Annotated in this window: 51 protein-coding genes; 20 read left to right on the top strand and 31 right to left on the bottom strand. The window is 60.7% G+C overall.

The features are described from left to right. Positions 1 to 130: 130 nt before the first annotated feature. Positions 131 to 1,255 carry a 3-phosphoserine/phosphohydroxythreonine transaminase gene (gene serC, locus DXA43_RS04485; RefSeq protein WP_117806380.1) on the top strand — a complete coding sequence of 375 codons (1,125 nt, stop codon included), beginning with the start codon at positions 131 to 133 and terminating at the stop codon, positions 1,253 to 1,255. 69 nt (positions 1,256 to 1,324) lie between these two features. After that, positions 1,325 to 2,488 carry a phosphoglycerate dehydrogenase gene (locus DXA43_RS04480; protein ID WP_117806379.1) on the top strand — a complete coding sequence of 388 codons (1,164 nt, stop codon included), beginning with the start codon at positions 1,325 to 1,327 and terminating at the stop codon, positions 2,486 to 2,488. Positions 2,489 to 2,838: 350 nt separating this feature from the next. Here DXA43_RS04480 and DXA43_RS04475 read toward each other — a convergent pair whose 3' ends face one another. Then, complete coding sequence (locus DXA43_RS04475) at positions 2,839 to 3,819, bottom strand: hypothetical protein (RefSeq protein WP_199580526.1); 981 nt, start codon at positions 3,817 to 3,819, stop codon at positions 2,839 to 2,841. A 223-nt stretch (positions 3,820 to 4,042) separates the two neighbouring features. Between DXA43_RS04475 and DXA43_RS04470 the strand changes: the two genes are divergently transcribed. Both DXA43_RS04470 and DXA43_RS04465 read left to right on the top strand, forming a co-directional pair. Beyond that, positions 4,043 to 5,263: a M20 family metallopeptidase gene (locus tag DXA43_RS04470; protein ID WP_117806377.1), complete on the top strand. Its 1,221-nt coding sequence runs from the start codon at positions 4,043 to 4,045 to the stop codon at positions 5,261 to 5,263. A 39-nt stretch (positions 5,264 to 5,302) separates the two neighbouring features. Then, complete coding sequence (locus DXA43_RS04465; protein WP_117806376.1) at positions 5,303 to 5,986, top strand: DUF1015 family protein; 684 nt, start codon at positions 5,303 to 5,305, stop codon at positions 5,984 to 5,986. Between the two features lie 131 nt (positions 5,987 to 6,117). Here the strand turns inward: DXA43_RS04465 and DXA43_RS04460 are convergent, their stop codons facing one another. The 3 genes from DXA43_RS04460 to DXA43_RS04450 form a co-directional block, all read right to left on the bottom strand. After that, complete coding sequence (locus tag DXA43_RS04460) at positions 6,118 to 6,753, bottom strand: histidine phosphatase family protein (protein WP_117806375.1); 636 nt, start codon at positions 6,751 to 6,753, stop codon at positions 6,118 to 6,120. Between the two features lie 17 nt (positions 6,754 to 6,770). Further along, positions 6,771 to 7,313, bottom strand: a complete 543-nt coding sequence (locus tag DXA43_RS04455; RefSeq protein ID WP_055252053.1) for a histidine phosphatase family protein — start codon at positions 7,311 to 7,313, stop codon at positions 6,771 to 6,773. A gap of 83 nt (positions 7,314 to 7,396) precedes the next feature. Beyond that, positions 7,397 to 8,068, bottom strand: coding sequence for a nitroreductase family protein (locus DXA43_RS04450; RefSeq protein ID WP_117806374.1), 672 nt, complete (start codon positions 8,066 to 8,068; stop codon positions 7,397 to 7,399). A 264-nt stretch (positions 8,069 to 8,332) separates the two neighbouring features. On the opposite strand from DXA43_RS04450, the gene DXA43_RS04445 reads away from it, so the two are divergent. Both DXA43_RS04445 and DXA43_RS04440 read left to right on the top strand, forming a co-directional pair. Next, positions 8,333 to 8,935 (top strand): HdeD family acid-resistance protein, encoded by a 603-nt coding sequence (locus DXA43_RS04445; RefSeq protein ID WP_117806373.1) that lies wholly within the window; start codon positions 8,333 to 8,335, stop codon positions 8,933 to 8,935. Further along, positions 8,936 to 9,418: a DUF188 domain-containing protein gene (locus DXA43_RS04440; protein WP_117806372.1), complete on the top strand. Its 483-nt coding sequence runs from the start codon at positions 8,936 to 8,938 to the stop codon at positions 9,416 to 9,418. A 132-nt stretch (positions 9,419 to 9,550) separates the two neighbouring features. Here the strand turns inward: DXA43_RS04440 and DXA43_RS04435 are convergent, their stop codons facing one another. Then, positions 9,551 to 10,639 carry a putative manganese transporter gene (locus DXA43_RS04435; RefSeq protein WP_117806371.1) on the bottom strand — a complete coding sequence of 363 codons (1,089 nt, stop codon included), beginning with the start codon at positions 10,637 to 10,639 and terminating at the stop codon, positions 9,551 to 9,553. A 171-nt stretch (positions 10,640 to 10,810) separates the two neighbouring features. On the opposite strand from DXA43_RS04435, the gene DXA43_RS04430 reads away from it, so the two are divergent. The 5 genes from DXA43_RS04430 (at position 10,811) to DXA43_RS04410 (ending at position 16,438) form a co-directional block, all read left to right on the top strand. After that, positions 10,811 to 11,779 (top strand): hypothetical protein, encoded by a 969-nt coding sequence (locus tag DXA43_RS04430; RefSeq protein ID WP_055252061.1) that lies wholly within the window; start codon positions 10,811 to 10,813, stop codon positions 11,777 to 11,779. 349 nt (positions 11,780 to 12,128) lie between these two features. Further along, positions 12,129 to 13,319: a hypothetical protein gene (locus DXA43_RS04425; RefSeq protein WP_117806370.1), complete on the top strand. Its 1,191-nt coding sequence runs from the start codon at positions 12,129 to 12,131 to the stop codon at positions 13,317 to 13,319. 419 nt (positions 13,320 to 13,738) lie between these two features. Next, the gene (locus tag DXA43_RS04420; RefSeq protein ID WP_055252065.1) at positions 13,739 to 14,104 is read left to right on the top strand and encodes a helix-turn-helix transcriptional regulator; all 366 of its coding nucleotides are present in this window, start codon (positions 13,739 to 13,741) and stop codon (positions 14,102 to 14,104) included. Between the two features lie 63 nt (positions 14,105 to 14,167). Beyond that, positions 14,168 to 14,386, top strand: a complete 219-nt coding sequence (locus DXA43_RS04415) for a cation transporter (RefSeq protein WP_117806369.1) — start codon at positions 14,168 to 14,170, stop codon at positions 14,384 to 14,386. A 99-nt stretch (positions 14,387 to 14,485) separates the two neighbouring features. Further along, positions 14,486 to 16,438 (top strand): heavy metal translocating P-type ATPase, encoded by a 1,953-nt coding sequence (locus tag DXA43_RS04410; protein WP_199580525.1) that lies wholly within the window; start codon positions 14,486 to 14,488, stop codon positions 16,436 to 16,438. 279 nt (positions 16,439 to 16,717) lie between these two features. On the opposite strand, the gene DXA43_RS04405 is transcribed toward DXA43_RS04410, so the two are convergent. The 9 genes from DXA43_RS04405 to DXA43_RS04365 all read right to left on the bottom strand — a co-directional run bounded on the left by DXA43_RS04405 (position 16,718) and on the right by DXA43_RS04365 (position 26,327). Then, the gene (locus DXA43_RS04405; protein ID WP_117637290.1) at positions 16,718 to 17,107 is read right to left on the bottom strand and encodes a metal-dependent transcriptional regulator; all 390 of its coding nucleotides are present in this window, start codon (positions 17,105 to 17,107) and stop codon (positions 16,718 to 16,720) included. A 212-nt stretch (positions 17,108 to 17,319) separates the two neighbouring features. Continuing rightward, a complete protein-coding gene (locus DXA43_RS04400) occupies positions 17,320 to 18,090 on the bottom strand; it encodes a Cof-type HAD-IIB family hydrolase (RefSeq protein ID WP_117806368.1) in 771 nt (256 codons plus the stop codon). Positions 18,091 to 18,096: 6 nt separating this feature from the next. After that, entirely contained in the window at positions 18,097 to 19,956 is a 1,860-nt protein-coding gene (locus tag DXA43_RS04395) for an ABC-F family ATP-binding cassette domain-containing protein (protein ID WP_117806367.1), read from the bottom strand. A gap of 203 nt (positions 19,957 to 20,159) precedes the next feature. After that, positions 20,160 to 21,032, bottom strand: a complete 873-nt coding sequence (pstB, locus tag DXA43_RS04390; RefSeq protein ID WP_192934525.1) for a phosphate ABC transporter ATP-binding protein PstB — start codon at positions 21,030 to 21,032, stop codon at positions 20,160 to 20,162. Next, complete coding sequence (gene pstA / locus DXA43_RS04385) at positions 21,029 to 21,955, bottom strand: phosphate ABC transporter permease PstA (protein WP_233540015.1); 927 nt, start codon at positions 21,953 to 21,955, stop codon at positions 21,029 to 21,031. Before pstA ends, pstB begins: the two co-directional genes overlap by 4 nt. Further along, the gene (pstC, locus tag DXA43_RS04380; RefSeq protein WP_117806366.1) at positions 21,948 to 22,856 is read right to left on the bottom strand and encodes a phosphate ABC transporter permease subunit PstC; all 909 of its coding nucleotides are present in this window, start codon (positions 22,854 to 22,856) and stop codon (positions 21,948 to 21,950) included. Before pstC ends, pstA begins: the two co-directional genes overlap by 8 nt. Before the next feature lie 25 nt (positions 22,857 to 22,881). After that, a complete protein-coding gene (locus DXA43_RS04375) occupies positions 22,882 to 23,820 on the bottom strand; it encodes a phosphate ABC transporter substrate-binding protein (protein ID WP_117806365.1) in 939 nt (312 codons plus the stop codon). A gap of 320 nt (positions 23,821 to 24,140) precedes the next feature. Beyond that, positions 24,141 to 25,577, bottom strand: coding sequence for a M20 family metallopeptidase (locus DXA43_RS04370; RefSeq protein WP_117806364.1), 1,437 nt, complete (start codon positions 25,575 to 25,577; stop codon positions 24,141 to 24,143). A gap of 54 nt (positions 25,578 to 25,631) precedes the next feature. Next, positions 25,632 to 26,327 (bottom strand): HAD hydrolase-like protein, encoded by a 696-nt coding sequence (locus tag DXA43_RS04365; RefSeq protein WP_233540014.1) that lies wholly within the window; start codon positions 26,325 to 26,327, stop codon positions 25,632 to 25,634. Positions 26,328 to 26,450: 123 nt separating this feature from the next. Here DXA43_RS04365 and DXA43_RS04360 point away from each other — a divergent pair, with 123 nt between their 5' ends. After that, positions 26,451 to 27,311 (top strand): DegV family protein, encoded by an 861-nt coding sequence (locus DXA43_RS04360; RefSeq protein ID WP_117806362.1) that lies wholly within the window; start codon positions 26,451 to 26,453, stop codon positions 27,309 to 27,311. 93 nt (positions 27,312 to 27,404) lie between these two features. Here DXA43_RS04360 and DXA43_RS04355 read toward each other — a convergent pair whose 3' ends face one another. From DXA43_RS04355 to DXA43_RS04335, 5 genes are all read right to left on the bottom strand, one after another. Next, positions 27,405 to 27,713, bottom strand: a complete 309-nt coding sequence (locus tag DXA43_RS04355; protein ID WP_055250871.1) for a type II toxin-antitoxin system YafQ family toxin — start codon at positions 27,711 to 27,713, stop codon at positions 27,405 to 27,407. A 2-nt stretch (positions 27,714 to 27,715) separates the two neighbouring features. Beyond that, on the bottom strand, positions 27,716 to 28,015 hold the full coding sequence (locus DXA43_RS04350; protein ID WP_055250873.1) for a type II toxin-antitoxin system RelB/DinJ family antitoxin: 300 nt from the start codon (positions 28,013 to 28,015) through the stop codon (positions 27,716 to 27,718). Between the two features lie 113 nt (positions 28,016 to 28,128). After that, entirely contained in the window at positions 28,129 to 28,887 is a 759-nt protein-coding gene (locus DXA43_RS04345; protein WP_117806361.1) for a TIGR00730 family Rossman fold protein, read from the bottom strand. Between the two features lie 213 nt (positions 28,888 to 29,100). Beyond that, positions 29,101 to 30,240, bottom strand: coding sequence for a tRNA guanosine(34) transglycosylase Tgt (tgt, locus tag DXA43_RS04340; protein ID WP_055250876.1), 1,140 nt, complete (start codon positions 30,238 to 30,240; stop codon positions 29,101 to 29,103). Positions 30,241 to 30,694: 454 nt separating this feature from the next. Then, positions 30,695 to 31,495 carry an SDR family NAD(P)-dependent oxidoreductase gene (locus tag DXA43_RS04335; RefSeq protein WP_006235414.1) on the bottom strand — a complete coding sequence of 267 codons (801 nt, stop codon included), beginning with the start codon at positions 31,493 to 31,495 and terminating at the stop codon, positions 30,695 to 30,697. 294 nt (positions 31,496 to 31,789) lie between these two features. Between DXA43_RS04335 and DXA43_RS04330 the strand changes: the two genes are divergently transcribed. Beyond that, entirely contained in the window at positions 31,790 to 33,553 is a 1,764-nt protein-coding gene (locus DXA43_RS04330; RefSeq protein ID WP_117806360.1) for a hypothetical protein, read from the top strand. A 343-nt stretch (positions 33,554 to 33,896) separates the two neighbouring features. Here DXA43_RS04330 and queA read toward each other — a convergent pair whose 3' ends face one another. From queA to DXA43_RS04315, 3 genes are all read right to left on the bottom strand, one after another. Continuing rightward, positions 33,897 to 35,108: a tRNA preQ1(34) S-adenosylmethionine ribosyltransferase-isomerase QueA gene (gene queA / locus DXA43_RS04325; RefSeq protein WP_117806359.1), complete on the bottom strand. Its 1,212-nt coding sequence runs from the start codon at positions 35,106 to 35,108 to the stop codon at positions 33,897 to 33,899. Positions 35,109 to 35,178: 70 nt separating this feature from the next. Beyond that, a complete protein-coding gene (locus tag DXA43_RS04320; protein WP_117803058.1) occupies positions 35,179 to 35,754 on the bottom strand; it encodes an epoxyqueuosine reductase QueH in 576 nt (191 codons plus the stop codon). A gap of 10 nt (positions 35,755 to 35,764) precedes the next feature. Next, on the bottom strand, positions 35,765 to 36,331 hold the full coding sequence (locus DXA43_RS04315) for a DUF3267 domain-containing protein (protein WP_117806358.1): 567 nt from the start codon (positions 36,329 to 36,331) through the stop codon (positions 35,765 to 35,767). Between the two features lie 132 nt (positions 36,332 to 36,463). On the opposite strand from DXA43_RS04315, the gene DXA43_RS04310 reads away from it, so the two are divergent. Then, the gene (locus tag DXA43_RS04310) at positions 36,464 to 38,614 is read left to right on the top strand and encodes a methionine--tRNA ligase (protein WP_117806357.1); all 2,151 of its coding nucleotides are present in this window, start codon (positions 36,464 to 36,466) and stop codon (positions 38,612 to 38,614) included. Positions 38,615 to 38,765: 151 nt separating this feature from the next. Next, positions 38,766 to 39,869, top strand: a complete 1,104-nt coding sequence (locus DXA43_RS04305) for an RsmB/NOP family class I SAM-dependent RNA methyltransferase (protein WP_117806356.1) — start codon at positions 38,766 to 38,768, stop codon at positions 39,867 to 39,869. A gap of 24 nt (positions 39,870 to 39,893) precedes the next feature. Here the strand turns inward: DXA43_RS04305 and DXA43_RS10260 are convergent, their stop codons facing one another. Then, entirely contained in the window at positions 39,894 to 40,064 is a 171-nt protein-coding gene (locus DXA43_RS10260; RefSeq protein WP_158557554.1) for a hypothetical protein, read from the bottom strand. Between the two features lie 193 nt (positions 40,065 to 40,257). On the opposite strand from DXA43_RS10260, the gene DXA43_RS04300 reads away from it, so the two are divergent. Next, a complete protein-coding gene (locus DXA43_RS04300) occupies positions 40,258 to 41,349 on the top strand; it encodes a hypothetical protein (RefSeq protein ID WP_089572116.1) in 1,092 nt (363 codons plus the stop codon). An 80-nt stretch (positions 41,350 to 41,429) separates the two neighbouring features. On the opposite strand, the gene DXA43_RS04295 is transcribed toward DXA43_RS04300, so the two are convergent. Further along, on the bottom strand, positions 41,430 to 42,320 hold the full coding sequence (locus tag DXA43_RS04295) for a DegV family protein (protein ID WP_117806355.1): 891 nt from the start codon (positions 42,318 to 42,320) through the stop codon (positions 41,430 to 41,432). A gap of 320 nt (positions 42,321 to 42,640) precedes the next feature. Here DXA43_RS04295 and DXA43_RS04290 point away from each other — a divergent pair, with 320 nt between their 5' ends. From DXA43_RS04290 to DXA43_RS04280, 3 genes are all read left to right on the top strand, one after another. Beyond that, positions 42,641 to 44,557, top strand: a complete 1,917-nt coding sequence (locus tag DXA43_RS04290) for a fructose-1,6-bisphosphatase (protein WP_117806354.1) — start codon at positions 42,641 to 42,643, stop codon at positions 44,555 to 44,557. A gap of 78 nt (positions 44,558 to 44,635) precedes the next feature. Then, the gene (locus DXA43_RS04285; RefSeq protein WP_117806353.1) at positions 44,636 to 45,031 is read left to right on the top strand and encodes a GtrA family protein; all 396 of its coding nucleotides are present in this window, start codon (positions 44,636 to 44,638) and stop codon (positions 45,029 to 45,031) included. Between the two features lie 219 nt (positions 45,032 to 45,250). After that, on the top strand, positions 45,251 to 45,658 hold the full coding sequence (locus DXA43_RS04280) for a GtrA family protein (protein ID WP_117806352.1): 408 nt from the start codon (positions 45,251 to 45,253) through the stop codon (positions 45,656 to 45,658). A gap of 159 nt (positions 45,659 to 45,817) precedes the next feature. Here DXA43_RS04280 and DXA43_RS04275 read toward each other — a convergent pair whose 3' ends face one another. The 7 genes from DXA43_RS04275 to DXA43_RS04245 form a co-directional block, all read right to left on the bottom strand. Continuing rightward, positions 45,818 to 46,702 carry a DUF4430 domain-containing protein gene (locus DXA43_RS04275; protein ID WP_233540013.1) on the bottom strand — a complete coding sequence of 295 codons (885 nt, stop codon included), beginning with the start codon at positions 46,700 to 46,702 and terminating at the stop codon, positions 45,818 to 45,820. Positions 46,703 to 46,711: 9 nt separating this feature from the next. Then, positions 46,712 to 50,494 (bottom strand): DUF4430 domain-containing protein, encoded by a 3,783-nt coding sequence (locus DXA43_RS04270; protein WP_158564938.1) that lies wholly within the window; start codon positions 50,492 to 50,494, stop codon positions 46,712 to 46,714. 430 nt (positions 50,495 to 50,924) lie between these two features. Beyond that, entirely contained in the window at positions 50,925 to 52,688 is a 1,764-nt protein-coding gene (locus tag DXA43_RS04265; RefSeq protein WP_117806350.1) for an AarF/ABC1/UbiB kinase family protein, read from the bottom strand. Positions 52,689 to 52,696: 8 nt separating this feature from the next. Further along, positions 52,697 to 53,113 carry a hypothetical protein gene (locus DXA43_RS04260; RefSeq protein ID WP_117806349.1) on the bottom strand — a complete coding sequence of 139 codons (417 nt, stop codon included), beginning with the start codon at positions 53,111 to 53,113 and terminating at the stop codon, positions 52,697 to 52,699. Between the two features lie 99 nt (positions 53,114 to 53,212). Next, a complete protein-coding gene (locus DXA43_RS04255) occupies positions 53,213 to 54,736 on the bottom strand; it encodes a C69 family dipeptidase (RefSeq protein ID WP_117634911.1) in 1,524 nt (507 codons plus the stop codon). A 354-nt stretch (positions 54,737 to 55,090) separates the two neighbouring features. Beyond that, positions 55,091 to 55,945, bottom strand: coding sequence for a bifunctional 5,10-methylenetetrahydrofolate dehydrogenase/5,10-methenyltetrahydrofolate cyclohydrolase (locus tag DXA43_RS04250; RefSeq protein ID WP_117806348.1), 855 nt, complete (start codon positions 55,943 to 55,945; stop codon positions 55,091 to 55,093). A 2-nt stretch (positions 55,946 to 55,947) separates the two neighbouring features. Next, complete coding sequence (locus DXA43_RS04245; protein WP_158564937.1) at positions 55,948 to 56,580, bottom strand: cyclodeaminase/cyclohydrolase family protein; 633 nt, start codon at positions 56,578 to 56,580, stop codon at positions 55,948 to 55,950. A gap of 377 nt (positions 56,581 to 56,957) precedes the next feature. Between DXA43_RS04245 and DXA43_RS04240 the strand changes: the two genes are divergently transcribed. After that, complete coding sequence (locus DXA43_RS04240) at positions 56,958 to 57,557, top strand: hypothetical protein (protein ID WP_147344717.1); 600 nt, start codon at positions 56,958 to 56,960, stop codon at positions 57,555 to 57,557. Positions 57,558 to 57,671 lie beyond the last annotated feature (114 nt).

Raw genomic sequence — 57,671 nt, 5'->3', positions numbered from 1 at the left:
CCCCTCCCCCATGTAACCATCCTGTAAATCATAGCGGCGCACTCGAGTTTTACCGTGATGCGGTCGCGCCTGACGCTGCACTGTGCTAAAGTATCCCGAACGTTCAAACGACTACGAGGGGAACTAGAAGATGGCACGTGTGCACAACTTCTCAGCTGGCCCGGCCGCGCTGCCTACCAGCGTGCTCGCCGAGATCGCCGACGAGATGATGGACTACCACGGTTGCGGCATGTCCGTGCTCGAGATGAGCCATCGATCTAGCATGTACCAGCAGATCATCGACGACGCCGAGGCAACCCTGCGCCGCCTGCTGAGCATCCCCGATAACTACCGTGTTCTGTTTTTGCAGGGCGGCGCCACGCTGCAGTTTGCGGGCATCCCGATGAACCTCATGCGCCGCGGCCGCGCCGGCTACGTCGTGACCGGCAACTTCGCCAACAAGGCGTACAAGGAAGCCGCCAAGTACGGCGAGGCCGTGCTGCTCGCGAGCTCCGAGGACGCCAATTTCGACCGCATTCCCGCCATGGCCGACATCAACGCGCGCATTGCCGCCGAGGCCGCGGGCGGCGGGCTCGACTACGTCTACATCTGCCAGAACAACACCATCTTTGGCACCATGTACCACGAGCTGCCTAACTTCGGCGACGTACCGCTGGTCGCCGATGTCTCGAGCTGCTTTTTGTCGCAGCCGCTCGACGTCGAGCGCTACGGACTCATCTACGCCGGCGCTCAGAAAAACGCCGGCGCCGCGGGCGTCACCGTGGTTATCGTGCGCGACGACCTGATCGCCGACGGTCCAGCCTTTGCGCAGACGCCGCAGTACATGGACCTTAAGACCCAGGCCGCCAAGGGCTCCATGCTCAACACGCCCAACACCTTTGGCATCTACGTGTGCGGCAAGGTGTTCCATTGGGTTGAACAGACCGGCGGACTTGCCGCCATGGCCGAGCGCAACTGGGCCAAGGCCAACCTGCTCTACGACCTGCTCGAGAACAGCAAACTATTCCACGGCACCGCACAGACAGACAGTCGCTCCATCGCCAACGTCACGTTCCGTACCGGCGATGCCGACCTCGACGCCGCCTTTGTCGCAGGCGCGGCCGAGCACCAGATTCAAAACGTCAAGGGCCATCGCCTCGTCGGCGGCATGCGCGCCAGCGTGTACAACGCCGTCACCATGGAAGACGTGCAGGCACTGGCCTCGTATATGAAGGACTTCGAAGCGCAGCATAGTTTGAGACCGCGATCTAACTAGCCCGCAACGAGCGGGCCGACCAGCCACTTCAAACCACTTGTTATAAACAAATCCGCTAAGGAGTTTTTCATGCGCAAGATTAAAACCATCGACGACATTACCAAGGACGGCAAAGTCGAATTTGGCGAGGGCTACGAGTTTGTGGGCACCGCCGAGGAGGCCGACGCTATTCTGATGCGCTCCACCGACCTGCACGGCCACGAGCTGCCCGAGGGCATCCGCGCCATCGCCCGCTGCGGCGCCGGCGTCAACAACATCCCCGTCGAGGAGTACGCCAAGAAGGGCGTCGTCGTCTTTAACTCCCCCGGTGCCAACAGCAACGCCGTCAAGGAGCTCGTCCTGGGCATGCTGGTGCTTTCGAGCCGCGGCGTCGTGCAGTCGATGAACTGGGTGCGCGACAACGCCGACGACCCCGAGATCCAGGTCGACGCCGAGAAGGCCAAAAAGGCCTTTGTGGGCCGCGAGCTCAAGGGCAAGCGCATCGGCGTCATCGGCCTGGGCAACGTAGGCTCCAAGGTCGCCAACGCCTGCGTCGACCTGGGCATGGACGTCTACGGCTATGATCCGTTCATTTCCGTCGAGCACGCGTGGGTGCTGAGCCGCGAGGTGCAGCGCGTGGGCACGCTCGAGGATCTGTGCCGCGGCTGCGACTACCTCACCGTGCACGTGCCCAGCAAGGCAGACACCATCGGCATGATCAGCACCGAGCAGATTAACCTGCTGGCGCCCGACGCCGTGCTCATCAACTACGCGCGCGAGACCATCATTGACGAGGACGCCGTCGACGCCGCCCTGCGCGAGGGCAAGCTCAGCTGGTTTAGCTGCGACTTTGCCACGCCCAAGACCGTCAAGATGCCCAATACGTTTATCACCACGCATTCGGGCGCCGGCACCGGCGAGGCCGAGGCCAACTGCGCCGACATGGCCATCAGCGAGCTCAAGGATTACCTGGAAAACGGCAACATCGCGCACAGCGTCAACTACCCCGCCTGCAGCATGGGCAAGGCGCGCGCCGCAAGCCGCATTGCCTGCCTGCATGCCAACGTGCCCAACATGATCGGCCAGATCACGGCCATTCTCGCCAAGGACAACGCCAATGTGCAGCGCATGACCAACGAGTCCGCTGGCGAGAACGCCTACACCATGTTCGACACCGATGAGCACCTGGACGGCAGCACGATCGAGGCGCTCAAGCAGATTCCGTCGATGTATCGCGTGCGCGTGATTAAATAGCGCCGGTGCCAAGCCTGCCAGACAGACCACGAAGCCCATTCGCCCCCTCCCGTTTTCACGAAACGGGGGGCGATTTTGTTGCTCCGGACGTCTTTAAAATGATACCCAGAACAAGTTTTTTCAGATAATCGATAGTGAGGCTCCAGTCGCTAAGCACGCCCGCTTTGATAAACAGCTTTATCAGGGACTTTAGTAGGTAAAAATCGGTCTCTATGTGCCGAATGTAAGTTGACTGTCTATTTTCCGAAACAACTTATTCTAGATAGCATTTTTAGGGTCCCTCCAAGGCAAAATTGAAGCCTTTTTGCGACCAGAACTCTAGCTCGCGCTACCGTTTACCCACCGCGCGACTACATTCCCGCCCAATCGATAAAAATCTCCTCACGAAGCCGCCGTTCGAGCTCCTGCTGTCGCGGCGTCTTGTCTTTCAGCGGCACATCGAGATAGGACATGATGAGCTCCATCACCACGCGGAAGGCATCGAAGTCGGCCAGCTGACCATAGGTCATCAGAACGACGGGATATCCCATGGCTTGCAAGGCCGTCGTTCGATCGGAGTCCGAGATCTTGGATTCAATGGATCCGTGAATGGCTTTACCTTGGCATTCAACCAGACACTCTCGACTGCCGTCCTTATTTGCCAGCAGGATATCGGCATAGCGCCTATCAAGCCCCGAAATCAGGCGGGCGCTGCGCGTCATACGAATCTCAACGTTATTGGTAAGGCTCAGCCCTTCGCCGCCGCGCAACCTCGTAAGGCCAAACAGCATCGAAGCCTGGACCTCGAGCGGCGATGCTGCCACCCCCGTAATGCATTTCGCGGCTCGTATGAACGATTTAGCGCCGCGGAGCCCCCGGACCTTATCGACGAACTCTGTAAGCTCAGAGAGCTCGATCAAGGGAGGTCGTTTCCACAAGTCCGTTGGATTCCCCGAGACATCCTTTACGTTTTCCCAGCCCGACCGTGCGTCACCCCACCGGCCCCCGTATGCCTGCTCAAGTGCCGACTTTACCTGAGGTGCAATCTTGCACACGGCAAAGGTGCCGCACATCTCATACATGCACATGATTAGACGCTCGTTTGAGACCGAGGAAGCCAGGGTCAGCAGGGTAAAGAGTGGGGACGCAACATCGAGGCCAAACTCCGTCTGCCGCACGGAATCAAACGGCCTCTCCCCGTTCCAAACATGCCTGACAATGCGATCGCCCTTACGTCCGCAGCTGCCCTGCGCCAACACGTGTAACGGGGTGCCCAGGAAATGCGTGACGAGCGGATGCTCACATAGGTGCTCCCTGCGCGGATCGTCCGCAGAATCGGGCAGGTCCGGCATTATTGCCAAGACCTGTGGAGGTATCCGGTGATACCGAAAGGCAGATATGTCGCACGGCATGTCGTCCATGAAGGGTACGTACCCGCTGCGTCGCTTGTGAACCCGCTCGGACGGCAAACGCGCTGGCTCGGCCTGCGAACGGTAAATACTGCCACGCCCACGTCGCGGATCTCTCAGGAGGCTTACAATCGGTTTGGAAAGCAAACTGATTGTGAGGTTGCATATGGTTGATGAGGACTTTGCCTGGCGGCTTACGCAAGGACTCGTGCGGATCGACAGCTCAGACCCGGGCGCGTATGAGGATGAAATTGAGCGCTTCATTAAGAGGCTCATTGAGCAGCAGCTGGCACAACTTGATAGTTCTGCGCTCGATGCCGTGCAGATTGAGGAGCTCGAAGTGCTGCCCGGGCGCCGCAACCTTAAAGTCACCGTGCCGGGCCAAAGCGACGAGCCGCGGCTGGTCTATATCTGCCACATGGATACCGTCACCTTGGGCGATGGCTGGGACGCAGACATCGCACCGCTTGGGGCGGTTGTGCGCGACGATAAACTCTATGGCCGCGGTGCCTGCGATATGAAGGGTGGCCTGGCCTGCGCCATTGCCGCACTGGTCCATACGCTCGAGCGCGTGGCGGCGGATGGCGCGCTGCCACGCCGCGGCTTTTCGCTCATCTGCTCGGTCGACGAGGAAGACTTTATGCGCGGCTCCGAGGCGGCCATCAATGCCGGCTGGGTCGGCTCGCGCGAATGGGTGCTGGACACCGAGCCCACCGACGGGCAGATCCAGGTGGCGCACAAGGGGCGTACGTGGTTCGAGATTGAAATGGCTGGCGTGACGGCGCATGCGAGCCAGCCTTGGAAGGGCGCGGATGCCGTCGCCGCCATGGCCGAGGTCGTGTGTTCGCTTCGTCGCGCGTTTGCGGCGCTGCCCGCGCACGATGAGCTGGGGCCTTCGACCATCACGTTTGGCCAAATCGAGGGCGGATATCGCCCCTACGTCGTACCCGACCGCGCCAAAGTCTGGGTCGACATGCGCCTGACCCCGCCGACCGATACGGCCGCCGCAATCAATATGGTCGAGCATGCCATCGCCGTCGCCGAAGCCGCCGTTCCCGGTTGCCATGGCAGCTACACCGTGACGGGCGACCGCCCCGCCATCGAGCGCGACCCGAACTCTCCCCTTCTAGCAGCGCTCAAGCGTGCCGCCGATGACGTAACGGACGCGGACACGACCGTCGGCTTCTTTACCGGCTACACCGATACCGCCGTCATTGCCGGCAAGACGGGCAACCGCAACTGTATGAGCTACGGCCCCGGATCGCTCGCGCTCGCGCACAAGCCCAACGAGTATGTGCCCCACGCCGATATCAATCGTTGTCAGCAGGTGCTAATCGCGCTCGCCGATAACGTGCTCTGGGACGCGAACGGCCAAGTTGGGGCATAATAAGCCGCGAACAAACCGACTCGCGCGTTAGGACCGCCCATGAAAGCACTTCCGTTTCCCTGCATCCGCCCGGCTCAGGACCGTGTGCTCGAGGCGCTGCCTGCGATGGGCGGTATCCTGAGCGGCAACGACGCCCTGCGCGGCGCCATTGCTGACGGCCTAATGCTCAAGGATCCAGGCGCGGCGTATTACGTGTACGAATGCTCGGGTGAGCCGGGTCGCGTGACGGGCGTCGTGGCGATTTGCCCGACGAGGGTACTTGCGGGCGGCAAGGGCGATGCCAGCGCTGACGTGGCCGCCGCTGCGCACGCGATCGCCGAACTCAAAGTTCAGCCGCGCCCCGTGTCGCTCGCCTACGAGGCGTCGCCCGTCATGGATATCATTTTGAGCGCTGCCAAAGAGGGCGCATCGCTCTACGCCGTCACCGATCCCGCGGGCATCACACATCGCGTGTGGGAGGTCAAGCGCGAGGACGCCGTCGGGGCCATCCGCGCTATGCTCGACCAAGCACCGGAGCCGGCACTGGCCGACGACCCCGCCTACGCCGCCGCTCTGACCGGGGCGTCGCAGCTGCTAGCCGATGAGGCCCGTGCCGCCGGAACGTACACCGGCAAGGAGCCGTTCAACTTTACCGTTGCCGTGCTCTTCCCCGCCGCGCAGGTCAGCGGCGCCGCGCAGCGGGTCCCGATGGGCCTGCTCACCCACCAGGTCGCGCGGTTCTAGCAAGACCAGACCGCCCAGCACAAAAATCGGCAGCTCAACAAACAGGGGGCGGGAATGCAATACATGCACATGCATCCCCGCCCCTTTCGCATGGAGCAATTATGTCGGCGACCTGCGTCGCCACACCCACGCTACCCGCGTCGCGGACCCGCTGTCGCCACCAGCGGTTCAAGCCCCAGCTCGCGCGCGTAGTCTTCCTGCGTAAAGACTTCGACCAGTTCAAACGTATCGGCCGCATCGTCAAACGCAAAATGCAGCACTGAGCAGTTGCCCGGCACGCGTTCGCGCTCGTCGGCCGCCGCGCCCCGCACGTGGTCCAAAAACTCCTTGATAGCTGAGCCATGACTTACCGCGAGCACGCACGTATGGTCCGGACGCTGCATAAGATCGGTCAGCGTCGCCACCATGCGCGTGCGCACCTGGATCTGGCCCTCGCCGCCAAACTGCCGATAGAAGTCGCGCCACGGGCGCTCGGGCATAAGCATCACGCGCTCGGCCTCAAAGTCGCCAAAGAACCACTCACGCAGGCCGTCTAGGCGCTCGTACGCCAAGCCCGGCCACAAGTTGGCGATAGTCTGCTCGGTGCGATGAAGCGTAGAGGTGTAGGCATGATTGGGCTCAATGCCGCGCGCACGTAAAAACATGCCGGCGCGCGCCGCCTGGTCGCAACCCAACTGCGTAAGCGGCGAATCACTCCACCCCTGAATGATACGCTTAAGGTTGAATATCGTCTGTCCATGACGGACCAGATACAGATCTTTATTCATAGGGGTCCTTTCGTTCGTTACCAACCCAAAAGCGAAAACGCCCCGTCGCAATAGCCAAAATGAAGCACGGCACCGTTGTCGGGCAGCTCTCCCCCGCCAGTCACATACTCAAGAAACTCCTGGCAGGCTGAGCCATGGGAAACCGCCAGCACGCAGTCGTGCTGCGGCCTGGCCATGATGCGGGACAGCGCCGCGACCATGCGCGACTGAAGCTGCACTTCCGACTCGCCGCCAAAGGCAACAGGATAATCGCCCCAGGGCTGCGGCGGCATCTCGCGATTTGATGTGCCCTCCAGCGAGCCAAAATGCCACTCACGCAGGTCATCGACCAGCTCAATGGAACGGCCCTCGCCAACGATAAGCTCGGCCGTATGCCGCGCCCGGCCCAACGGCGAGGAATACACATGATCAAAGGCCACGCCACGCGCCGCAAACGCCGTACGCGCCGTCAGCGCCTGCTCGCGCCCGCGCGCCGTAAGCGGCGAATCGTGCCAGCCCTGCAAAATGCTCTGCACATTGAGCTCAGTCTGCCCATGCCGCACCAAATACAGATCTGCCACACACCCTCCCCTCGTACCACCACAAAGGGGACAGGAGCCTTTGTGGTGATTTTGCCGCCGGATTGCACCGCAACGACGCACAACTACAGCAGCACGTCGGCAAGCGGACGCTTGGGTACGTGGTGCACCTGCGCCTCGTCGCGCCAATAATTGATGGAGCCGTCGGGGTTGGAATCGATCGCATCGATCACCTGTGTCTCGGCCGGAACGCCAAACGCCATGATCAGCTTGAGCTCATACTTGTCGTTATTGAGCCCCATGGCTTCGATCGCGCGGGGCGTAAAGGCCTTGAACATGCAGGCTGCCACCTCGGGCGTGGCGCTGCGGGCGGCGAGCATCATCGTCTGCGCGGCAATGCCCGTGTCGACCTCGGTAATGGGAGCGGCAGGCTTGCCCGGAACGGCGCGCTCGGCCAGAATCGCGATATAGCCGGTCGGGCGCTCGCCCTCGGCAGGACCCGGCCAATCCTTAAACGCGCCGGCCCATGCAAGCTCATCAAATACACGCACGCAATCCTCGGCACCGCTCACCACATGAAAACGAAGACGCTGAGCATTGGCACCACACGGGGTCAGGTGCGCCAGCTCCGCCAGCTCAAGCAAAAACTCGCGCGGCACGCGCATAGACTCGTCAAAACGGCGGCACGTACGGGCACGACGGACCAGCGCATCAAACGCGTCCAAGCCGAGCTTTTCGCAACCCTGCTTTGCCATCGATTCTGCGCTTACCGGCGCCGCGGGAACTGCTTCGTTCATAGGGACCCCCAATACAAGCCAATTGTCCTTAGGAAAATCTAACCTAAAACGTAGGCAATTACATACAGCGGCGTAATGTTCTACAGCTGTTGATTAATCCTCACTGAAGCGGGAACAAAAGTAACGATTCGGGAATGTGGGGCGGCAATTCGTCCTTCCCGCCCCATGCATCGGCGCCCTTGGGCGATACTTGTTGCAGCACTTTTGGCGTACGCCACACGGAGAGCAATGAACGCGACGTACACCACACGGAAAGGAGACATTATGGGCATCTTTAAGAACGATGACCAAAAATCGAGCCAGTTTGGATTTGACGAGAAAAGCATGGCGGGCAAAGCCGTCAAGGCCGTACGCTGGATCTACGCCATCACGGGCGTCTTAGCACTCATTGCTGGTATCGCGCTGCTTTTTGCACCCGCCAAGTCCCTCGTCTTTTTGACGACCGTCCTGGGTTTTTACTTTGTAATCACTGCTGCCATCAGACTGTTCACTGCCATTTTTGAGCCGCTGCTGCCCACCGGCTGGCGCGTGACGAGCATCATCTCCAACCTACTCATTATCTTGGGCGGCGTCATAATCCTGCGCAACCAGGCCTTCTCGACCGCGACGCTCACCACGATGGTGGTTATCGTGGCCGGCTTTGACTGGATTGTCGAAGGTGTCATGTCCATTCTGGAGTCCGAGCTTTCGTCCAACCGCGCCCTCGCCATCCTGAGCGGCGCACTTTCCATCATCGCCGGCATGTTCGTGTTTATCTATCCGCTGTGGTCGGCCAAGATGCTCGTCATCTTTAGCGGCGCCGCGCTGCTGGTGTTTGGCGTAACGCTGATTGTTCGCGCTATTCAATTTGGCAAACTGGTGCGCTAGATGCCACGAACGCTCTTTATTGATGCAGACGCCTGCCCGGTCACGCGCGAGTCGATTGACTGCGCGCGGCGGGCGGGCGTCGCCGTTGTTATCGCCGGCAACAGCACGCAAAACCTGGAACGGCACATTCGCCGCGACGACCCGCGCGATGCCGAGCACGCGCGACGCGGCTTTTGGGTCACGACGCTCGACGTGAGCGTGGGCGCCGACAGCGCCGACTTTGCCATTGTCGAACGCCTGCAGGCGGGCGACGTGGTCGTGACGCAGGACATTGGCTTGGCGAGCATGGTGCTCGGGCGCGATGCCGCCGCCATCGGTGTGCGCGGGCGCGTGTACGACAAGGCGACTATCGACATGCAGCTGTTTATTCGCCACGAGGAAAAGAAGGTACGCCGCACCGGCGGACGCACTCGCGGACCGGCGGCATTTACCAGCGAAGACCGTGTCCGCTTTAAACGCAACCTCACCGAGTTGCTGCACTAACCAAGGTAGATTTTTGGGACATGCCTAAAAATCTACCTTTTTGTTTTGCCGATTGACGCGCATCCAACGCCCAGGTCATGGCGGTGGAATTTATGGCATGTCCTAGTTTTACGGCATGCCCCAAACATCCACTTAGAACCCAAAGGCGGAAAGGATAAGGCCCCAGCCAGCGCCGATGACGTACATCATGATCAGGAACACGGCATTTTCGCGGGCGCTGCGGTTGGTGCGGAACAGCACCAGATAACCCACGCCGGCGGAAATGAGCGTGCCGGCGAGCATCGGGGCCAGCTGCAGCGCGCCTTCCAGGTACAGTTGCGTGATGACGACGCTGGCCGAGCAGTTGGGGATCAGGCCGACGAGTGCCGAGCCCAGGACCGCAAGCGTCTCGTTGCCGCGCAGGAACTGCTCGATTGCGGACTCGCCGAACGTCTCGAGCACGGCAACCAGAATCAGCGTCACCAGGAAAATGAATACCGATACCTGCACGGTGTGGGAGATGGCGCTGCGGATAATCGACAGGACAGGCGTCCCTTCGTGGGAATGGGAGTGACCGTGACCATCATGGTGTTCATATTCGCCCTCATGACCGTGATCGTGGCCATGTCCGTGTTCGTGCTCGTCCTCGTCTTCATCACAACCGCAATGGTCGCGCTCGCACAGCTCGTGGATGTGGTCGGCGCTCACGCCCGCCTCGGCCACCTCGTCGATGATGTCACCGCCAGTGTGGTCGTCGTGCGCGCAATTCACGTGGGCCGGGTTGGCCGCGGTTCCCAGCACGGTGCGGCGAATCGCCGCATGCGCGCGAGCGTTACGACGCAGGCCGCGAATGGCAGCGTCCACGATAAAACCCGTGACCAGTGCGATCAGCGCTTTCGAAGCCAAAAGCATCGCCATAGTCTGCACGGGAACCTGCTCGGCAAGCAACAGCGGCAGCATCTCATCGGAGGTCGAAAGGAACACCGCCACCAACGTGCCCAAGGTCACGACACGGCCGGCGTACAGCGTTGCTGCCATGGCCGAAAATCCGCACTGCGGCACCATGCCCAGCAGCGAGCCAACCACGGGACCCGCAGCGCCGGCGCGCTTGATAGCGCCGTTGACGCGGTCGCCCGCAACGTGCTCAAGTGTCTCGAGAGCAAGATACGTCACCAACAAAAACGGCACCAGCGACAGCGTGTCCTTGCCGGCGTCGAGCAGAATATCAATCAGTAAATCCATGACGGACGGAACCTTTCGTGTCTTTCGGCAGCATTGTAAAAGTCCTAGCGGTCAACTAGGGTATTGTAGTTGTCCCGGGCGCGGTGCCAATAGTTGCCTATGGCAAACTATCATCTCGCCATAACTCAGTAACCTCGAGCCGCACAACGCGGCCCGTCCAAGGAGTAGCATATGAACGTATCGCAAGCACTCGAATACGAGCGCCAGCCGTTTATCCCCATGTTTATCTACGGCGACCACGGCGCCATGGAGTCCGAGCGCCAGAAGGGCGAGGAGGCCCTCAAGGTGCTCGAGACCGAGTACTTTACCGCCGAGGGCGACCCCGGCTTCGACTTTGCCACCGTGCGCGACCTGGCCGACCGCAACCGCGACCTGTGCGACCAGATTGGCGAGGCGCGTCTGCGCAACGTGACGCCCGCGACGCTCTCGCGCGGCCTGTCCGATGCCGACACCTGCGCCGCCATCGGCAAGATGCAAAAGCGCACCGCCGCGTCCGTTATGCGCGAAATCCGCGGCGACCGCGACGCGCTCGGCGTGGCCTACGCCCGCAAGCCCATCCAGGGCACCGTGCTCGGTATCGACATCGAGACCACCGGCCGTGCACCCGAGCGCGGCTATATCATCAACGTGGGCTGGGAGATCATGGAGCTCACCAGCGACGCCGTCCCGCATGACGCCGAGGCACACTACTGCGGCCTGCCCGACATCTACCGCGGCGAGGATGTGCCGTTGTCGAATATCCACCACATCACCTGGGACGACATCGACGGCAAAAAGCCGTTCCGCGAGAACAAAGAGCTGCAAAAGCAGCTGCTCAAGCTTATGAAGAAGTACCCGTACATGGCACACAACGCCGCCTTTGAGGACAGCTGGTTCAAGATCCACCTGGACGGCTACGCCGAGGCACGCCGCGCCGGCAAGATCATCGTCATCGACTCGCGCCAGATCTGCCGCAGCCTGGACGCCGACGTGCGCTCGCTCCCCCGCGAGTCCGCCCCCGCCGCGCTCGAGAACTGGGCACGCCGTCGCGGCACCCTCGCGCCCGACGCCAACGAGCAGCATCTGGGTCTGGACGACACCGACCTCATGCTCCGCACGGTACAGGCCGAGTTCAACCTCAAGAACCTATTCGCGAAATAGCAACGCCTGCGACAAACACTGCTTGCTCACGAGCGGCCTCGCAGCGGGAAACACCGCAGCGGGGCCGCCCTACGTTCCACAGATAGATCTGCCATCACAAATTCTGAACCCTCATTTTGAACGATTTCGGCCAATTCCCGACACGTAATTCGTTGTCGGATGGTGATGCATCGATATCAAATGTGCAGCAATTGAGTTTTTATATGCTATAGCTAAGCTGCGAGAACATTGATTTTAGGCGTGCCAACCCATAATTGCGTCAAGCTTTTGGACAGCATTTGGTTAGGCCCCTAAAACGACTTTCCCACTCAGCGCCATCAACACGGCATTAGCTGACACGATATATACCATGAGTATCGTATTGTCACATACCACTGCAAAAGCGGTCTACCAGGCCGCGTATTCGGCGTCTGTGAAAGACACCGAGCCCTGTAACCCTGCCGCGATTTACGGATCATGTCCCACCGGAACGCTCCTTGACGCAGCCGCAGAATGGCTCACCAAACACGATGTTTCCCTCGACGCAAATGATTGCCTCGAGGTAATGGTGTTTGATCGCAGGAATGCGCGCTATGCACTGAACTGTCAATGCCACGTTTCGTCAAAACGATTCTCGAACTCACGCTTTATAGAGCTCAAAGATGGCATCTTCATTGTTGGCGTTGAGCTTTGCGCGCTTCAGGCCGCCACCTATCTCCCTTTTCGCGAACTGGTGGAGTACTACTTTGAATTGTGCGGCGTTTACTCCCTTGGAACCGGCTCTTCCACCTCGTATAACGAGCGTTTCGCGCTCACCTCGACCGAAAGGTTAAAACAGTTCTTTAATTCCATTACCAGATGCGACGGTCTGGCCTTTGCCCGAAAGGCGATCCAATGTGTGCGCGACGGATGCCGGTCTCCCATGGAAACGGCCTTTGTCATGATGCTAACGCTGCCTAAAAGCGAAGGAGGGCTTGGTATTAAGGGAATTGAGACCGATTACGAGGTGCAGGTCACCGCTGCCGCAAAGAATCTCACGAGACGCAAAAAGTTCTTTATGGATGCATATCTAAAGAAATCTCGCACAGACATTGAATACAACGGGTTTTATCATGACGCGGAAGAAGACCGCGCCATCGATGAGGAGCGCAAGAATGCGCTTGCGTCCATGGGATACGGAATCATCACCGTCAGTCGTTATTCCTTTATGCATGCCAGCGCTTTCGTTAGGGTCATGGAGGCGATCCAACGGAAAGAGGGCATACGCCCCTCGCGTCTGCCAAAAGACTTTCAAATCATGCAAGAGGACCTGAGACAGTTTGTGCTCAGAAGGTTTATAGAAGAGAAAAAGCGAATTCAGAAGCAGCTTCGCCAGGATTCCGAAGATCGTCAACGAATCGACCTCGAAAAAGCAACACTCGAAGGTATCACGCTGGATGACCCGACAATAAATGAAGTTCCGGCAATCGATGACATGCAGACTGTCGAATCCGACAGCCCATCATTTGCCCAAATAAGCAGCCTCGCGCCCGAGGGCAGAATCTTCGGGGCCGGAAGCTAGACCGGCTAACAAGGTGGGTACCCTAGCGATGTGCAAAATTGCGAGTATTCAGCAGGGTCGGCCCTCCAGCACCCACAAGTTAATCCAAATGAGAAACAAAAACGCTATCGAACGGGAACGTTAGGCAACATTTGAGGAAGACCTTGTCTGTTTACCGCCCTTGGATAACTCTTGAGCGGCTTTATTTGGCCTGGAATAGATTAACGGACCCCCTATAGTTGCAGAATACTCCAATTTTTGCACGGCGCGGGGGCACCCACCCCGGCATCGGCTATCAAAACCGCTCAGTCCGGAATCTCGTCCACTATTCCCCATCATTTTATGCGACGAATTACCTGTACGTCATTGACATATGAACATGCGCTCATATAATCGGAAATAAGTTATATGAGCGCATGTTCATATGAAAGGATATTGCAATGAGCAGCCACGCTGATGAAACAAAGACTGGCATCGAGGCCACCGAGCCGATCGTCCCCACCACCTGCTCGCCCGAGGACCTTCCCGACGAGGAGCTTCTCTACGACCTTGCCGACCTGTTCAAGGTCTTCAGCGACACCACGCGCATCAAGATTCTCTATGCCCTCATGGGCCGCGAGCTCTGCGTGGCCGACATCGCCGAGGCGACCGCAACCTCGCAGTCGGCAGTATCGCACCAGCTGCGCACGCTTAAACAGTCGCACCTGGTCAAGTTCCGCCGCGACGGCCGCAACATTCTCTACTCGCTCGCCGACGATCACGTCTACACCATGCTTAACCAGGGCATGAGCCATATCTGCGAATAGCAATCAACCACGGTATCAGCGCGGCCGGCACCCAGACCGCTAACACAGGGAAAGGAACCCACCATGAAAAAGCAGTTCAAGCTCGACGAGATCGATTGCGCCAACTGCGCGCGTGAACTTCAGGACGAGCTGGCTAAGCTCGATGGCGTCAAGTCCGTTTCGGTCAACTTTATGACCCAGAAGCTGACGCTCGAGGCCGACGACGCCGAGTTCGACGAGGTCCTGAACCGCGTCGTTGAGTTCACCGCCGACGCCGAGCCGGACTGCGAGATCATTCTCTAACCCGCGCATACGTTGACCTGCGAGGCCGCGCTTGCCGCGGCCTTTGCTCGCGAAATTATATGAGCGAGTGTTCATACACTCAAATGAGAGGTTTGAATCATGACAGCCGCCGATCCCAAAAAGAAAAAGAAGAAGCGCAAGAAGAAAGAGTCCCTTGAGCATAAGCGCAACCGCATCCTGGTAGCACTGGGCATTTTTGCCGTGGTGTACGCCCTCGATGAGCTCGGCACCCTCACCGCCGCATTCGGCACCCCGGGCGACATCTACGCCAGCTTTGTGCTGTTCCTCGTGCCGTTTTTGATTGCCGGCTACGACGTACTGCAAAAGGCATTCAATAACATCCGCCGCGGCAAGGCCTTCGACGAGAGTTTCCTTATGGCAGTCGCGACCATCGGCGCGTTTGCCATGGTGCTCTTCCCCGATACCGACCCGCACATGGCCGAAGGCGCCGCCGTCATGCTGTTCTACCAGGTCGGCGAGCTGTTCCAGGCATACGCTGTGGGCAAGAGCCGCAAGTCGATCAGTGCCATGATGGACATCGCGCCCGACTACGCTAACGTCGAGCAGCCCGACGGCACGCTCGAGCAAGTCTTCCCCGATGACATCGCCGTCGGCACCGTCATCGTCGTCAAGCCTGGCGAGCGCGTGCCCATCGACGGCATCATCGTCGAAGGCGAGACACAGCTCGATACCGCCGCCCTTACTGGCGAGTCAGTCCCCCGTCCGGCCAAAACCGGAGACGATATCATCAGCGGTTGCATCAACATGACGGGCCTCATCCACGTGCGCACCACCAAGCCCTTTGGCGAGTCCACCGTCGCGCGCGTCCTGGAACTCGTGGAGAATGCCAGCGAAAAGAAGGCGCGCACCGAGAACTTCATCACGCGCTTCGCCCGCGTCTACACGCCCGCCGTCACCGGCGCGGCCGCGGTACTCGCGCTCGGCGGCGGTTTGGTCACCGGCGCCTGGTCCGACTGGATCCTGCGCGGCCTGACCTTCCTGGTCGTCAGCTGCCCGTGTGCGCTCGTGATCAGCGTGCCGCTCAGTTTCTTTGGCGGCATCGGCGGCGCGTCCAAGCTGGGCGTTCTCATCAAGGGTTCCAACTACCTCGAGACGCTCGCCGATGTGGACACCGTCGTCTTTGACAAGACGGGCACCCTCACCAACGGCACGTTCTCGGTCGTCGCGGTGCACCCCGAGGCAGGCTATACCGAGCAGTCGCTACTCGAGGTCGCAGCCCTCGCCGAGTCGTTCTCCGACCATCCCATCGCGCAGTCGGTGCGCACCGCCTTCCAGGGCGAGCTCGATCCCAAGCGCGTAAGCGACTCCACCAACGACGCGGGCCATGGCGTGACGGCGACTATCGACAGCAAACATGTCGTCGTCGGCAACGCCAAGATGCTTGCTGCGGCCGGTATCGACGCTCCCAATTGCGAGGTCGTCGGTACGATCCTCCACGTGCTCGTCGACGGCACCTATGCCGGCCACATCGTAATTGCCGACACCATCAAGGTCGATGCGGAGCAAACGATTCTCGACCTGCACGCCGCCGGCGTCAAGCGCACCGTCATGCTCACGGGCGACCGCGAGGAGGTTGCGGCGTCTGTGGCCAAGCAGCTCGGCCTCGACGAGTTCCACGCGCAGCTGCTGCCGGGCGACAAGGTCGAGCGTGTTGAAGCGCTGCTCGCGGCCGAAAGTGGCAAGGGCAAGCTCGCCTTTGTCGGCGACGGTATCAACGACGCGCCTGTGCTTACGCGCGCTGATGTGGGCATTGCCATGGGCGCCATGGGTTCCGACGCCGCGATCGAGGCCGCCGACGTGGTGCTGATGGACGACAAGCCGTCCGACATTTCCCGCGCTATTCGCGTGGCGCGCAAGACCATGTCGATTGTTTGGCAGAACATCATCTTTGCGCTGGGCATTAAGCTGCTGATCCTTGTGCTGGCAGCGCTGGGCATCGCCAATATGTGGCTTGCCGTCTTTGGCGACGTGGGCGTGGCGATCATCGCCATCCTGAACGCCATGCGCGCGATGGGTGTCAAGAACCTGTAGCGCTCGTGGTCCCTCCGGCCGGGGCCGGGCTTGGTTTTGAAAACGTCCTCGCGCATGAGGCCCGTCTTTCCTGCTCCTGCGGAGCAACGGAAAGGCGGGCCTCGCGCTGCGGAGTGTTTTCAAAACCAAGCCCGGCCCCGGCCTGCATTGACACAGCTGGCGGTTCTTGGGCATCGCTTGCTGGCGGGGTTCCTTTGCTGAAATGGACTTGGCCGAAAGGGCCGCTGGTCCCGGTCGCTGGTTCGCGCTTTGCGTGAACTCCGCGCTACTGTGGGTCAGTTAGGCTTCTGTTTTTGGACCCGCTACATCTTCCCGCCTCAGCATCGACCTTAGCTTCTCGAAACTCTCCTCGCTCAGGCAGTGCTCCATGTGACAGCCCTCTTGCGAGGCAACCTCGGGCGTTACGCCTGCGTCCTCTAGCAGACCTACAAAAAAGCAGTGGCGCTCCCACATTTGACGGGCAACCTCAAGACCGCGTTCCGTCAGATGCACGTCGCGTTTGCCCATTTCGACATAGCCGTTGCTTTCCAGCGTCGCCATGGCCTTGGAAACGCTCGCCTTGGTTACGCCGAGGTACTCCGCAACGTCGATCGAGCGCACGGTGCCCTGACGTTCCGACAGAACGTAGATCGATTCGAGATAGTCTTCTCCGGATTCACGCAGGGCCATGGGCCGCCTTTCGCGATGGCTTCTAGTTAGCCTTTGGATACTTTTGCTTGATTTACTTTACCGCAAAAGTTGCCTATGTCTTACTACGTTGTCTAAAAAGTTAACCGTGTTTCACAAAACGCACGGGACGAAAACAAAGCGGGGACACGCCCCGCAAGGAGTGCCCCCGACTGCCGGCGCAAAAGGAACGTCCCCAAGTGCCGAATCCGTAGCTATAGCAGGCCAAAGTGCTCGGCGGCGTTGTAGATGCCGTCGTCGTCTACGGCGGTCGTCACGTAGGTCGCTGCGGCCTTCACGGTATCCTGCGCGTTGCCCATGGCCACACTTGTGCCCACGGCCGAGAACATCGACAGGTCGTTCTCGCCGTCGCCAAAGGCGATCGCCTCGCTCGCGTCGACACCCAGGCGCTCCAGCGTCGCTGCCACACCCAGGTCCTTGCCGCCGTTAGCGGGAATAATGTCGCAGAACAGGTCGCACCAGCGCGTGGTGAGCGAATGCGACACGGCGTCGGTCACGATATGCTCGTCGGCCGGATCCACAAAGGCGCAAAACTGGTAGACCGGCGCGTCAAAGGCGTGCTCAAACGGCTCCTCGTGGTAGACAATTCCCGCGTTGCTGCCGGCCGTCACCACGCGCTCGGACAGGCGGTTCACAAACGAGTTCTCGCCCTGCATGCACAGCGAGTCGTAGCGCCCCTCGGCCACCTGGTCCACAATCACCGCAACGTCGTCCGGATCGATCGGGCAGCTACGGTAAACGCCCTCGGCATCAAAACAGTGCTGGCCCGAAAGCGTAATGTACGCATCCCAACCAAGATCGAACAGCCAATCGGGCATCTGGTAGGTCGGGCGACCCGTAGCAATCACGCATGCGATCCCCTGCTCGTGAAAGCTATCGAGCACCCGCTGCGCCGACGCCGGAATCCGGTGCGTCTTAAAGCTCAGCAGCGTGCCGTCGATATCGAAAAACGCGGCTTTGATCATCCTCGTCTACTCCTCGCCCTCGAGCTTTTCGCTCGCCTCGAGCCATGCCATCTCCAGCTCGTCCATGGCGGCGTGGGCCTCGTCGATCTTTGCCTGCTGCTCGCCCAGCGCCGTGTAGTTGGTGGGATCGACCTGAGCCATCGCAGCCTCGGCCTCCTCCACGCGAGCGCGCTGCGTCTCCATCTTGCGCTCGAGCGAGCTCACCTCGCGGCGGAGCTTCTGGCGCTCGGCGTTGGAAAGACCGTTGGGCTGCCCGCTCGTCTTGGGCTTTTCGGCCGCAACCGCTGCGGCGCCGGTGTCGAACGTGCCGGTCTTGGCACTCGGTGCGCCCACGGGCTCGCCCTCGGCAGTAGCGTTGCACAGGCGCAGGTACTGGTCCACGCCGCCGGGCATATGCGTCAGGTGGCCGTCGAGCAGCGCCCACTGCTGGTCGGTCACGCGCTCCATCAAGAAGCGGTCGTGCGTCACCAGGATCAGCGTGCCCGGCCAGCCGTCCAGCAAGTCCTCGACAATCGCCAGCATGTCGGTATCCAGGTCGTTGCCGGGCTCGTCCAGGATGAGCACGTTGGGCTCGTCCAGGATTGTCAGTAGCAGCGACAGGCGGCGGCGCTGACCGCCCGAAAGATCGCCGATGCGGCTCCAGAGCTGCTGCGTCGTAAAGCCCAGACGCTCGCAGAGCTTCTCGGGCGAAGTCTCCTTGCCGTCAATGACGTAGTACTTCTTATAGTGGCTGAGCACCTCGCGAATCGTGTCGCCCATGTAGGGCTCGAGCTCCTCGAGCTGCTGCGACAGCACGCCAAAGCGCACCGTCTGGCCAATCTTCACGCGGCCGCGCAGGGGCGCGATCTTGCCCTGGATCACGTCGAGCAAGGTCGACTTGCCGGCGCCGTTCTCGCCCAAAAGACCATAGCGGTCGCCCGCGCCGATGAGCCAGGTCACATCGGTGAGCACCTGCTTGGGCGCACCATCGGTATCCGCATAGCCGGCATCCACGTCGATGACATCGATGACCTGCTTGCCTAGGCGGCTCACGGCAAGGCGCTTGAGCTCCAGCTCGTCACGCACGGGCGGCACGTCGGCGATCAGCTCGCGAGCGGCATCCACGCGAAACTTGGGCTTGGTGGAACGGGCCTGGGCGCCGCGGCTCAGCCACGCGAGCTCCTTGCGCGCCATGTTGCGGCGGCGCTCCTCGGTGACGGCGGCCATGCGGTCGCGCTCCACGCGCTGCAGGATATATGCCGAGTAGCCGCCCTCGAAGGGATCGACCTGGCCGTCGTGGACCTCCCACATGCTGGTGCAGACCTCGTCCAAGAACCAGCGGTCGTGCGTGACCACGAGCATGGCGCCCTGGCCGCGCTGCCAGCGGGCCTTTAAGTGACGCGCAAGCCAGTTGATTGTGCGCATGTCCAAGTGGTTGGTGGGCTCGTCGAGCATGAGCACGTCGTAGTCGCCGATCAGCAGGCGCGCGAGGTCCACGCGACGGCGCTGACCGCCCGAGAGCTCGCCCACCATGCCCTCCCAGGGCACATCGCTAATAAGACCGGCCAGAATCTGGCGCGTACGCGGGCTCGACGCCCACTCGTACTCAGGCGTGTCGCCCACAACGGCATGATGCACGGTATCGGTGTCGACAAGCTGGTCCTTTTGGCCGAGCAATCCGATCGTCGTGCCGCGGCGGTGCGTCACGCGGCCGTCGTCGGGTTCCAGCGTGCCGGCGAGTACACTCAGCAGCGTCGACTTGCCGTCGCCGTTTTTACCGACGATACCAATGCGGTCGCCCTCGCCCACGCCGAGCGTCACGCTATCGAAAATATGCTTGGTGGGAAACTCTAGGCTGACGGAATCGCATCCCAAAAGAATCGCCATATGCCCTGCTCCTTCGTAGAAATTCAACGTTCTCCATGATAGCGAAAACCACCACAAAGGGGACGGGCGCCTTCGTGGTGGTTTTGGGCAAGCGCACCAGCACACGACACAAAAAGGCGGGCCATCTCCCGCAAGAGATGACCCGCCTCTCCAATCAGTCCCGCGGCAACCGTGGCCGCCGCGGGCCTCAAGCATGTCCCGGACTAGGAGAACATGCCGGTGAGGTAATCATTCAGCCGCTTATCCTTGGGCCGTTGGAAAATCTCGTCGGTCTCGTCGTACTCGACCATATCGCCCATGTAGAAAAACGCCGTGCGGTTGGACACGCGCGACGCCTGCTCCATGTTGTGCGTCACGATGACGATGGCGCGGTCGGCCACGATCGACGACATGAGGTCCTCGATCGCCAGCGTCGAGATGGGGTCGAGCGCCGAGCAGGGCTCGTCAAACAGGATTACGTCGGGGTTGAGTGCCAGCGTGCGCGCGATGCACAAACGCTGCTGCTGACCGCCCGAAAGCGCGTAGGCGCTCTTGTCGAGCTTGTCCTTGACCTCGTCCCACAGGGCCGCACCGCGCAGGCTTTCCTCGACCATGCGATCGAGCTCGTCGCGGTCGGTGATGCCGTGGCGCTTGGGCGCAAACGTGATGTTGTCTCGAATGGACTTGCGGAAGGGGTTGGGCTGCTGAAACACCATGCCAATGGACCGGCGCAGCTCGTAGGTATTCTCGGTCTTGGTGTTCACGTTGCGTCCGCGGTAGCTGATCTCGCCCTCCACGCGGCAGCCGCGAATCTCGCGATTCATCAGGTTGAGGCTGCGCAAGAAGGTCGACTTGCCGCAGCCCGAAGGCCCGATGAGCGCCGTGATCTCACCCTTGTGGAAGTCGAGCGACGTATTGTGCAGCGCATGGTGGTCGCCATAGTACACGTTGACGTCCTTGGTGGAGAGCACGACCTCGTCGCTCACGGCCTTGCCGCTCACGCGAACACGTTTCTCGCTCTCCCCCACGCTCGACAAAAAGTCCTGGGTGTCGGACGATGCCGCCTCGGTTGCGGGCGTCGCATTCGTCTCGCTCATTCGGCCGTCATCCTCCTTGCCAGTTGCTTGCCCACGATACGGGCGACTACGTTAAACAGCAGCACGCAAATCATCAGCAGTGCCGCAGTGCCCCAGACGATCTGCTGGGCCTCGGGGCTGCCCTCGCCATAGATCTTGTAGATGTGCACGGCCAGCGACTCGCCGGGACGGAACACGTTCCAGGCGCAGGTGGGGCTCGACAGGTTAAAGCTCAAGAAGTTCAGGCGAACCGGCGAGCTCATGCCCGAGGTAAAGAGCAGCGCCGCGGCCTCGCCAAACACGCGGCCGGCCGAAAGCACGATGCCGGTCACGATGGCGGGCATGGCCTCGGGAATCAGGATGTGCAGTGTGGCCTCCCAGCGAGTGAGGCCCATGGCCAGGCATGCATCGCGCTGGGCCTGCGGCACGTCCTCGAGCGCCTGCTGAATCACGCGCACCAGGATGGGGATGTTGAACATGGTGAGCGCGACGGCGCCGGAGATGATGGAGTACTTCCAGCCCAGCTGCACCGAGAACACCAGAAAGCCGAACATGCCTACGACAATGGAGGGCAGCGAGGACAGCGTCTCGATGGCGGTCGAGGCGATGTCGCGAATAGGCCCATCGGGCGCGTACTCAACCAAAAAGACCGCGCCGCCCAGGCTGATGGGCACCGAGATGATCAGGGTGATCAGCAGCAGATAGAACGAGTCGAACAGCTGGTAGAGCACGCCGCCCTGCGTTCCGTTGGCGCGTGCGGGCTGCGTGAGAAAGCCCGGCTGGAACAGCGTCGAGATACCCTCGAACAGGATGTAGACCACCATGGAGACGACGATAAGCATGACGATGGCGACAATCGCCGTCAGCACGCCCGTGGCGATGCGGTCCTGCTTTTGGACAAGCCCGAGTCTCGCCTCGTCGATGTGGATGCGCGTGCTAGCCACGAGCCTTCGCCCCCTTGCGGCCAATGAGATGGATGATCAGGATAAAGATGAGGCTCATGCCCATCAGCAGCAGACCGAGCGCCCACAGGACGTCGTCCTGCGCCGAGCCCTCGGCATAGACCGCCATGGACGTGGTGAGCGTGGTGGTGATGGTAGACGCCGGCGACAGCAGCGACGTCGGCATGGCCTCGATGCCGCCAATGACCATGCGCACGGCGAGCGTCTCGCCAAAGGCGCGGGTCATGCCAAGGATGACTGCGGTCATGAGCGAGGGCATGGCGGACTTGAGCACCACGTGCCAGATGGTCTGCCAGCGGGTGTAGCCCAGCGCGAGCGAACCCTGGCGGTAGCTATCGGGCACGGCGCGCAGGCCATCGACCGAAAGCGTGGTCATCGTCGGCAGAATCATGACTGCCAGCACGATAGCGCCGGGCAAGATACCCAGACCCGTGCTCACGTGGAAAACGCTCTTCATAAGGCCGACGACCACGTGAAAACCGATCAGGCCAAAGACGACCGAGGGAATACCGGTCAAAAGCTCAATGAGCGGCTGAAAAACCTTGGAGCCAAACTTAGGCTGAATCTCGACCGCAAAGATGGCAGAGCCGATGGCGATGGGCAGTGCGATGAGCGTGGAGAGCACCATGACCGCAAACGAGGTGACGATCAGGGGCAGGGCGCCAGTGTAGGGCAGGCCGTTTTCGGCCGTGTTGGCCAGGTCCCACTTGGTACCGATAAAAAACTCGACGATCGAGACGCCGTCCTTGAAAAAAGCCGAGAGGCCCTTTTGGGCGACCATAAAGATGAGCGCGGCAACGACAAGCGTCACGAGCGCTACGCACGCACCCGTGACGCCCAGGCCCACGTTCTCAAGCTCGCGCTTTGGCAGCTGTTTTGCCATTGCAAACCTTTCCGGGGGCGATTACTTATTTAGCGGAGACCTTGCCACTGGCGTCCTTGACGACCTTCATGGCAGAAACGGGAATAAAGCCCTGCTCCTCGACGAGCTTGCCCTGGACGTCGTCGGAAAGCATGAACTCCAGGAAGGCCTTGGTGGCCTCGTCGGCGTCCTTAGCACAGTACATGTGCTCGGTCGCCCAGATCTTGAAGGAGTCGTCGGTGACGTTTGTGCTCTTGGGCTCGACGCCCTCGACCATGATGGCGTTGAACTTGGAGTCATCGAAGTGCGAGAAGTCAAGGTAGGAGATGGCGTTGTCGGTGCTGCCCATCTGAGTCTGGACATCGCCGGACTTGTCGAGCTCGGCGTCGCCCTTAAAGTCGACGGCCTCGTCGCCAAAGACGGCGGCCTCGAAGGTGGCGCGGGTGCCGGAGCCGGCCTTGCGGTTGAGAACGACGATCTTGGCGTCGTCGCCGCCGACCTCCTTCCAGTTGGTGATCTGGCCGGAGAAGATGCCCTTGAGCTGCTCGAGGGTCAGGTCGTCGACTGTCACGTTCTTGGAGACGACGGGGCCCATGCCCACGACGGCGACCTCGTGGTCGACGAGGTTCTTGACCTGGTCGGTCTCGAGCTTGGTCTCGGCGAAGACGTCGGAGTTACCGATAGTGACGGTGCCGGCGGCGACAGCGGTCAGGCCCTTGCCCGAACCGTTACCCGAGCCAGAGACGGAGACGTCCGGGTTGGCATCCATGAACTTCTCGGCAGCAGCCTCGACGAGAGCCTGGAACGAGGAAGCGCCGTCGTAGGTCACCTCGCCCGAGACGGACTCGGCAGCAGCGGCGCTGCCCTCAGCAGCGGTGTTGGCGGCGTTGGAGCCGCCGCAACCAACGAGACCGAGACCGACGATGCCGGCAAGACCACCAGCAAGGCCGAGGAACTGACGACGAGAATAAGCCTGATCGAGCATGATCTTCCTTTCATACATGCGACTCGCGGGCACCCTGCCCGCTTTGCTGTTTGGAAAGATACGGTCTCGATCGGGCGACGACCGCCTTATCTGCGGTTTCTTACGGACATTTGATAGACCCTTACCGCAAGCTCTGCCCAGCCTTTACAAACGGATAACAAACCCGCCACCAAGCATGACCCGCCTTTTACACCAATAAAAACAAAGTTGCGGTGAAATAGTTCCTGCTTGGCCATCAAATGGCCCATTCTAGGAACTATTCCACCGCAACTTAAAAAGCCCGGACGAAAGGGGTGCTAAGTTGTTAAAACGCCGCAGCCTTAAAGCTCAAGCTCGTTCAAACGTAAGATCGCCACGATATAAATCTTGAGCGCCTGCTTGAGCTGTTCCTCGTTGGCGCACTCATTGGGGCCGTGCATCTGGCCGCCCCATGCGGGCAGCTCCAGGCCGGTCTCCTCGGGGCCAAACGAGACGGCGCGGGCAAAGTTGCGTGCGTACGTGCCGCCGCCCATGGCAAAGGGCTCAGCATGCTTGCCCGTAAACTCGTTATAGGTATCAATAAGCGCCTTCACGGCCGGATCGTCGGCAGAGACCGAGAACGGCACCTTCGCACGACCCACACGGCACGTCACGCCAAAACGGCCCACGAGCGGATCGAGCTGCTCGCGGATGGTATCGGCACTCGTGCTGTCGGGGAAGCGCACGTCGATGACCTGCTCAATATGGCCATCCGCCACGCGGATGACGCCAGCGTTGCAGGTAAGCGGGCCAAACGCCGGACTCGTCGCATCGATACCTAGGCCGCGGCCATAGGCATCCGCATGCACAAAGGCCAGGAACTTGACGAACTCGTGCTCGGCAGGCGTCAGCAGGCGCTCGTCGCGTGCACCAAACGCGTCTTCGGCCTCGCGCAGATACGACACGATCAGGCCGACGGCGTTGATGGTGCCCTCAGGCATCGAAGCGTGGCCGCCAATACCGTGGGCGAAAATCTGCGCATGCCCGTTATCAAGCGCCGTGATCTCCAGGCGGTCGGCGTTCTCAACGGGCGCCGGCAGTTCATCGGCGGCAATCGCGAGCTCGCAGATGGACTGCGACGGAATGGCATTGCTCGCCTCGGAGCCGCTCCACGACACGATGCGCCCGCCGTCGATCTTGGGACTCACGAACGTCGCCCCAAACTGGCCCTTCTCGGCATTGCAGACCGGAAACTCGGCATCGGGCGTAAACAAAAAGTCGGGGTCTGCGTGGTTCTCCAGATAATGGTGAACGTCGGACATGCCCACTTCCTCATCGCAGCCCAGCAGCGCGCGGAAAGTATAGCGCGGGGTAATGCCGTGCTTGAGCAGATAGGCGCCGGCGTAGAGTGACAGCACCGCCGGACCCTTGTCGTCGATAACGCCGCGGCCGAGCAGCCAGCCCTCGCGACGCTCCAGCGCAAACGGGTCGGTGTTCCAGCCCGGGCCGGCGGGCACCACGTCCACGTGGCAGATGGTCGCGAGCTGCTTGTCGCCGCGGCCAGGGATATCGGCAATGCCCACATAGCCCTCGTCGTCGCTCGTCTGATAGCCAAGCTTCTGCGCGATGCCGAGCGCACAGTCGAGCGCGTCACGGACCGGGCGGCCAAACGGCGCGCCGGGCTCTGCATCGGCAGAAACTGCCACGGACGGATAGCTCACCAGCTGCTCGATATCGGCGACGACATCTTCCCAGACCTCGTCGACATACTCAGCGACGCTCTGCTCCACCTGATTCATAGACTGCCTCCTTACCAATGAGCGGCAAGCGTACCCGCCCCTCACATTTAGTTCCTAGATAGAGAAAAGTTTAGCAAGCTCGGCCACCGAGTGCACCACTGCATCGGCACCCGCCGCCTCATGCTCACCCGGCGCCGCCGCGCCCGAATAGATGCCGATGCACGGCACGCCCATTGCGTGCGCGCCCTCCACATCGTTAAAGCGATCGCCGATCATCACGGCATCGTCGGCCGTCGCGCCGAGCGCCGCCAGGGCATCGCGGACCGAATCGGCCTTGGTCTCGCGTCCCTGCGGCGGATTCATGCCAATCACCGCCTCAAACTGAGAGAGCCCGAGCTCATGCACCATGTCGATGCACTTGGCCTCCATGCGCGACGTCGCCACGGCCATACGTTTGCCTTGGGCGACCAACCCATCCAGCAGCTCGGGGACCCCATTGAACACGGGATACTCCTCCGGTCCCAGTTCATCAAAAAAGGCGCGGTACTCATCGGCCACCACAAGCGACTCCTCGCGGGAAAAGCCGTAAAAGTCGTGAAAGCTCTTCCACAGGGGCGGCCCGATCATGCGGCGCAGATCACCCATCTGCGTCTCCGAAAACCCGCGCGCAGCCAGCGTCTTGCGCGTCGAGGTCATCACTGCCCGACCCGTATCGGCCACCGTGCCGTCAAAATCGAACAGCACGACCGGCCGTCTGCCTATCTCCAACGCCTCCATCGGCATTCCTCTTCCCCAGTTGATGATTTCCACACCGACACTTCAAACTGTTGACTATTCAACAATTGAACCTAGTAATGTGGAACGACTCCACTATACTTGTCGCACTTTGCTTTCAGAAGGCGGCGCTGCCGCGCCCCAACGAAAGGTGCAATTATGTCTTTTGCCATCATAACCGACTCCACGTCGGACATCTCCCCCGCCCGCGCCCAAGAGCTCGGCATTTACGTGATTCCGCTGCATGTGATTATCGAGGGCGAGGACCTGCTCGACCAGGTGCAGATTACCGCCGAGGAGTACGTCGCCCGCATGGCCGGCTCCGAGCAGCTGCCGCACACCTCGCAGCCGAGCGCCGGCGAGTTCAAGGCGCTGTTTGACCGCGTACGCGCCGATGGCCACGACAGCGCGATCTTTATCTCGCTGTGCAGCGAGTGGTCCGCCTGCTATTCCAACGCATGTCTGGTCGCCGAGACCCACGAGCTCGACGTGCGCTGCATCGATTCGCGCACCGGCTCGGGCGCCGAGGGCCTGCTGGTGGAGTACGCACTTGCCATGCGCGAGGACGGCCGCAGCTTGGACGAGACCGAGGCGCAGATCCGCGCGACGCTGCCCGACGCCCACCTGCTGCTGATTCCCCGCACGCTCGAGAACCTGGTCAAAAACGGCCGCGCCCCCAAGCTCGCCGGCCAGCTGACGCAGATGCTCAACATTCGCCTGGCCGTTTCGCCGGAGTGGAAATCGGGCGAGATCAAGGCAATCAAAAAGGGCCGCGGCGCCAAGCGCATCGTCGCCAACACCATGGAAGATTGCCTCGCGTTTTTGGACGAGCACCCGGGCTCAAGCGTGCGTGTGCTCACGACCGGCGCCGCCGAGGAGCAGGAGCTTGTCAACGAGGCACTCGCGGGCCAGGATTACGTAGACGCCGGCACTGGCCCCATCGGCTGCACCATCGCCACCCATGTAGGCGTCGACGCCATCGCCATCAGCTACTGTCCTCGTTACCAGCCCATCCACTAGGGGCACCTTTACCACTTGCGGTGGAATAGGAACTGTTTTTGGCTTATCAGCCGCAAATCAATCCCTATTCCACCGCAACTTAGAAATCGGCGATCAGCCCAGCGGACCCTGAAACAGTTCCTGATGAGTGCCCATTCTCACCAGCCTAATCACTGGGTTAGTCTTATGGGGAAGATAAAGAACGACCACATCGACCAAGCCATCGGATAGGTGGAAATCGATGTGGCCGTTGTAGTTTCCGCCCGGGTTTGAGAGCTCGTGGGCGCCATACTCCGCCGGAAGTGACCCATGAGCCACAAGCTCTGCAACCGCCGCTTTAAACTCACTTTTTAGCTGCGGATGCATGCGCATCGTTCGTTTGTAGTCCACCTTAAATTGAGCCTCGACTTTAATCTCGAACATCGCTATTCCTCATCGAGGAATGACATAAGCTCATCAGCGTTATTGAATGACAGGCTATCGTCCGGCAAAATCCCCAGCTCATGAGCCTCGGCGATCACCATGGCGCGCCTCGTCACCTCGTTGGGCACCTCCGCCCTTCCTACAATCTCAAAAGGAATCTTTCGCTGATTTACTAGCTGCCGAACGGCAAGATTGAGATAGGAATTGAGGCTGAGGCCGACCGAATCCAAGAACTCAGTCGCCTGCTCCTTGAGCCCCTCTTCGATTCGAACCGTCGTAGGCTTAACTGTTGCTGTAGACATTTGCGACCTCCTCGCCCTCGTCTTTTACACCAGTATACCCAATATAAATGGCAATCTGATGTTAGATAACATCAGATTGCCATGCGTATTCATGTCGCGTGGGCACGATTGATCTACATCAGCCCGCTGAGCGCAATGTCAACGGCCTCGTTGAGGTCGTCGGTAATGTGTACCAGATCCGGATCGAGCGGACTGATCATGCCGGCGTCCATCACCGGACCGTTGAGCCAGTCGAACAGGCCCTGCCAGTACTCGCTGCCCACCAACACGAGCGGCATGCGCTTGACCTTGTGCGTTTGCACCAGCGTGAGAACCTCGAACATCTCGTCGAGCGTGCCAAAGCCGCCGGGAAATACGATGGCGCCCGAGCTGTACTTAACGAACATGGTTTTGCGCACAAAGAAGTAGCGGAAGTCCATGCCGAGGTTCACGTATTTGTTGAGCCCGTGCTCGTGCGGCAATTCAATGCCTAGGCCAACTGACTTGCCGTTGACACTCGCCGCTCCCCTGTTGGCCGCTTCCATGATGCCAGGGCCGCCACCGGTGATGACCGCCACGCCACGTTGCGCGATCTTGCGCCCGACGGTGCGCGCCGCCTTGTAGAGCGGATCGGTCTTGGGCGTGCGGGCGCTACCGAAGATAGTCACCGCAGGTCCAAGCTCGGCAAGTGCGCCAAAGCCATCGACAAACTCTGCCTGAATTCGCAGCACGCGCCAGGGGTCGGCGTGCAGCCAGTCAGTCGACTCCTCGGGCGCCAGCAGGTTGGCGTAGGTGTTGTCCTTAGGAATCATGGGGCCGCGCATGACCACGGGGCCGCGGCGGTACGTCTCGTCGTAGGCAGGCTCGCCCTCGACGTTCTCATTCTTAATCATGGGTACTCCTATCGAGAAAAAGAAAAACGGGCGGGGTCGACGCCATGCGTCAAACACCCGCCCGAACATCAACTATTCGGTATGGTACCCACGATGCATCAAGCACTTACAAGCTATCGGCCAGCGGTCGCGCAGCCGGTGTCAGCGAATGTGACGACCGGCTGGCGCTCGACCATTGCCGTTGCCCACGCTCTGCAAGCGTGTCTGTCGCCCTTAGTAATCCACCGCGGCAGGACTATTCATCCAATCGCTCACGAATGCGCCGTAGCGGCCCTCGATAATGGCCTGGCGGGCACGCTGCATAAGGTTGAGCAGGTAGTAGATATTGTGCATCGAAAGCAAAATGCCGCCGAGCATCTCCTTCTGCGTGACCATGTGGCGAATGAGCGCGCGGCTGTAGCCGCCCGTGCACACCGGGCAGGTGCAGGTGGGGTCGATGGGGCCGTCGTCGTGCGCAAAGCGCGCGTTACGGAAGTTAAGGCGACCTTCACTGGAGAACGCCGTACCCATGCGACCGGTGCGCGTCGGCAGCACACAGTCGAACATGTCGATGCCCACGCCCACGCCGCGTACGAGCGTGGTGGGGTTGCCGACACCCATCAGGTAGCGCGGCTTATGCTTGGGCATGTACTCGCTCACGAGCGGCGCCAGGGTCTCGAACATGGTCTCGTGATCCTCGCCCACCGAATAGCCACCGATACCATAGCCCGGGAAGTCGCCGCACTCCTCCAGATGGCGCAGCGAACGCAGGCGCAGATCCAGGTGCATGCCGCCCTGAACGATGCCAAAGAGCGCCTGGTCATCGCGGGTATGCGCCTTATAGCAGCGCTCGGCCCACATGCTCGACAGCTCAACGGCGCGCTCAACGTAGGCGCGCGTGGCGGGATAGCCCGGGCACTGGTCGAGCTGCATGCAGATATCGGAGCCGAGTTTCATGGCGATTTCCATGTTGTCCTCGGGCGTCCAAAACACGTGGCGGCCGTCGTAATCGTTGACGATAAAGCGCACGCCCTCATCGGTGAGCTTGACGGCATCGTTGTGGCTGAAGACCTGGAAACCGCCCGAGTCGGTGAGGATGGGGCCGTGCCAGTTCATGAACTTGTGCAGGCCGCCCAGCTCGGCGATGGTATCCTCGCCGGGACGCATGGACAGATGATAGGTATTGGCGAGCACGATCTGGGCGCCGAGCTTCTTGACAGTCTCGGTAGGAATGCCCTTGACGTTTGCCTTGGTGCCCACGGGCATAAAGATCGGCGTCTCGATGTCGCCGTGCGGGGTGTGCAGTACGCCGGCGCGCGCGTGCGTCGTCGGATCCTCGGCAATCAGGTCGAATTTAAAAAGGTTCTGGTCCATAAACTGGAACTCCTTGGTTGCGGTTCATACGCAAACCATTATACGGGCAACCCGCAAGAAGCACCGACTCGACAGAAACTGGTGCGAGAAGGATACGGCAGGGACACGGCAAATGAGCGTGGATTTTTGGACGCTTACCGGATGAGCGTGGATAATCTCCCACTTTTGCCCAAAGCACAGCCCAAAAACGGGAGATTATCCACTTTCATTCTGCGGGCACTCATTTAAGTACGTCCCCGATGAGTGGAGCTATTTACCAGCCACGCCAACGCCGATGTTTTGGCAACGCCGATGTTTTGACAACGTCAGCGAGCGGTCACCAGGGCGAACAAATTGGCATGAAAAGAGGGCGGCATTGACCTTCTGGTCATGCCGCCCTCTTTGAATGACAAGTTGTCGCCCTGGTGACCGCGCAGCGTCGACCCGTTACGCGGTTTGGTAAAACCGCGTAACCCTACGGACGCTGGCCCATGCCACCCTCGAGGGTGACGGTCTCGCCGTTCATATACTTAAAGTCGGGACCGCAGAGCTGAACGACAACGCGGCCGATTTCCTTCTCGACGTCGCCGTAGTGGCCTGCCGGCGGCATGTGGACGTTGGCCTTGAACGCCTCGGGATAGGCATCCTGGAAGTTCTCGAGCGCGGCGGTCCAAGCAAGCGGGCAAACGATATTGACGTTGATGCCGTCCTTGCCCCACTCGTTGGCGGCAACGCGAGTCAGACCACGGATGCCTTCCTTGGCGGCGGCATAGCTGCACTGGCCGTAGTTGCCAAACAGGCCGGCGCCCGAAGCAAAGTTGACCACGGAGCCCTTGGTCTCCTTCAGGTGCGGATAGGCCTTCTGCATGTACAGGTAGGTGGCATACAGGCCAGAGTAAATGGCCAGGTTAAACTGATCCATGGTGTGATCGGCAATGGTCACGCCCGAGGCGCTGGCCTGAGCGTTGTTGACGACGGCGTCGATGCGACCGAACTCCTCAATGGCCTTGTCGATGACGTTCTGGACGACAGCCTCGTTGTCCTGACCAGCAGAAACATCGGCCTGAACAGGCAGAACCTTGACACCGTACTCGGCCTCGAGGGATTCCTTGGCGGCCTCGAGCTTGGCGACGTTGCGGCCGGTGATGACGAGGTTTGCGCCCTCCTTGGCAAAAGCGATATCGATGCCGTAGCCGATGGAACCAGCGGAGCCGTCCTTAAGCGTGGCCTTGCCGCCGCCGGTAACGATCACGGTCTTACCAGTGAAAAGTCCCATACAAAGTCCTTTCAAATCGCGACGGGCCTGCCCGTCGACTGCGCGCATCCAACTTCACGCGCCAAAAGCTGAAATGCAACTTTAGCGGGTTCAAGCGAAAAATAAAGCCCATGGCAGGCGAACGGCGCAACGTCTTTCGGCGAAGGGAATGTCAAGTACAAACTGGATAAAGTGGCCGAGTTTTTGCTATCGACGCGAGCCATCGAACACGTTTTGAAACTTTGCTGCAGCGCGCGGGATGTCGGCGCGAGACTTTATCATAGGGTGACAAACAACGATGAGGAGCACATGCCTATGACAGACGAGCTGGACCCCCAGACTCAACAGCATATTGATAATTCCGCAGACGTCACTGCAGATGCTGACGCTGTGACCTGCGATGATATTGGCCTCGACGACCCCATCTTAGACGAAAGCGCTACGGCGGAAACCCCCGGCGCCGAAGATGCAGGCGAGCAAAACGACGATGCGCCCGCTCAGGACGACCACCCCATACAGGATGCTGCTCCGCAAGCTGCGGGCCCTATCGAGGTTTCTTCGGAAGAAGAGCTCGACGCCGTCATGGACTCCATGATGGATGCCGTCAAAGCGATGAAAGACGCCGTGGCCGACGCCGACGTGGATGCCGAGGAAGAGGAGGCCGCCGAGGCCGCCTCGACCTTTGTGCCCGGCGAGACCCCCGTTGCCGATCAAGGCAGCACCATGCCCTCGTTCCTGCAGCTCGAGCACCCCACAATTGGCGCCGACGCGGTCGATCCGCACGCAGCAGGCTTTTCTGTGGTCGAGGGCGGCACCGGCAACATCGCCGCGCCGCAGGCTGCCGATTCGGACGCTGTCGACACCGCTCGCCCGACCGCCCCGCACTCCCCCGCCGCGAGCCGCGATCTGGGGACCGCCGTCTCGAACACTGCGAACGCCGTGGGCACCTTTATCGCCCAGGGCGCCTCGGCCATGCGCGAGATGAACGCCGCGAAAAAGGCACTTGCCGATGCCCGCGCCCACCTGGCCGAACTTGAGCAGCGCATTGCCGATCAGGCCGAGGAACTCGAGACGCGCCAGGATATCGCAGACCGCTACGACCAGATCGTCGCCGACCAGCGCCAGGCGATTGCCACGGCCCAAAAGACTGCAGCGGCCGCCGAGATTGACCGTGATGCCCACGCCTCCAAAGCGACAGAGCTCAAGGGTCAGCTCGAACAAATGAAGACAGAGGATGACGCGACTGAGCTCCGCCTGAAGGCCGCGCTCGACGCCGTGGAGGCCCGCGAGGCGAGCTCTCGCGAGACCGGCAACCGCCTCATTCGACGTCTTGAGGATTCCAAGCGCATCCGCGACAAGGTGAAGGCCGAGCGAGACGCCGGCATTGCGGCCGCACAACAAACCGTCGACGCCACGCGCGCCCAGCTCGAGACGCTGCGTCATGAGTATGCCGAGCTGCAACGCAATCCCTCGGCAAATCCCGCCAACTATACGGTGCGCACCAGCGAGCTCTCGATGCAGATCTCCGACACGGCAGATGCCCTGCGTAAAGCCGAAGAAGATGTCCCGCGCATCACCGCCGACCTTGAGCACTCGCTTGCCGCAGCCGAGCAGGCCGTCGAGCAGGCTCAAGCCCCTATCGCCGACGCAAAACGCGCGCACCAAGCCGTGACGACCGAAGCCGATGCCGCGCGCGACGAGCTGCAGACGGCGAAAACTGCCGCCGCAACTCGTCAGCGCGACCTGCGCGAGAAGATCACTGCCGAGGACAAGGCACGCCGCCAACAGGAGCAGACCATCGCCAACGCCCAAGCAGATGCCGCACATGCGCAGTCGATCATCGAACAGGCGACCGAGGTGCACGACCACCCAGAGATCACCGAGTCGCTTGCAGGGTCCTTGGCCCGAGAAAAAGCCGAACACACCGAGACCGAGCGAGAAGTCGCCCAGCTCGAGGCTACCGAGGATGACGTACGAGAGCGCACCCGCGACTCACGCATCAAATTCACCGGTGCCATCGTCTGCATCGTCGCCGTAGTTCTCGTGATCATCTTGATCTGGCTGTTCGCGAGCAAGTAACCACTCCCCAACGATTACAAGGAGTGTCCCCAAGTGCCGGCACAAAAGGAACGTCCCCAAGTGCCACATTGACAGCCAAGGCAACGCCGATGTTTTGGCACCGACAGCGAAAACCCGCCAGAGCGAGCAAGGTGCCTTGAAACAAGGCGGCATTGACCTTCTGGTCATGCCGCCGAAGTTGAAAGGCAGATTGCCGCTCTGGCGGGTTTGCAGCGTCAACTGGTTACGCGGTTTGGTAAAACCGCGTAACTACAAAGGTCGCGCCCTTGAAGTTGAACGTCAGATTGTCCAAATGCGGCCCGCGCAGCGTCGGCCGGTTACGGCGTTTGGAAAACGCCGTAACCTACAAAATGAGCATGGCGTCGCCAAAGCTGAAGAAGCGGTAGCGCTCCTCGATGGCGGCGGCATAGGCATCCATGATCTGGTCGCGGGTGGCAAGCGCGCTTACGAGCATCATGAGCGTGGAGCGCGGCACGTGGAAGTTCGTGATCAGCGCGTCGACCACGTGATAGGTCGAGCAGGGCATGAGGTAGAGCTGCGTCGTGGCGTTCTCGCGCACCACGATGTCACCGCGGCCGAGCGTGTCGGCGCCGTCCTCGCGGCCTTCAAAATAGCGCGCCGTCACAGCCGGATCGGGCACCGGAGCATCGGCGTCAAACGCGCTCTCGAGCGAGCGCACCGCCGTGGTACCGACAGCAATCACACGATGGCCCTCGGCCTTCGCCTTATGCACGGCGTCGACCACCTCCTGTGACACGTGGTAGCGCTCGGTGTGCATCACGTGCTGCATGGGGTCGTCCTCTTCCACCAGGCGGAAGGTGTCGATGCCCACCTCGAGCTCGACGGCGGCAAACTTTGCGCCCTTGGCCTCGATGGCAGCCATGAGCTCGGGCGTGAAGTGCAGGCCAGCCGTGGGAGCAGCGGCCGAGTGCTCCTCCTTCATGGCGTACACGGTCTGGTACTTCTCGGGGTCGCCCTCGTAATCGGTGATGTAGGGCGGCAACGGCACGTGACCGGCGGCGTGAATGGCCTCGTCGAGCGTGCGCGGGTCGCCAGCGGCATTGCAGCCCGCCGGCTCAAAACGCACCAGGCGGCCGCCGCGGCTATCGGTGACAAAGTCGACAACCTCGGCCGTCAGCACCACGGGAGCCCCCTCGGGCGCATGGGCGCCACCGGCGCGATACTCAATCTGAGCACCGGGCTTCAGACGCTTGCCCGGCTTGACCAGGCACTCCCAAACGTGACCCAGCGGGTCAATATCCTCGCGGCGCTTGAGCAGCAGCGTCTCGACCACACCGCCCGAGCCGGCCTTGCGACCGATCAGGCGGGCCGGCATAACACGCGTCTGGTTGATGACGAGCACGTCGCCCGGCTCGATATAGTCGATGATGTCACGGAAGATGCGGTGCTCGACGGTGCCGCCATGCTCTAGCGGCGTTCCTGTCTCGGAGCCTTTGCGATCAACCACCAGCAGGCGGCAGGAGTCGCGCGGCTCGGCAGGCGCCTGGGCGATGAGCTCTTCGGGCAGGTTATAGTCAAAATCATCGGTACGCATAGACACGTCGGATTCTCCTTATATAGCTAAAGTCCGCTCTACATCCTAGCAGGCTGACGTCCCAAATGAACTACTTTTTGGCGGCTTTGCGCTCGTCGCGGATGCGGGCGCGGTCCATGGCCGCCTCGACAGCCGAGAAGCGGCAACCACAGTAGTTCTGCCGATACATGCCAAGCTCGCGCGAACGGCGAGTCGCCTCGGGGTAATACGGGCGAAAATCGCGAATCACCGGGGTGAGCCCATGTGCCGCCGCCAAGCGCTCAAGCACGTCATTGCAGGTATCGAACAGCTGGTACGGCGAGACGGCGAGCGTCGTGCCCACAAACTCAAACCCGCGCTCCTGGGCCACGCGGCACGCCTCGGCCAAGCGCAGGGCATAGCACGCGCGACAGCGACGAGGCCGATCGGCACCCAGCGGTGCCACGCCGGTCTCCCAGCGATCGCGGTCCTCCCCTGCCTCGATGAGCTCGATGTCGCCATCGGCACACCACCGGCGCAGCTCGTCCAAGCGGCGCTGCCATTCATCGCGCGGTTGAATATTGGGGTTGGTCCAGCAAATCGTGGGCTCAAACCCCTCCTCGCGCAGCAGGCGAACCGGCTCCAGCGAGCACGGCGCGCAGCAAGCATGCAGCAGCAACGGCTTCATCGACATCTCCTCACCCAAAAAAGCGCACGCCAAAGGACGTATCCTCGCAGGCGACAATGCGGCGGTCGCGCAAAATGGTCCGCACGTAATACCAATCGCCCACACAGCCCGACAAATGCAAGCCGGCCGCCAGATAGCACAGCAGCGGATAGCCCGAAAACGCAAACCCCAGGGCAAACGCTGTCGTCACAACAACCGTCGGCGCCAGGCAAATCGCCACATACCGCCGGCGCGAATACACAATCCCCTCAGCGCAGGCATAAATCATGCACGTCTCACGGTTCGCTCCAAAAGTCACGTGCGCACCCGTGGGCGCCAGCAGCTTAAAAAACGCACCGTGCACCAGCTCATGCACGGCAAACGACGCCGCAGAGACGACCACCGAGCCGACCATCCAGCCCAAGACCGCCGTCCAGCCGCCCGCGTCGGCCGCATCCAGATCCGCGGGCCCACCCAGCAGCATAAACACCGGCACCAGGCACACGGCAAATGCGCCAAGCACGGCCATCCCCCACACAAAGCAGGCGTGCAGGAAATCCTCGTCTTCAAACGCATGTATGTTGGAAATCTCATTCATAGCATCTTAGGATAGCGCCCCCGTCACGCACCCGCCCGCATGTGCGATAATGTCGAACGATATGCACGAATTGACCACCGCGTCGCCAGGCCTCGCACCCGGCTGCGCTCTCACCATATGCGAAGGAGTCCCATGGCATCCAAATACTCCATGAACGACCGTCCCAGCTGGCCTCGCCGCGCCATCGTTACCGCCGGCGAGCCCTACGGCAACAAGGGCCTTCACTTTGGCCACGTTGGCGGCGTCTTTGTCCCGGCCGACTTCTTCGCCCGTTTCCTGCGCGACCGTCTGGGCCGCGAGAACGTCATCTTCACCTCGGGCACCGACTGCTATGGCTCGCCCATCATGGAGAGCTACCGCAAGCTCAAGGAGAACGAGGGCTACGACAAGTCCATTAACGAGTACGTCGAGTCCAATCACTCCCGCCAGGCCGCGACCCTCAACAACTACAACATCAGCTGCGATATCTACGGCGGCTCGGGCCTTGAGCCGGCTGCGCAGATTCACAACGAGGTGACCGCCGAGATTATCGAGCGCCTGCACGAGCAGGGCACCATCTCAAAGCGCTCCACGCTGCAGTTCTACGACGCCAAGGCCGGCACTTTCCTCAACGGCCGCCAGGTCATCGGCCGCTGCCCCATCCAGGGCTGCAAATCCGAGAAAGCCTATGCCGACGAATGCGACCTGGGTCACCAGTTTGAGCCCGAGGAGCTCATCGCGCCCAAAAGCCAGCTTACTGGCGAGGTGCCCGAGCTGCGCCCGGTCGACAACCTCTACTTCGACCTGCCGGCCTACCTCGACTTTATGAAGACCTACACCGCCAAGCTCGCCCAGAACCCACAGGTTCGCTCCGTGGTCTCCAAGACCATGGAGGAGTGGCTGCTGCCGGCACAGCTCTACATCCAGAACAAGTTCCGCGAGGCCTTCGACGCCGTCGAGGACCAGCTCCCCGAGCACACCGTACTGGAGCCCGAGGGCAACAAGAGCAGCTTTACCGTCACCTTCCCCAGCTGGAAGGAACGCGACGACGCCCACGCGGTGCTCGCCAACGGCGGCGTGCGCTTCCGCAGCGGCAAGGCGCTCGTGCCCTTCCGCATCACCGGCAACATCGACTGGGGCGTTCCGGTGCCCGAGGTCGACGGCGTGACCGACGTCACCTGCTGGTGCTGGCCCGAGAGCCTGTGGGCGCCCATCAGCTACACCCGCACCGTGCTCGCACGCGATGCCAAGGCCGCCGGCGTGACCGAGGGCGTCGCCGCTCAGGATGCCGCCCTCATGGGCGAGCCCGCCGCCGATTCCACGCAGGTCCCCGCGCCCACCTACCAGCACAGCTCGCTCGACTGGCGCGACTGGTGGTGCTCGGACGACGCACAGATCTACCAGTTCATCGGTCAGGACAACATCTACTTCTACTGCATCGCGCAGACCGCCATGTGGGAGGCCCTGGGTTGGGACCTCACGCAGAGCACCGTCAGCGCCTGCTACCACCTGCTCTACATGGGCAAAAAGGCCAGCTCGTCCTCGCAGACGCCTCCCCCGCCGGCAGACGACCTGCTCAACCACTACACCTGCGAGCAGATGCGTGCGCATTGGCTGTCGCTCGGCCTGTCCGAGAAGCCGGTGAGCTTTAGCCCCAAGGCATACGACACGCGCGTGACCGGCAAGGACAAGGACGGTAACGAGGTGCGCGCCTGCGACGACAAGCGCGTTATCGACCCGGCCCTTAAGGAGAGCGCCCTTTTGACCGGCGTGTTCAACCGTCTGGCCCGCAGCTGCTTCTACGGCGTCGCCGTCAAGGAAGGCGACGAGAGCCCCTACCGCAACGGCTGCATCCCCGCCGGTGCCGCTTCTGACACCGTGGTCGAAGCCGCCCAGCAGGCAGCCCTCGCCTTTGAGCAGGCCATGTACAAGTTCGAGACGCACCGCGCGCTTGCCGTGTGCGACGACTACCTGCGCGCCGCCAACAAGCGCTGGAGCGACGCCTCTAAGGCCGCCAACAAGCTTGAGGGCGAGCCGGCCAACGCCGCGATGACGCAGGCCCTCGTCGACGCCTTTACCGAACTGCGTGTGGCGACCGTGCTCATGCACGGCATTGTCCCGGCCGGCTGCGAGCTCATCTGCGAGTACTTCGACGTCGACCCGGTCGCCTTCTTTAGCTGGGATAGCATCTTCGCCTCCACGGACGAGTTTGTGGAGAGCCTGGGCGAGAAGCCCGGCGAGCACCGCGTGAAGCCGCTACCCCCGCGCTTCGACTTCTTCAGCAAGCACGAGAGCCAGTACTAGGCAACCGCAATGCGCCCGGGAATGATTATTCTGGGACGGGGATTAAAAAATCATTCCCGGGCGCCGCAAAACAGTCTTTTTGGGACGGGAATCACTAAATGATTTTTTAATCCCCGTCCCAGAATAATCATTTAGGTGGAAGGAAAGACGGATGTCCAAGCCGCGTCGTCGTAAGCAGAAAAAGCAGGTTAAGCCCGAGCTCAAGCTCAGGCAGTTTGCCGCCACCGAGCTTTCCGACCAGCTTGCCGCCCAACCCTCCGCCGCCGACCTGCCGCGCTTTATGGTCGACACGGTCGCCGGCGCCTATGCCCCCACTGATGCTCAGCTCATGATCGAAGGCTTTGGCGCCGCGGCCACACGCCCAGTCACACTGCGCGCCAACACGCTCAAGGCGACCGCCGAGGACATCGCCGCCGCACTCGACGCAGCCGGCATCGCCCACCGCCCCGTCGCATGGTACCCGGACGCTTTCATCCTGCCCGAGGCCCAGGTTTCCGACCTATGGGACCTCGACATCTACCGCGACGGCAAAATCTACTTGCAAAGCCTGTCGTCCATGATGCCGCCGTTGGTCCTGGGCGTCCAGGCAGGCGAGGACATCCTGGACATGTGCGCAGCCCCCGGTGGCAAGACGACGCAGATCGCCGCCCTCACCCAGGGCAAGGCACACCTCACGGCCTGCGAGATGAGCATTCCCCGCGCCGAAAAGCTTGAGTCCAACCTCCACCGCCAGGGCGCCAAAAACGTGCCCGTCATGCGCATCGACGCACGCGAGCTCGACGAATTCTTCCGCTTTGACCGCATCCTGCTCGACGCTCCCTGCACCGGCACGGGCACCGTCGTCAGCGGCAACGAAAAGAGCCTGCGCGGCCTCACCGAGCAGTTGCTCGGCAAGTGCGCCCGCTCGCAGCGAGCACTTCTGGACCGCGCCATGGGAGCCCTCAAACCGGGCGGAACGCTCGTCTATTCGACTTGTTCGATCTTGCCGCAGGAAAACGAGGACGCCCTGCAAGAGGCCCTCGACAAGCATATGGACTGCGAGCTCATCCCCCTCGACGGCACGCCAAGCGAAAGTGAGGCACGCCGTGCCCAGGCAGCTGGTGAGGAGCCGCGCATCGAGTCCAACGCCCTGACCGAGGCCATTGCCGCGGGTCAGGTATCGGCCATCGCCAACGGCCTGCCCGGCACGCTCACCATTCCGCCTAGCCGCGACTTTGAGGGCTTCTACATTGCCCTGATCCGAAAACGCAGCTAGCGCACGGATCCAAAACTCAACAAGCTATCTCCGTGCGCGTTTGCCCTGCTGGTCGCGATGCTGTTTAAGCATCGCGCGCTCCTTGCGTTCGGCCCTTTTACCCTTAATGGCCGTGACCACAAAGTAGATGACCGCGGCGGCAACGATTGCGCCCACACACAGGCCAATCGAGCCCAACATTGCCGAGAATTCCATACCGCGTCACCTTTCTTTTGCATACGGGACTTTCAAGATAGCACCTCGATTCCCGCCACCACAGCTCCTTCACGTTCGCCGGCCCTTCGGTCTAACGGATGACTCAGCGGGGAAAAATCAACTCGTCAAACGATTTAGCAAGCACAACGCCGCCGGCACCCTCCCGGCCGTCATCACATAGAATCGAGCCTCCATGGATACCCTCAACGATCTAAACGAACGCGTCGACGCCTTCGTCGGCACCAGCTCCTTCGACACGCCCGCCGCGGCAAACGACCAAGCTCCCATCGATGTGCCCGCCGAGGTTCACGAGGACATCGTCGCCTCGGTCGATTTCTCCGAGGTCGAGCTTGCGGACGAATTTACCGAGCCCCAGGTGGCCGTAACTCCCAACGGTCTTTTGCCCATGGAGCCGCTGCCCATCGACGGGCGCCTGCGCAAGGCGGCCCTTCGCATGCCCGATGAGATTGAGGAGGCCAGCGGCTTTACGCTCTTTGGCCGCCGCATCAAATCGCTCATCTACACCACCGACGTGGCGGTCATCCGCAACTCCAATGCCGACGCCGTGTTTGCGGTCTACCCCTTTACGCCGCAACCCGCCATTACGCAGGCGCTGCTGACGGTCGCCGAGTGCCCGGTCTTTGTGGGCGTTGGCGGCGGCACCACCACCGGCAAGCGCTCCGTGCAGATGGCGGCCGTCTCCGAGATGCAGGGCGCGGCGGGCTGCGTGGTCAACTCCCCCGCCACCGCCGAGATGGTCGAGCACATCACCAACATCGCCGACATCCCCGTCATCGCCACGGTCGTTCGTTGCGACGACGATGCTCACGCCAAAGTGCGCGCCGGCGCCAAGATCCTCAACATCGCCGCCGGCAAGAACACGCCGCAGGTCCTGCGTGAACTGCGCGAGCACTATCCCAACCTGCCGCTCATCGCGCCGGGCGGCAAGACGCCCGAGAGCATCCGTGAGACCATCGCCGCCGGAGCCAACGCCATCATCTGGACGCCGCCTTCGGCACAGCAGCTACAGACCGACATGATGCAGCGTTATCGCAAGATGAAGGAAGACGCCACACCTGTCATCTCGCGCGACGATGTACCCATTATCGACCAGGTCGCCGCCGCCGAGGTCAGCCAGGTCGAGAACATGAATCCCGATGTGCCGATTCCCGACGAAGTCATCGAGCGCGTCGCTTCGATCCACGAGCGCGTCGAGGAGCATCGCGCCAACCGCGGCCTCAAGCCGTCACTGCACGGCTTCTTCTTCCGCGGAAAGAAACGCTAGCAAAACATCTTGGCCCGCCCCACAAACGTGAGGCGGGCCGTTTTCGTTTGAGCAATCATGCAGCGATGTGATGGGGCAAACTAATCCACGCGCTTGTCGCCCATAAAGAAGAGCGCCACCGTACCAGGTCCGGTGTGCGAACCGATCAGAGCACCGATATTGTTGATCTCAATCTTGCCTTTGAGCTGCGGAACCTGTTCCTCAATCAGCGCCGCAACTGCCTCGGCATCCTCGTGGCACGCCGAGTGCGACATGATGCACTTACCCGAATAATCCGCGCCGTCCTGCACGTGTGCCAACATGGTCTTAGCCATCTCGGAAATCGCGCGCTTCTTGGTGCGAATCTTCTCACGCGGCGCCAGCTCACCTTCGCAATCGACCGTCATGAGCGGGCAAATCTTGAGCGCCGTGCCGATGATCGCGCTCGCGGCCGAAATGCGACCGCCGCGCAGGTAACTCGACAGATCGGTCGAGAAGAACCAGTGGTGCAGGTTGAGTTTATGCTCCTCAATCCAAGCGGCCGTCTCGTCGAGCGAAGCGCCGCTATCGCGAACGTCTGCGGCACACTCCGCCAGCAGGCCAAAGCCCGAAGACGCCGCCAGCGAATCGATGACGCGAACCTTGCCGCCCTGGGGATAGCGATCCGCGAGCATCTGCGCCGCAACGCAGGCCGATCCATACGTGCCCGAAATACCCGACGACAACGTCAGGTGCAGCACGTCTTTACCCTCGGCAACAAACGGCTCCCAAAACTCCTCGTACTCGCCCACGCTTACCTGAGACGTCTTGGGCATGGCGCCCGCAGATATCTGGGCAAAAAACTCGTCCGGCGTAATCGACTGATACAGATCGTCCGTGTAGACAACATCGTCGATCTCGTAATGAAAACACACGACAGGGATATTGCGCGACACAAAGAACTCACGGGTTCGGTCGGCGGCAGATTCACAGGTCAGGACAAAATCACTCATATGAGGCTCCTTACTCATTGCTGCGCAAATTATCGCACAGTGAGCCTACATACGGTACATATGTCCACTATTTACCAAATCGAAGCAATAATAGCGAACATCTTTACCACCATCGTCTCCACCGACCCCACGCATGAATATCTGAGAAAACACCCTCTGTCGTCTCCACTCAACCGCCATATCTACCTCAACTAAATCGATTTACCAAACCGTTCGGCTAACAATTCGGCCGCCCATCCCCAATCGAAACAAAAGCGGCGCATACTGATAAACGTTTGACGCTGTTTATCAGTTTTACCAGCTCCATCGGAAGGTGTTTCATGGTCGCATTCGATCGCAATCCGCAAGACTTCAAGTATCTGCGTCTGCTGTCGAGACAATTTCCCACCGAGCAATCCGCGTTTACCGAGATTATCAATCTCTCGGCCATTCTCAACCTGCCCAAAGGCACCGAGCATTTTATGAGCGACGTGCATGGCGAGTACGAAGCCTTTATGCACATCCTCAACAACTGCTCGGGCGTCGTGCGCGAACATGTCGACGAGATTTTTGGCGACACGCTTTCCTTTGACGAAAAGGGCGAGCTGTGCACGCTCATCTACTACCCGCGCGAGAAGATCGACCTGATCCGCAGCCGGCGCGAAGACTCGCCCACCTGGTACAGGACGATGCTTGACCAGCTCATCATGGTCGCCCGCTCGCTTTCGAGCCGCTATACGCGCTCCAAGGTGCGTAAGGCCATCCCACGCGATTACGCCTACATCATCGACGAGCTGCTGCACACGCATCCGGACGAGAACAACTATCGCGTGCGTTATCACGAGCGCATCGTGGAGTCCATTCTGGAGACCGCCAGCGCCGACGACTTTATCGAGTCGCTCGCCTCGCTCATCAAGCGCCTGGCCGTCGACCACCTGCACCTGGTGGGCGACATCTTCGACCGCGGCGGCGGCGCTGCCAAGATTATGGACCGTCTGCTCACCTACCATTCACTCGACATCCAGTGGGGCAACCACGACCTGCTGTGGATGGGCGCTGCGGCCGGTGAGCCCGCCTGCATCGCAACGGTGCTGCGCAACAACCTACGCTACGACAACTACGAGATCCTGGAGAACGACTACGGCATCTCGCTGCGTGAGCTTGTCGCCTTTGCCGATGCCACCTACACCGCCAGTGAGTCCATCACCCCGCTGATCAAGGCCATCAACGTCCTGCTCTTTAAGCTCGAGGGCCAGATTATCCAGCGCCATCCCGAGTTCGACATGACCGACCGTCTGTTACTCGACAAGATCGATCACGGCACCGGCACGGTCACGCTCGCCGACGGCAGCGTGTGGCCGCTCACGACCAACGACTTCCCCACCGTCGACCCGGCGGACCCCTATACGCTCACGTCTCAGGAGCAGCACATCATCGACAAGCTCGTGTCCGAGTTTGTCACCGCCGATCACCTGCATCGCCACATCGATTTCCTCTATTCCCACGGCTCGATGTACAAGGTCGCCAACGGCAACCTGCTGTTCCACGGCTGCGTGCCGCTCAACGAAGACGGCACCTTTAGCAGCATGAACTGCCTGGGCACCTGGCACGCTGGCCGCGATTATCTCGATTTTTGCGACCACATCGCCCGCCGCGCCTGGCGCGTGGGCGACCGCGACGCTCTCGACTGGATGTGGTACCTGTGGATTGGCTTTAACTCACCCGCCAGCGGACGCCTGGTGCGTACCTTTGAGCGCGCCTATATCGCCGACAAGAGCACCTGGGTCGAGCCGATGGACCCGTACTACACGCTCACCACGTCCTCGTCCGTTTGCGACGATATCATGCGCGAGTTCAACGTCGCTGCCATGGCCTGCTCGCCGACGGGCCACATCATCAACGGTCATACGCCCGTCAAGACCACCAAGGGCGAACAGCCCATCCGCGCCAACGGTAAGCTGCTGGTCATCGATGGCGGCTTCTGCCGCGCCTACCACCCCAAAACGGGCATCGCCGGCTACACGCTTATCTCGAGCTCGCGAGGATGCCGCCTCAAGTCGCACCGGGCCTTTACCACCGTTGCCGAGGCACTCACGCGCAACGTGGACATCGAAAGCGAGACCAACCGCTTTGACGAGGCCGACCGCCGCCGCATGGTGAGCGACACCGATACCGGCGCCAAGATCCGCAGCCAGATCCAGGACCTACGCCAACTGCTCGATGCATATAGAAACGGTGCTATCGAGGAGCGCGCCTAGCTCCACCCGCGGGGATTGGCTAAACTTGCTGGGTTTGTCATCCCCACGGCGCCCCAGCGCCACCCTAAGGCAGGTATCATGCAAAAGCTCCTCGCGCAGATCATGAAATTTGGCGTCGTCGGTGTCATTGCCACGGTCATCGACTTTGGCATTATGAATCTGCTCCACTACGGTCTGGGCCTCAACATCCTAATCGCCAACACCAGCGGCTTTATCGTCTCACTCATCTTTAATTACGTCGCCAGCATGAAGTACGTGTTTGCGCACAAGGAGGGCATGAGCCGCCGCCGCGAGTTCATTATCTTTGTCGTGCTGTCCGTGATCGGTTTGGTGCTCAACGACGGTATCGTGCTGGCGCTCAACGCCGGCCTGGGGCTCGAAGCCAATATCGCCAAGATTTGCGCCACCGCGCTTGTCATGGTCTACAACTTTGTGACCCGAAAGATCTTCCTGGAGGGCGACGAGACCAAATAGCTCGACACCCCTGCAGCATTACGGCGCCCACGGACGACGCGCGCTCAGCGCAGCATCGTCCGTGGGTGCCGCTCGTTTACGGGCAAATTTTCAACGTTTGCGGATTAGCACTTGATAATTTGGCGAGTTCGTATAGTTCTTGGCAAAGACCTTACGTTTCCCTCGCAAAAGCTCTAAAGTATCCTCTGCTCGATTCATCAACGCATTGGATGTGATTACGTGCGCAAGGCACTGGCACAACCTCATACCAAGCAGTTCCTCAAGTTCGCTGTCGTGGGCCTTATCTCCTTTGGCATCGACTGGGGTATGCTCATTGCGCTCGTCGAGCTGTTCCACCTCGACTTTTTGATGAGCACCACGGTCTCGTTTACCACATCCGTCGTGGTCAACTACTGGCTCAGCATGAAGTACGTGTTCGACCATCGCGAGGGCATGAGCCGCAAGCGCGAGTTCACGATCTTCACCATCCTGTCGGTGATTGGTTTGGGCCTCAACGACCTGTACATGTTTGTGGGCGTCACGTTTTTGAGCATCGGCTACCAGGCCATGAAGGCCATCGCCACGTTCTTGGTCACCTGGTACAACTACTTTAGCCGCCGCTTCTTCCTCGAGGGCGCACAGTCGTAGTCACGTCGACATTTGCTTGAATGTATAGCCGGTTGGAATTCTCGTTCCAGCCGGTTTTTTGTTTGCCGAGAGACCCGGCGACCCAGTCCTCGACGCATGAAAAACGGGCGACTCGGATGTTTGTCCGAACCGCCCGCTCCGTGCGTTATGTTGAGACTCCTAGCCCGTTACGTAATACCAGACAACACTGTCGCCGTTGGATAGGACGTAGTTGCTGCAAGCCGTGTTGGGCGTAACGCCATTAACGGAATACATCCAGCCGCTCGTGCTACCGTGCTCCTTTTCGGCCAAACCGCCGATGGCGGCGACATACGTGCCATACGACGAGCCGTGCGCGTTCACGGAAAGGCCCAGCGCGCACAGGGCATCGTAGGCTGTGGCGCCCTCGTTAAAGGTGAAGGTGCCACTAGAAGACACAGGATTGCCCACAGCGCTCGATGTGACCGAGACCGACACCGTTACGTAGTTGGACTCCTGCGAACCGCCCTGTCCGCCCGAGGGAGCGCTGCCGCCATTAGAGCTGGAGGCTCCATCAGACGACTGGCCACCGCCCGAAGAAGCACCGCCAGACGCATTGGAAGTATCGTCGGCTCCCGTATTTTGGGCAGCGGATTTATCGCCAGACTTCTTGCCGTCCTGGCCCTCGGACTTCTTGCTATCCGAGTTTTTATCCGATTCCTTGTTTGAAGACTCGGAATCGTCCTTGGACTCGTCTTTTGCATCATTCGATGACTTGGAGTCCTCGGAGCTGGCCTCGCCCGAAGTCGTAGTCGAGCCAGACGCCTTGGTGTCCTTGGTGACGACGCTCTCCCCCGTCACGGTCTGAATGATCCAGTCGATGGACCAGGCACCGCTTGTGGAAGGATGGACGAAACCCAGTGAGACGACGATCAGAATGGTGCACGCAGCAGTCAGAACGCCAAGGAGCGCCTTGCGACGAGGGGCGGACGCCGCCGAAGCGGCGCCCTTTTGCTTTGCATCGTCGAGCTGAATGAACGACGAGTCGGGCTGTTTGGAGTCGGCGTCCTGAGGTTTATTGGACACAGCCCTCACCTACCGACGTTTGGTGAACACGAACACGCCGACGATGGCGAGACCGATGACGCCGGCGGCAACGCCAACAATGGCGAGCGGGTTGGTACCAGTCTCCTGCTCGGAAGCACTAGAGGACCTCTTGGCAGTGGCCGTGGAAGTAGCACCCGTATCGGACTTGGAATCGGACTTCTTGTCGGACCTGCCGTCCTTCTTGTCAGACTTCTTCTCGTCCTTCTTATCGGATTTATCGGAGTCCTTCTTGTCGGACTTGTTGTCCTTGGTCTCGGTCTTGGTCGACACCGTCGTCTTGGTCACCGGCTTCTGACCCGGGGCGATAGCGCCGCCCTTCGAGCCGGAGCCAGAACCCGCGCCAGCGCCAGCACCGGAGCCGTTGCCAGCGCCGCCGTTGCCACCATTAGTGCCAGAACCGCCATTACCGCCAGGGTTAACGGCATTCTTGGTCCACTTGGCATACAACGTCAGGTCGGCCGTCACCGGCGTGCTAAAGTCATACGCCTGCGTGCAAGCCTCATCGGTATACCAACCGCCGAAAGTGTAGCCATCGCGCGTCGGATCGGCCGGCTTGACCAGCTTGCCATCGGCCGTAGCAACAAACTTAGTGTCGCAAGCAGACCCGCCGTTGGAATTAAAGGCAACCGTCCAAGACTCAACGGCCCCGAGCTTGAACAGCGTGCCCGAGTCATTGATGTAGTACAGGTTGCCAGATGCATCGGCAATGACCGGAGAGTCACAGTACTGGTAATGGCCAGCCGCATCATAAATCTGCGTCGCCTCTGCATCGCCGAGCGTATAGCGATACACGCCACCACCAGCAGAGTAGTTGACGTAATCCTTGCTATCCGCGCTGTTAACAGTGAAGTACACATAGGTCTTGCCGCCCTGAACACTCACCAGCGGAGTAGCAGCAATACCGTTGAGGCCAGCCGGCAGCGCCTTGCCGTCGGCAGCAGCGACCATCGTGGTCTTACCCGTCTTCAGGTTATAGAGAACCAGAGCAGAGCCAGTAGCCGTCTGTCCGCCGACAATCAGATTGTCACCAGACACCGCAGGGGCGCTCAGATTATTCGTAAGGCCCAGATCAACCGTCTTCTGTTCACTCAGCATGCCCTTCGCCGAAAGCGAAATCACATGGAGCTTTCCGTCGTGCGTCATCTGATAGAAGGTCGAACCATTGGACGGATCGGCAATGCAATCGGCATTTGCGACAGCGCCGAGCTTCATGGTCGAAACGACATCGCCCGTCGTCTTATCAATGCACTTAAGCGTACCCGCGCTCGTAGGAACGATGGCATACTTATCCGTCAAAGCCGCACCAGTCCAGTAATAGCCCTCGGCAGGGTCGATGTTCTGCCAAGAGACTTCGCCCGTGGCAATCTTAATGCGCGCAAAGGAGCCGTTGCCGTAGGTCGCGTTGTAATTCTCGTCATACGAAATATCGACCGAGCCTACATAGACGTACTCGCCGTCCGAAACGACGGTGCAGGAGCTCTGCGTCAAGTCCGTCAAACCAGGCGTCAGCCACTTGCAGATCAGCTTGTCTGCAGTAATCGCCTGGACCGCACCGCCGTTGAGCGGAACGATGATAAGACCATTGGTATAGATCGGACGAGAGGTATAGCTCACCTTGGAGGCAAGCGGCGCAGAGGCAACCTTTTTGCCCGTGGACGAATCGATCTTAATGAGCTCGTTCTCGGTCGCGATGTACACAAAGCCGTTAGCAATGACAGGTTCGCTGCAGTTGGCATACTGCTGACCAGACTCGGCCTTCCAATCGAAGGCCCACTTAAGACCAGCGGCCTGCGCAGGCGTCTTGGCATCCGTTACGGTCGAACCGTTGCCACTGTTGCCGTAGCCGGCCCACTCGGCATCCCAATCAGGAGTCGTCGCACTCGGGTCCACGACAATCTTGTCAGGATCGGGCATGGGCGAATCGTCGGTGGTATAGGCAAGCGTAACCTTATCGTCGCTCTTGAGCGTAATCTGATTGGCGCAGAGTAAGGAGGGCTCTCCATTGATATACAGATGCCAGTATTTATTGGTCGCACCATCATAGCCGTACGTCTTGCCTCCGAACGGCGAGTCGATGGAATTGAGGAACCAGTACTCACCGCTCTGGGAGCCGTTGTACGTAACGCCCTTTGCCTTCAGAACCGCTTCGATAAGGTCCTGGGCCGTAGAGCCTTCGGGCAGGGAAACATTGCTTGCCGAGCCCCAGCGAGTATTGTTGCCGTTGACATCGGGACCGATAACATCGACAGACCCAAGAACCTGGCCAGGAAGGGCATCGCTGTCGCCAGCATACATAAAGGTGACGGCGTCACCCTCATGGAGCTTGTAGGCACCGGCGCCAACGTCGGCGAACTTGTACTTTACGTCGGACTTGCCCTTTACGTAGAAGCGCCAATAGCTATTGGTCGCAGCATCAGAGCCACAATAGGTCTCACCATCAAGCGGCGAGGTAATGCCCCTGAGGTACCAGCCCCAAGACTCTTCTGTAGCTTTGAGTTCAAGACCAGTCTGCTCCAACAGATCCCTAGCAGTGGATCCTGCCTTGAGGCTCGTCTGGCCCGTCGAGGCCCAAACCTGCTGTTTGCCGTCCTTGTCCTTACCAAGTACCTGAACAGAAGCATGGACAGAATCGGAGGGCAGCTGGTCGCCCCAGCCACCGTAGAACCACGTAACGGTATCGCCGGCATGGATGGTGACATTGTCCGCCGTATAGTCACTCGACTTGCCGTTGATGAACAGCTGCCAACAGGTCGAATAATCGAACGGCGTACCCAGCTCAACGCCGTTGTACTTAAGGCTCAGAATGAAGGAGCCCGCAGCAACGGCGTCGATGCCATTCGCCTCGAGCGCGACCTTCGTAAGGTCAAGTGCGCTCGAGCCGGACGTCACCACATACTGCGCGTTATCGACCCAAGTCTGAGTCTTGCCCTGGGCATCGCGACCAATGACGGTCACATTAGCGGCAACCTGGTCCTTAACGACAGGGGACACGCTACCAGCCGTATAGGCAAACTCAATCTTCTGCCCCTGGGTGAGCTTGACGCTGCTCGCGCCAACCGAGGAAGACGCGCCATCGACGAACAGCTGCCAGAAGGCATAAGTCGTCGGATCGTAGGCAAGCGTGCGGCCATCGCTCGGGGATGTGATGCTTTTGAGGTAGAACCCGTATGCCGTGTTCGGATCGTAGTCCGCCTTGAAGCCCGTCTTCTCCTGCAGCTTAATAAAGGCATCCGCAGCCGTCGCGCCCTCGTCAAGCTTGAGCTGCGTAGGTGCCACCCAGGTCTGAGCCTTGCCGTCGGCATCGGTGCCGATAATCGAGAACGAGACCTCGACTTGCTTCTTGGCGACATCGCCGGTTTCTGTCGGGCTCTCCGTCTGGACGGCAGCCGCGGCGGCAGATCTTGCTTGGTCAGCGGCTACCGTCGAAGACTGCTCACTCGCGGCAGGGTTCTCCCCCGTCGCCGAGCCTTCGTCGCCAGCTGCCGCCCCTGTTGTGGCGGCACTAGCTGCGGGCGTGCTCCCAGAATCTGAAACCTCGGCGCCGCTCTGCTCGGCGGCACCGCCCGCAAGCGCTGCACCCTCGTCCGGCGTCGCAGCCTGAGCCACAGCCTCGGCAATGCCCTCGGCGCCCTCGGCCCACAGCTGAGCCGGCGTGGTGCCAAAGGCCATCGCGAAGGCCAGGAATGCCACCAGGCCGCGCTTGGCTACGCCGCGCGCAATTGCGCCTCGGCGATGCGAGACGCGCTGGCGCTCGTCCACAAACATATCCATTTGTCTCCTACTGTCTGTACTTGGAGCGTTGCCTTGAGGCTGCCCCACGTCATCGCGCATGTTGCGCTCGAGTTCCCCCATCGGGGTCCCCTTCCCTCCAGAGCCCTATGCACACCGGCGGCATACGCCGCAGCCGCATACAAGATGGGAGGCGATCCGACTTAACCTTAACGGCTCAGGCGCGCCGTCCGATCTGCGACACGAACATCCCGAGCCAAGAGGAATTACGGTTACTGGTACAGCCGGGGACTTGCACCCCAATTCTCCCAAACGCGCAGGAAAACCGCGCATTCGTGCGTCTCCGCACCACCATCTAGGCCATCGATTATTACCGTCAGTATGGTATCACGCAAAAGGGCCTCGCACGCAGGCGAAGCCCAAGGTAAAAGCTATTGTTTGCGATAGGAAAATGCGGTGACGGTCGCGGCCTCTAGTGCTTGCCGCCGTGACTGTTGAGCCAGATATTGCGGCCCAGCATAAGCGCCAGCACCAGTGCGCTGACGTAGCCCATAAAGCCAATGACCGGGATACCAAACACAACCGGCTCGATGCGCGCGTAGTACACCACCGACGAACCGATAAACAGGCCAGCAATCACAATTGCCATCGACATGCGGTCGATAATTCCGCCCAGCTGTCGCAGCGCCTTATCGCTGCTCATGATCTGCGTGTTCACCTTAAGCTGACCGCGCGTGAGCATGCGCGAAGCCAGGCCAAGATACTCGGCCGCCTCGAGCGAGCCTTTTGCCGCGCGATAGCTGCTCGCGGCAAGATCGCGTCCCATGTCGCGCACGCGCGCATAAGTGCTTTTTTCGTTTTTGATATGCGTCTGAATGATCTGGATCATGTTGACGTTGGGCATGTACTCGGTCAACAGGCCCTCGAGCGTCACCATGCCGCGGGCGAACATCGTTACCACGCTCGGCAGTTCAACGTCGTTTTTGCGCGCGAGGTTTAACAGCGAGGTCAAAAACTCGCCGATATCCAGATCCTTCAGGTCAAGGCCCGCAAAGTCAGCCACGATAAAGTCAAGATCGGACAAAAAGGCCGAATGATCGAGCTCAGCCGAGTCGCCACGCGTCACGGCGAAGCGCATGAGCGAATCCTTGAGCTTGGGCACGTCACCCTCGGCCACGGCGAAAATCATGTCCTTGACGATACCGCGATCGTGACTCGACATGCGTCCGACCATGCCCAAGTCGATAAAGTAAACGATGCCGTCCTTGAGAATAATGTTTCCCGCATGCGGGTCGGCATGGAAAAAGCCGTCATCGAGCACCTGCGTCGAGTAATCCTCGACGATTGCGGCACCGATCTTTTCCAAGTCATAGCCCTCGGCCACCAAGCGTTCAGGATCGGCGATCGAAATGCCGTCGACGTAGTCCATAACCACCACGTGCTCGGTGCACAGGTCCAGATAGGATTTAGGACACGTCACGCCATGAACGCTCCTATGGAACTCGTAGAAGTCGTTGAGGTTTTTGGCCTCGGCCAAAAAGTTGGTCTCCTCGCGAAACGAGGTCCACAGCTCCTCGACTACGCCGTGCAGGTCAACGAATTGATCGGTGTTGACGAACTTGGAAACGATACGCACCACTGAGCGGATGATATCGATGTCCTGTGCCATAACCTGCTGCGCACCGGGGCGCTGCACCTTGACGGCCACGTCCTCGCCCGTCACCAAACGAGCGCGGTGCACCTGCGCGAGCGATGCGCTACCAAGCGGATTGGGGTCGATCGCATCGAACATCTCCCCCAGGCGCAGGCCGTATTCTTCTTCCAGACAACTGAGTACGACCTCGTACGGCACCGGCTCCACGTCGGAGCGCAGACGACGCAGCTCGTCGCAAAAGCGTTGCGGCAGAATCTCGGACCGGTTGGCCAGAATCTGCCCCATCTTAACGAACATGGGGCCGAGTTCCTCGAGCAGGCGGCGCAAACGAACCGGCGTGAGGTTGTCCCACACGCGGTACTTTTTGACCAGGCGAACAATCTGCCCGATGCGCTCGCGGCGACCCGCCGGCGTGAGCTGGTATTCCTCGTCCGGCGCCATCGCGTCGGGCTCCTCTGGCACCATATCGACAGCGCGCGGCTTCTTGCGAGCGCCCGAGACGGCGGCGTCGACCTCATCGACAACCGCCGCCTCGTCACCCAAGGGATCTAGATTGTTGTAATCGGTGGTGGAATCTGCCATCTGCGCTGCTACTCGGCCTCTTCGGTATCCTTCGCATCGTCGGGCTCAACGGACTCGACGGGCACCGAGGTCACGTTGTCCTCGACCGAATCGACGATGTCGCGCACATGGGCCAGGAAGGCCGTGCGCTCGGGGGCGGTCATGACGCGGACGCGGGCAAGGATGAGCTCGTCAAGCACGCGCTGGGCCGCGGTCTCGCCCTGTATGCCCAGACGCTCGGTCAGGTCGGAGATGGTGCCACCGGCCTGCTCGAACATGTCGGACACACTGCGGGCGATATCGGGGGCGCCTGCGTCCTTACGCACCTGCTCACCCTTGGTATTAAGATCGTCGAGAACCTTCTTGCTGCCCTCGACGGCAACAGCAGCGGCGCCGAAGCCCACGTTGATGGCGCCGTTAACAAGCTGATCGAGTTTCATAACCATGGTTGTCTCCAATCACAAACAACTGCATTGGCGTTCTTGTACCCAAGATTGAGCGAAAGCGACAAAGCGTTTTAGCGCTATTCGATCGACGGGAAATCCCTACCTCACGTTGTCGTTCATCGCGAAAGAGTTCTTCATGGCGCAGCTCGTGGTGTAGAGCACCTTGCCCAGTAGAGCATCGGTCTCTACGCGAACACGCTCGGCAAACTCCTCGTTGGCGCGTGCAAGCTCGGCAGACACCTCAGCCTCGGGCAGCGCGGCAACGGCGGCGTCAACGTCGTGCAACTGTTTGTGACCCATGCCGCCGACCTTTTCCTGATAGTCCTCCACGGCGCGGCCGCACTCATGGAAGCGGACGTCAGCCAGCGCGCCGATCAGGCGGTTGGCCCAGTAGAAGTTTTCGGACGTCACGCGAGCCTGCGTGTCGGCATAGTATTCGGGCATGGTCTCGACGTTGGCGTACAGCGGAACCAGCGCGTTAAACGAGTTGGAGCCAAAGGCCATCCACTGAACGGCGCGGTAGGCCGGCTGCGCATAGGGACGCAGCTGCAGCACGGCGAGCTGGCTGTTGCGGTTGATGCCGATGGGGCGATAGGCGCCGCGCGTGGCGGGCGTGCCCTTGCTGCCGTAGCAGTCGTACTCCGTGCCCTGGTAGTGGCTCGAAAGCACGTACTTGATGTCCTCGATGGTCACCTTGCGCTCGGGCACGCGGCTCCAGGGGATATCGTCGCTCTCGGGCGTGTAGTCGGCGTCGGGGCCATCCCACACATCGCTGGGGTTGAGGCAGCGCTGCATGTACCAGGCGCGCGGCGTGTTGTAAACGTGGTCGCTGTCACTGTGCGAGCCAAAGGCCTCGCGCGGGTTAAAGACCGCGGCCGGACCGTCGCCCTCGACGCCCAGCGTCAGGTCCAGATGCCACTCGGCCATCCAGGAGCGCAGGTCGGCGGAGCACATGTGGTCGGCCTGGGCGCCCTCGGCGTCATCCAGGTCAAAGCTGTCGATACCCAGCTGGTTGGGCATGGTCACATAGGCGTCATCGGGCACGCGCTTGGCAATCCAGTGGTGGCCGCCGATGGTCTCGAGCCACCAGATCTCGTCCACGTCGCTAAAGGCGATGCCGTTGTTCTCGTAGGTGCCATAACGCTCGAGCAGGTCACCCAGAATGCGTACGCCGTCGCGGGCGGACTTGGCATACGGCAGCACCAGGGTCACCATGTCCTCCTCGCCCAGACCGCCGGGCTGCGCCGGAACATAGCCGTCCTCGCCCTCGTTGCCCTTGGCGGGCACGTAGTCCACGAGCGGGTCGGCGCCGCGAACGCGCTCGTTGGTGGTGAGCGTCTCGGTTGCGGACATGCCCACATTGAGCTCGTTGAAGCCGGCCTCGGCCCAGATGCCGTGGCCCGGGACAACATCGGGGACGCTCGTGTAGCGCATGGGGTTATCGGGCAGTTCAACGGTCAGGCGACTCAGGACGCTCATGTAGGCACGCGGCTGCTCGTCGGGATGCACCACGCGCATACGCTTGGGCTCAAACACCCCGTTGGACGAGTCCTCGTTGCGGGCGACAAGCGTCGACCCGTCGTAGCTCGCATTCTTACCAACCAGAATCGTTGTGCACGGCATGCGCATCCTCCTTGAGCGAAGAAATCAAACGATAACAGTGTATCGCTTCGGCGCAGAAAGGGCGAAACCACGGCCTCGGCAGCCCTTGTGGTCAAAAAATGCCAAATATGAGTACTGTCACCAATTTAGTAACAGCAATTTTGCTACGCATGGGTGTCGGAAGTCTACATCTGTTCAATAATTAGATGATGTAATTCCTCATAGGTCCAATAAAATAGGCTCTCTATCGATAATAAATATTGTTAGAGAGCCAAATTAGCCTAAAATATATGTGAGTATCTTGGCAACAGTACTCATATTTGGCATTTTTTGTCCACAGGGTATAGAACTAACCCCTCAAACAGCCCAAAACGCCTATTTCGATGCGCGCTCGGCCGCCTCGATCACGTGTTTGGCGAGGATCGCCGTCGTCACAGCGCCCACGCCGCCCGGCACGGGCGTGATGGCGTTAACAACCGGCTCCGCAGCATCAAAATCGACGTCCCCGACCAGCTTGCCAGCGGCCTCGTCCCAATTAATGCCAACATCGATGATCGTCTGGTCCTCGCGAATGGCATCCACGCCAATCGTGTGCGCGCGTCCAACGGCGGCAACCACAATGTCGGCAGCACGGCACTCGGCAGCAAGGTCGCGCGTATGCGTATGGCACGTCGTCACGGTCGCATTGCGCGCCGTAAGCATGGCGGCAACAGGACGCCCGATCACCAGCGAGCGCCCGACCACAGCAACCTTAGCTCCATCCAGCTCAACGCCGTAATGATCCAGCAAAGCAAGCACGGCTTCGGCTGTGCAGGGGGCAAAACCCTCGCCGCGCCCCGAAAGCGTGGTGAGCAGCGAAGCCGGCGTCATGGAGTCAACGTCTTTGGCAGGATCGAGTGCCGCGGCAACCGCGTCCTCGTCAAGGCCGGCGGGCAGCGGGCGGAACATCAGGCAGCCATGAACAGACGAATCGGTATTGATGTCCTCGATGGCCGCCAACAGCTCGTCCTGCGAAACATCGGCGGGAAGCAAAACGCGGCGAGCTTCAATGCCAACCTTCTCGCAGCGCTTGAGCGCACCGCGCTCGTAGGATAGGTCGTCCTCGCGTTCACCCACACGCACGATAGCCGACGTCGAAACAACGCCCCGCTCGCGCAGGGCTGCGCAGCGAGCAGCAAGTTCCTCAGTCAACGCGCGGGCGACGGGAGCACCCTTCAGTAGCTCAGCCATGGCTATCCCCTCTTCCTTGCGGCGTCGGCGGCGCGGCGCGCCAGCGCATCGGCGCGCGGCAACCACATGTCGAGCAACTCATCACACGCCGTCTCGAGCTCCTCAGCACGAGCGCGATCCTTCATAGACGTGGTGTTCGCAAAGAGCGTCAAGCTCGCGCCCTGCATAGCAGAACGGCAGAACACGGCGCCGCACGCCACATCGGACAGCAGCTGACGCGAACCCTTGTCGGCCATGTCCTCGAGCAGCGCCAGTGCACGCCCGCAGGCATCCATAATGCGATACGGCGGCATAGCGGCCACATGCAGCGCATCCTGAATCGCGGTCGCTCGAGCCGGATCGTCACGCGGAATACCGTACGCCGCGGACACCTGCCCATAGGCACGAACGTCCTCGGCAACCAACTCGACAAGCTCCTGGGCCAGCTCATCAGCCTGGGCAAACGCGCGCGTCAGGTCATCCGCGCGATCGGCAAGCGTGGGGTTGGTCGCGCCGTAGCGCGCGACCATCCCGCACAGCGAGGCGCCCAGCGCACCCACAAAGGCGCTCGCGCTGCCGCCGCCGGGCACCGGCTCGCGCGCGGCAAGCGCCTCGGCAAACCCGCGGCAGGTCTTGTCCATCATCTCTTGGCTCATACACATGCACCTTCAAGTCATATACATCGGTCGAGCGGCAACCGCCGACCGACCGCATCGATCACATAATGGTGCTAAGTCTAGCCCATAAGCACATGGGCGTCAGCGCACCTGGCCATCGCGGATTTCTATGGCACACGATAGGCGGCAGCGACACAAACATGGGACACATGGCCCACGTTTCGAGACTCCCGGGCAGCGGCAACTGGGGCATACATATAGGTAAGGAGCCCTATGTTGGGGCAACGCTCGCCACGACACCGGACGACGAATGGAGGAATAACCGCACAGCAAACAAAGGCATCATGTGCATGCGTAACCGCCGCCCCAGCGATCCGCGGCACACGATGTCCCTGGCAGACAAGGAGGACGCCACCATGAAGAAAAAGACCCTATCGATCCTTTCCCTTTGCATCGCCCTCTTTGCCGTGTTTGCCCTTGTCGGCTGCGGCGGGAGCGCATCGGGCGGCGGCAGCGCCTCCAAGAGCGAGAGCAAGGAAAAGGTCCCCGTCGCCAAGAAGACCGACTTTATCTGGTTTAAGGTCGAGATGCCCGAGGGCGTCGGCGTAAGCGACTCCGCCGGCAAGAATGCCGACAGGGTTCAGTTCACCTTCCCCGAAGACGAGAACGCCTCGGCCGATCGCTTTATCCCCGTTTGGAAAAAAGCGCTGACGGCCGAGGAATCCCACGCCGACCAGGCGGAAAAGAAGGGGGATACGTTCCAGTGGAAGGATGGCGGGTCCGTCGAGTATAACGGCAGGACGTGGCTCGTCGGAACATACGAGGACAACAGCGGCATCTCAACCATGCTTTTTACCGACGTTGAGCCGGGAAGCGCCTACGTCCTCATCTCGAACTTCGACCAGCACAAGAAAGAAGCCGAGACACTCCTCAACTCCATCGAGTTCCCCGACGACATGAAGAAAGCAGTTGACGAGGCACGCGAAGTCGAGATTTCGAGCATCGAGATCAAGTAACGGGGCACCCGCACGTGCCTATGCGCACCCGCGCGCATGCGCTCCATTAAAACAACGGGCGCCCAACCCGGGGGGTGTTCCTATAGTTTTGTCAACTGGGAAATGCTCTCCGTG

Source organism: Collinsella sp. OF02-10 (assembly GCF_003463445.1).
GTDB lineage: Bacteria > Actinomycetota > Coriobacteriia > Coriobacteriales > Coriobacteriaceae > Collinsella.
The sequence above is the reverse complement of the archived record's forward strand: the minus strand, read 5'-3'. Positions and strand labels throughout refer to the sequence as shown.

Bases quoted from the DNA above. Each gene is read 5' to 3' on its own strand.
- DXA43_RS04375 (WP_117806365.1), bottom strand. From the start codon at position 23,820: ATGCTCGATCAGGCTTATTCTCGTCGTCAGTTCCTCGGCCTTGCTGGT.
- DXA43_RS04245 (WP_158564937.1), bottom strand. From the start codon at position 56,580: ATGAGCCAAGAGATGATGGACAAGACCTGCCGCGGGTTTGCCGAGGCG.
- DXA43_RS04330 (WP_117806360.1), top strand. From the start codon at position 31,790: ATGACAGACGAGCTGGACCCCCAGACTCAACAGCATATTGATAATTCC.
- DXA43_RS04265 (WP_117806350.1), bottom strand. From the start codon at position 52,688: ATGGCAGATTCCACCACCGATTACAACAATCTAGATCCCTTGGGTGAC.
- DXA43_RS04370 (WP_117806364.1), bottom strand. From the start codon at position 25,577: ATGAATCAGGTGGAGCAGAGCGTCGCTGAGTATGTCGACGAGGTCTGG.
- DXA43_RS04285 (WP_117806353.1), top strand. From the start codon at position 44,636: ATGCAAAAGCTCCTCGCGCAGATCATGAAATTTGGCGTCGTCGGTGTC.
- DXA43_RS04460 (WP_117806375.1), bottom strand. From the start codon at position 6,753: ATGAATAAAGATCTGTATCTGGTCCGTCATGGACAGACGATATTCAAC.
- DXA43_RS04395 (WP_117806367.1), bottom strand. From the start codon at position 19,956: ATGGCGATTCTTTTGGGATGCGATTCCGTCAGCCTAGAGTTTCCCACC.
- DXA43_RS04415 (WP_117806369.1), top strand. From the start codon at position 14,168: ATGAAAAAGCAGTTCAAGCTCGACGAGATCGATTGCGCCAACTGCGCG.
- DXA43_RS04440 (WP_117806372.1), top strand. From the start codon at position 8,936: ATGCCACGAACGCTCTTTATTGATGCAGACGCCTGCCCGGTCACGCGC.
- DXA43_RS04435 (WP_117806371.1), bottom strand. From the start codon at position 10,639: ATGGATTTACTGATTGATATTCTGCTCGACGCCGGCAAGGACACGCTG.
- DXA43_RS04315 (WP_117806358.1), bottom strand. From the start codon at position 36,331: ATGAATGAGATTTCCAACATACATGCGTTTGAAGACGAGGATTTCCTG.
- DXA43_RS04470 (WP_117806377.1), top strand. From the start codon at position 4,043: ATGGTTGATGAGGACTTTGCCTGGCGGCTTACGCAAGGACTCGTGCGG.
- DXA43_RS04430 (WP_055252061.1), top strand. From the start codon at position 10,811: ATGAACGTATCGCAAGCACTCGAATACGAGCGCCAGCCGTTTATCCCC.
- DXA43_RS04355 (WP_055250871.1), bottom strand. From the start codon at position 27,713: ATGTTCGAGATTAAAGTCGAGGCTCAATTTAAGGTGGACTACAAACGA.
- DXA43_RS04300 (WP_089572116.1), top strand. From the start codon at position 40,258: ATGGATACCCTCAACGATCTAAACGAACGCGTCGACGCCTTCGTCGGC.
- serC (WP_117806380.1), top strand. From the start codon at position 131: ATGGCACGTGTGCACAACTTCTCAGCTGGCCCGGCCGCGCTGCCTACC.
- DXA43_RS10260 (WP_158557554.1), bottom strand. From the start codon at position 40,064: ATGGAATTCTCGGCAATGTTGGGCTCGATTGGCCTGTGTGTGGGCGCA.
- DXA43_RS04240 (WP_147344717.1), top strand. From the start codon at position 56,958: ATGAAGAAAAAGACCCTATCGATCCTTTCCCTTTGCATCGCCCTCTTT.
- DXA43_RS04350 (WP_055250873.1), bottom strand. From the start codon at position 28,015: ATGTCTACAGCAACAGTTAAGCCTACGACGGTTCGAATCGAAGAGGGG.
- DXA43_RS04260 (WP_117806349.1), bottom strand. From the start codon at position 53,113: ATGGTTATGAAACTCGATCAGCTTGTTAACGGCGCCATCAACGTGGGC.
- tgt (WP_055250876.1), bottom strand. From the start codon at position 30,240: ATGGACCAGAACCTTTTTAAATTCGACCTGATTGCCGAGGATCCGACG.
- DXA43_RS04405 (WP_117637290.1), bottom strand. From the start codon at position 17,107: ATGGCCCTGCGTGAATCCGGAGAAGACTATCTCGAATCGATCTACGTT.
- DXA43_RS04270 (WP_158564938.1), bottom strand. From the start codon at position 50,494: ATGGATATGTTTGTGGACGAGCGCCAGCGCGTCTCGCATCGCCGAGGC.
- DXA43_RS04335 (WP_006235414.1), bottom strand. From the start codon at position 31,495: ATGGGACTTTTCACTGGTAAGACCGTGATCGTTACCGGCGGCGGCAAG.
- pstC (WP_117806366.1), bottom strand. From the start codon at position 22,856: ATGGCAAAACAGCTGCCAAAGCGCGAGCTTGAGAACGTGGGCCTGGGC.
- DXA43_RS04320 (WP_117803058.1), bottom strand. From the start codon at position 35,754: ATGAAGCCGTTGCTGCTGCATGCTTGCTGCGCGCCGTGCTCGCTGGAG.
- DXA43_RS04410 (WP_199580525.1), top strand. From the start codon at position 14,486: ATGACAGCCGCCGATCCCAAAAAGAAAAAGAAGAAGCGCAAGAAGAAA.
- DXA43_RS04420 (WP_055252065.1), top strand. From the start codon at position 13,739: ATGAGCAGCCACGCTGATGAAACAAAGACTGGCATCGAGGCCACCGAG.
- DXA43_RS04290 (WP_117806354.1), top strand. From the start codon at position 42,641: ATGGTCGCATTCGATCGCAATCCGCAAGACTTCAAGTATCTGCGTCTG.
- DXA43_RS04295 (WP_117806355.1), bottom strand. From the start codon at position 42,320: ATGAGTGATTTTGTCCTGACCTGTGAATCTGCCGCCGACCGAACCCGT.
- DXA43_RS04360 (WP_117806362.1), top strand. From the start codon at position 26,451: ATGTCTTTTGCCATCATAACCGACTCCACGTCGGACATCTCCCCCGCC.
- DXA43_RS04305 (WP_117806356.1), top strand. From the start codon at position 38,766: ATGTCCAAGCCGCGTCGTCGTAAGCAGAAAAAGCAGGTTAAGCCCGAG.
- DXA43_RS04255 (WP_117634911.1), bottom strand. From the start codon at position 54,736: ATGCCGTGCACAACGATTCTGGTTGGTAAGAATGCGAGCTACGACGGG.
- DXA43_RS04465 (WP_117806376.1), top strand. From the start codon at position 5,303: ATGAAAGCACTTCCGTTTCCCTGCATCCGCCCGGCTCAGGACCGTGTG.
- DXA43_RS04480 (WP_117806379.1), top strand. From the start codon at position 1,325: ATGCGCAAGATTAAAACCATCGACGACATTACCAAGGACGGCAAAGTC.
- DXA43_RS04445 (WP_117806373.1), top strand. From the start codon at position 8,333: ATGGGCATCTTTAAGAACGATGACCAAAAATCGAGCCAGTTTGGATTT.
- DXA43_RS04425 (WP_117806370.1), top strand. From the start codon at position 12,129: ATGAGTATCGTATTGTCACATACCACTGCAAAAGCGGTCTACCAGGCC.
- pstB (WP_192934525.1), bottom strand. From the start codon at position 21,032: ATGAGCGAGACGAATGCGACGCCCGCAACCGAGGCGGCATCGTCCGAC.
- DXA43_RS04250 (WP_117806348.1), bottom strand. From the start codon at position 55,945: ATGGCTGAGCTACTGAAGGGTGCTCCCGTCGCCCGCGCGTTGACTGAG.
- DXA43_RS04450 (WP_117806374.1), bottom strand. From the start codon at position 8,068: ATGAACGAAGCAGTTCCCGCGGCGCCGGTAAGCGCAGAATCGATGGCA.
- DXA43_RS04345 (WP_117806361.1), bottom strand. From the start codon at position 28,887: ATGATTAAGAATGAGAACGTCGAGGGCGAGCCTGCCTACGACGAGACG.
- DXA43_RS04475 (WP_199580526.1), bottom strand. From the start codon at position 3,819: ATGCCGGACCTGCCCGATTCTGCGGACGATCCGCGCAGGGAGCACCTA.
- DXA43_RS04400 (WP_117806368.1), bottom strand. From the start codon at position 18,090: ATGATCAAAGCCGCGTTTTTCGATATCGACGGCACGCTGCTGAGCTTT.
- queA (WP_117806359.1), bottom strand. From the start codon at position 35,108: ATGCGTACCGATGATTTTGACTATAACCTGCCCGAAGAGCTCATCGCC.
- DXA43_RS04310 (WP_117806357.1), top strand. From the start codon at position 36,464: ATGGCATCCAAATACTCCATGAACGACCGTCCCAGCTGGCCTCGCCGC.